Origin of the sequence: Streptomyces sp. NRRL S-31 (assembly GCF_000718775.1) — a bacterium.
Taxonomy (GTDB): Bacteria; Actinomycetota; Actinomycetes; order Streptomycetales; family Streptomycetaceae; genus Streptomyces.
Genome location: NZ_JOCB01000100.1, coordinates 1 through 48188, shown reverse-complemented (window position 1 = coordinate 48188; position 48188 = coordinate 1). Strand labels below are relative to the sequence as shown.

Below are 48188 nucleotides of genomic sequence, written 5' to 3'. Positions count from 1 at the left end.
CCCCGGCCCCGCCCGGACCGCCCGCGCGGGCCGGCGAAGCACCGCCGAAGGCCCCCGCGCCCGGCGACGGCGCGTCCTGCGCGCCCGGCGCGGCGCCGTCCCCGAGGGCGACCCGTACGCAGCCCTCGCCGTCGGGCACCGTCCGGACGCGTATCCCGGGCCCGCCGGACGGGGTGACCCGCAGGGCGGACTCGCCGATCCGCAGCAGCCCCCCGGCGGGGAACCGCACCGGACGGTCGGTGACCTGCCTGCCGTCCAGGGAGGTGCCGTTCGTGGAGCCGAGGTCGGCGACCGAGACACGGCCGTCCGCGCCGACGGTGACCGCGCAGTGCAGGCGGGAGACGTCGGGGTCGTCCAGCGGGACGTCGGCGTCGGCGGAGCGGCCGACGGTGATCCGGCCGCCGTGCAGCAGGTGGACCCCGCCCGCGTCCGGGCCCGCGACCACGTGCAGCCGGGTCGGGGCCTCGTCCAGCTCGGGGTGGGGCTCCGCGGCCGCCGGGGCGCCCAGGGACAGCACGGCGCCGTCGACCAGCGGCGGTTCGCCGAGCGTGCACCGGCGCGGGTCGAGCCGCTCGGCGTCCGCGTACAGCACCACGGAGGCACCGCCGGCCTCCCGTCCCGCGCCGCTCTCCCCGGTGACCGCCGCGGCCAGCGCCGACGCGACCGCGGCCAGCTCCGTGCCCGCGGGCGCCGTGACCAGCACGTCGCGGAACGCGGCGCGGTCCCGCTGCGCGGGCGGGCCGAGCGGGTCTACGACGGTCAGCCGGATCTGCATCGGCGTCAGCGGTCCCTTCTGCGCGGGTCTGCGCGGGCGCGGACTTCCCCCCACCCCGCACGAGCACGTCGGCCAGCGGCCACCGGAGCCGTGCCGGCGGGCTGCTGGAGGCATCCTCGCACCTGCCACTGACAACGCGCCCCGGACCCGGGCAGAAGTGATCTTGATTGGTCGGCTCTGCCCCCAAAAGTGCCTGACCGATACGCCACCGGCGATCAGTTGAGATCGGTCACGTCCGGTTCCGGCAACCACCGGCCCGCGACGCGCGTCTTTCCGTCGAACCCCCCGGAAAACGCCTCGAAGATGCCCGGGAACACGTACGTAGCGCCCGGAAACCCGGCACTACAGTGGGTCGGAACAAGACCGGAATGCAGCCGAGCGACCAACAGCAGGCAGCAATCGACAGCAAGCAGCAACAAGCAGCAGGGAGCGCGTGACGTGCGGCCAGTCGGCAGCAAGTACCTGCTTGAGGAGCCGCTCGGACGCGGCGCCACAGGCACCGTCTGGCGTGCCAGCCAGCGCGAGACCGCGGGCGCCGAGGCGGCCGTGCCCGGCCAGCCGGGGGAGACGGTCGCGATCAAGGTCCTCAAGGAGGAGCTGGCGAGCGACCCGGACATCGTGATGCGCTTCCTGCGCGAGCGCTCCGTCCTGCTCCGGCTCACCCACCCGAACATCGTCCGGGTCCGCGACCTGGTCGTCGAGGGCGACCTGCTGGCCCTGGTGATGGACCTGGTCGACGGCCCAGACCTGCACCGCTACCTGCGCGAGAACGGGCCCCTGACCCCGGTCGCCGCCGCACTCCTGACGGCGCAGATCGCCGACGCGCTCGCCGCGAGCCACGCCGACGGCGTCGTCCACCGCGACCTGAAGCCCGCCAACGTGCTGCTCATGCAGCGGGGCGGTGAGATGCACCCGATGCTGACCGACTTCGGCATCGCCCGCCTCGCCGACTCCCCGGGCCTGACCCGCACCCAGGAGTTCGTCGGCACGCCCGCGTACGTCGCCCCGGAGTCCGCCGAGGGCCGTCCGCAGACCTCCGCCGTCGACATCTACGGCGCCGGCATCCTGCTGTACGAGCTGGTCACCGGCCGTCCGCCGTTCTCCGGCGGCAGTGCCCTCGAGGTCCTGCACCAGCACCTGAGCGCCGAGCCGCGCCGCCCCTCCACCGTCCCGGAACCGCTGTGGACGGTCATAGAGCGCTGCCTGCGCAAGAACCCCGGGGAGCGGCCGAGCGCCGAGAACCTCGCGCGCGCCCTGCGGGTCGTCGCCGAGGGCGTCGGCGTGCACGCGAACGCCGCGCAGATCGCCGCGGCCGAGGGCGTCGGCGCCCTCCTCGCGCCCGACCCGGACCCGGCCGCCGTCCCGGACGTGCCCGGCGCGGCCGACCCGACCCAGGTGCTGCCGACGAACGCGCCGCAGGGCGCGTACGACCCGAACGGCGCCACCAGCGTGCTCCCGCACACCGGCGGACCGGCCGGCGCCGCCGACCCCACGGCCGTGCTGCCGCACACCGGGGCCGCGGACCCCACCGCCGTCCTGCCGCCCGTCCCGCCGGGCCGGTACGGGCAGCAGGACCAGGGCCAGGGCCGCGACGAGGGGCAGCAGCCCGAGCAGCCGCACCCCTGGCAGTCCCAGCTGCGGGCCGCCCGCGACCGCAACGAGCAGACGCAGGTCCAGTACCTGGACCCGGACGAGGACCCGCTGCGCCGCCGCCCCCAGCGGCAGGTCGCGCCCCGGCCCCAGCAGCAGCCCCGTCCGGCCCCTCAGCCCCGCCCGCAGCAGCCCCAGCCGCGCGGCCGGCAGGGCGCGCAGCAGGCTCCCGGCCACGGCTACCCGCAGCAGCAGCCCCAGCGGTACTCCACCCCGCAGCCGCAGCAGTACGCCCCGCCGGCCCCGCCCGAGCCGCGACGGCCCGCGCGCGAGCCCCGCGAGCCCCGCCGGCGCGGCGCCAACCCGATGAAGATCCCCGGGCTGGGCTGCCTCAAGGGCTGCCTGTTCACGATCGTCATACTGGTCGTGGCGAGCTGGCTGATCTGGGAGCTGACCCCGCTCCAGGACTGGATCGGCACCGGCAAGGGCTACTGGGACCAGCTGAGTGACTGGGCCGGCACGGTGGGCGGCTGGATCAAGGACCTGGGCGGCTCGTCCGGCAGCGGAAACTGATCGCCGGTTCAGGGATTTGTCGACATCTGCCGGGTGATTTCCGCCTCCCCGGTGAAGGCCGGCTCGTCGGACGCGTAGTTTTGGCGACAACACGCTTCTGTAGGAGCAGTCTTGGCACGGAAGATCGGCAGCCGGTACACCGCGCACCAGATCCTGGGGCGGGGCAGTGCCGGGACGGTGTGGCTGGGCGAGGGACCGGACGGCCCCGTCGCCATCAAGCTGCTGCGCGAGGACCTCGCCTCCGACCAGGAACTCGTCGGGCGCTTCGTGCAGGAGCGCACCGCGCTGCTCGGCCTGGAACACCCGCACATCGTCACCGTGCGGGACCTCGTGGTCGACGGCAACGACCTGGCCCTGGTCATGGACCTGGTGCGCGGCACCGACCTGCGCACCCGGCTGGAGCGGGAGCGGCGCCTCGCGCCCGAGGCGGCCGTGGCGATCGTCGCGGACGTCGCCGACGCGCTGGCGGCGGCGCACGCGGCCGGGGTCGTGCACCGCGACGTCAAGCCGGAGAACGTCCTCCTCGACATGCGGGGCCCGCTCGGCCCCGGTGGCGCCCACCCGGCGCTGCTCACCGACTTCGGCGTCGCCAAGCTGATCGACTCGCCGAAGCGGACCAGGGCCACCAAGATCATCGGCACGCCGGACTACCTGGCCCCGGAGATCGTGGAGGGGCTGCCGCCCCGGGCCGCCGTGGACATCTACGCGCTGGCGACGGTCCTGTACGAGCTGCTGGCCGGCTTCACGCCCTTCGGCGGCGGGCACCCCGGCGCGGTGCTGCGGCGGCACGTCACCGAGACGGTCGTACCGCTGCCCGGCATCCCCGAGGAGCTGTGGCAGCTGCTGGTGCAGTGCCTGGCCAAGGCGCCCGCCTCCCGGCTGCGCGCCTCGGAGCTGGCCGCGCGGCTGCGCGAGCAGCTGCCGATGCTGGCCGGGATGCCGCCGCTGGACGTGGACGAGCCGGGGCCCGCCGACGAGGAGGCTGCGGAGCCGGCACCGGTCGCTCCGTCCGGCGAGGAGCCGGTACGGCGGCGGGGCGCGGTCTCCCTGGTGCCCGGCGCCAAGCCGGACTCCAACCGGGACACGCACACCTCGATGCGGGTGCCGGGCCCGGACGAGCTGGCCGGCGGAGCCCACGGGACCGCCCGCGCCCCCCGGGCCGCCGGCGCCCCCCGGCCGGGCTCGGCCCGGCACCGGGCCACGGTGCGGCGGCGCCGGATCACCCTCGGCGTGGCCGGGGTGGCGGTGGCGGCCCTCGTGGGCGTCGGAGCGTGGTTCGCCTCGGCCGACGGTGACGACGACCGGCCGGCGCCGGCCGACCACAGCACGTCGGCCCCCTGATCCGACCGGGGGCCGCCGGGCGGGCCGCCGCGGTGCCGGGCACCGTCCGGCCCGGGTCGCTTGCCACAGCCGTTACGCTGGAAGGCGTGGCAGTCGTCGATGTATCCGAAGAGCTGAAGTCCCTCTCCTCGACCATGGAGTCGATCGAGGCCGTCCTGGACCTCGATGCGTTGAGGGCACAAATCGCCGTGCTTGAGGAGCAGGCGGCGGCCCCGTCCCTGTGGGACAACCCGGACGAGGCACAGAAGATCACCAGCAAGCTCTCCCACCTCCAGGCCGAGGTCAGGAAGGCGGAGGGGCTGCGCGGCCGCATCGACGACCTCGCGGTCCTCTTCGAGATGGCCGAGGAGGAGGACGACCCGGACACCCGCGCCGAGGCCGAGGCCGAGCTGGCGTCCGTGAAGAAGGCGCTGGACGAGATGGAGGTCCGCACCCTCCTGTCCGGCGAGTACGACGCCCGTGAGGCGCTCGTCAACATCCGCGCCGAGGCCGGTGGCGTCGACGCCGCCGACTTCGCCGAGAAGCTCCAGCGCATGTATCTGCGCTGGGCCGAGCAGCGCGGCTACAAGACCGAGCTGATCGAGACGTCGTACGCCGAAGAGGCCGGCATCAAGTCGACCACCTTCTCCGTCCAGGTGCCGTACGCCTACGGCACCCTCTCCGTCGAGCAGGGCACGCACCGGCTGGTGCGCATCTCGCCCTTCGACAACCAGGGCCGCCGCCAGACGTCCTTCGCCGGTGTCGAGGTGCTGCCCGTCGTCGAGAAGTCCGACCACGTCGAGATCGACGAGTCCGAGCTGCGGATCGACGTCTACCGGTCCTCCGGCCCGGGCGGCCAGGGCGTCAACACGACCGACTCCGCGGTCCGCATCACGCACCTGCCCACGGGCATCGTGGTCTCCTGCCAGAACGAGCGCTCGCAGATCCAGAACAAGGCCACGGCGATGAACGTGCTCCAGGCCAAGCTGCTGGAGCGCCGTCGCCACGAGGAGCAGGCCAAGATGGACGCCCTCAAGGGCGACGGCGGCAACTCCTGGGGCAACCAGATGCGTTCGTACGTGCTGCACCCGTACCAGATGGTCAAGGACCTGCGCACCGACTACGAGGTGGGCAACCCGGAGGCCGTGTTCAACGGCGAGATCGACGGGTTCCTGGAGGCCGGCATTCGCTGGCGCAAGCAGCAGGAGAAGTAACTTTGTCGACATGACAACTGCCGTCCGGTGGGCGGCAGTTGTCATTTGTCTGGGTTTTACATCACACTCACAGGCTTCCATTCCCCGCAAAAACCTCCCCGGCGGACATCGCACCCGCAATGCCCTTGACGTTGCTTTGAAAAATGGGAAGGGTGAGGCGCGGCATGCGTAATTGAGGGGCGCATGTGAACCGGGGGATCGAGTTGACGCCACTTCGTCACCAGCTGCCTCCGTCGATCACGGCACGCCCCACGCGACGCCCATTGACGAAACAGCTACTGGGGGTAGCAACCATATGACGAAGAAGACGCGGATCCGGGTCGCGCGGATAGCCGCCGGCGCCGTGATCGCGGCCGGTGCGTCGCTGACGGCTGCCGGCGCGGCTTCCGCCCTGGACCTCGACGTCCAGGCGGGGCCGATCAGCCTGGGCGTGAGCGGCGTCGGCGCCGACGGCGGCAACACCGACGGCGGCGAAGGCTGCCCGATCGCCGTCTGCACCGACGGCGGCACGGACGGCTCCGGCGGTGCCGCTGCCAGCGGCGGCGACGCCTCCACGGGTGGTGACGCCTCGACCGGTGGCGACGCCTCGACCGGTGGCGACGCTTCCACGGGTGGTGACGCCTCGACCGGCGGTGACGCCTCCATCGGCGGCGACGTCACCATCGGCGGTGTCATCGGTGGCGACAGCGGCACCGACGGCGGCAACGGCAACGGTGGCAACGGCACCGACGGCGGTAACGGCAACGGTAACGGTGGTAACGGCACCGACGGCGGTAACGGCAACGGTAACGGTGGTAACGGCAACGGTGGCAATGGCACCGACGGCGGTACCGGCACCGATGGCGGTAACGGCACCGACGGTGGCAATGGCAACTCCGGCGGCAACGGTAACGGTGGTACCGGCACCGACGGTGGTACCGGCACCGATGGCGGTAACGGCACCGACGGTGGCAACGGCAACTCCGGCGGCAACGGTAACGGTGGTACCGGCACCGATGGCGGTACCGGCACGGACGGCTCCACCGGCTCCGGCACCTCCGGCAGCACCGGTGACAGCGGTTCCACCGGGGGCAACCACTCCATCCCCGACGGCGGCAACAACACCGTTCCGCAGGCCGAGGGCTCGTCGGCGCTGACCGACACCGGCTCCGACACCACGGTCCAGGGCGGTGACAAGCAGCTCGCCGAGACCGGTGCCGGCCAGACCGCGTTCCTGCTCGTCGGTGCCGCGACGATGATCGCCGGCGGCATCGGCTTCCGCGTGCTGCCGCGTCTGGTCAACGGCCGGGGCGGCGCCACCGCCTGAGCGTGACCCCACGCTCACGCACCGCGCGCAGAGCACAGACGTGAGGGCCCGGAGCCTGGCGCTCCGGGCCCTCACGGCGCTTGTCAGGGGCTTCTCACACGGTCTGGTGCGCCAGCAGCGCCACCGCCGCGATCAGCACCGCCAGCAGCGCGATCAGCGCCATCGGGTTCAGCCCGTTCAGGCCGCCGAAGAAGCCCTGCTGCTGTAGACGCTCGCGGTTGGCACGGCACACCGGGCACCGGCCCTCGCTCACGGGCGCCGCGCAGTTCGCGCACACCAACCGGTCGTACGTCATGCGCTCGCCCTCCTCGCACCGGTCATCACTCGTACAACGCCGCCGGGACCGAGAACGTTCCCCGGCGTTCCCGTCGTCCTTCGTGTCCCTTCCACTGTGCCAGGTTCCCGCGGAGCGTGCGCGGGGCCCCCGGCGGGAGGGTGTGCGGACAAGGGCCGGTACAAAAACGTACAAGTCTTGCCAACCTCAACCTGCGACTGCACTTGCACACCCGGTTCGCGTATGGTCACGCTCATCTACCCCCGGCGACCCGTGGTGCATCCGTGATCCGATTCGACAACGTCTCCAAGGTCTACCCCAAGCAGACCCGCCCCGCACTCAGAGATGTCTCCCTGGAGGTGGAGAAGGGGGAGTTCGTCTTCCTCGTGGGGTCCTCCGGCTCCGGAAAGTCCACCTTCCTGCGGCTCCTGCTCCGCGAGGAGCGGTGCAGCCACGGCCAGGTGCACGTCCTGGGCAAGGACCTCGCGCGCCTGTCCAACTGGAAGGTGCCGCAGATGCGCCGCCAACTGGGCACGGTCTTCCAGGACTTCCGGCTGCTGCCGAACAAGACGGTCGCGGAGAACGTGGCCTTCGCGCAGGAGGTCATCGGCAAGTCCCGCGGCGAGATCCGCAAGTCCGTGCCGCAGGTGCTCGACCTCGTCGGGCTCGGCGGCAAGGAGGACCGGCGGCCCGGCGAGCTGTCCGGCGGTGAGCAGCAGCGCGTCGCCATCGCGCGCGCGTTCGTCAACCGCCCCAAGCTGCTGATCGCCGACGAGCCCACCGGCAACCTCGACCCGCAGACCTCCGTCGGCATCATGAAGCTGCTCGACCGCATCAACCGGACGGGCACCACCGTCATCATGGCGACGCACGACCAGAACATCGTGGACCAGATGCGCAAGCGCGTCATCGAGCTGGAGAAGGGCCGCCTCGTCCGCGACCAGGCCCGCGGCGTCTACGGCTACCAGCACTGACCGCCCCCAGTTCCCGAAAGGCCTGAAGAACCCGCCATGCGCGCCCAGTTCGTCCTGTCGGAGATCGGTGTCGGTCTCCGCCGCAACCTGACGATGACGTTCGCCGTCATCGTCTCCGTCGCCCTGTCCCTGGCCCTGTTCGGCGGTTCGCTGCTGATGAGCGACCAGGTGAGCACCATGAAGGGTTACTGGTACGACAAGGTCAACGTCTCGATCTTCCTGTGCAACAAGCACGACGCGGAGAACGACGTCCACTGCGCCAAGGGCGCGGTCACCGAGGACCAGAAGAAGCAGATCCTCGCGGACCTGAAGAAGATGCCGGTCGTCGAGAACGTGACCCAGGAGTCGCAGGACGAGGCGTACAAGCACTACAAGGAGCAGTTCGGCAACTCCCCGCTGGCCGGTTCGCTCACCCCGGACCAGATGCAGGAGTCGTACCGGATCAAGCTCAAGGACCCGCAGAAGTACCAGGTGATCGCGACCGCCTTCAACGGCCGCGACGGCGTGCAGTCGGTGCAGGACCAGAAGGGCATCCTGGACAACCTCTTCCAGCTGCTCAACCTGATGAACCGGGGCGCGCTCGGCGTGATGGCGATGATGCTGATCGTCGCACTGCTGCTGATCGTCAACACGGTGCGCGTCTCGGCGTTCAGCCGTCGGCGCGAGACCGGCATCATGCGCCTGGTCGGCGCCTCCGGCTTCTACATCCAGGCGCCGTTCATCGCCGAGGCCGCGGTCGCCGGACTCATCGGCGGCGGCCTGGCCTGTGTCGCCCTCGTGGTCGGCCGGTACTTCACCATCGACCACGGCATGGACCTCTCGCACAAGCTCACGCTCATCAACTTCGTCGGCTGGGACGCGGTGTTGACCAAGCTGCCGCTGATCCTCGCGACGAGCGTGCTGATGCCCTCGCTCGCGGCCTTCTTCGCGCTGCGCAAGTACTTGAAGGTGTGACGCACACCAAGAAGGGCCGTACGGGCATCAGCCCGTACGGCCCTTCGCGTTGTCCTAGACTCACGGCCATGTCAGGCAGTGATCCGTCCCGTCAGCCCCGCCGCGCCCGTCGCGGGGCCGCCCTGACATTGGTCTTCGCCGGCGTGCTGGTCGCCGGTGCCGCCACCGGCTCCTTCCCGGAGGCCGCCGCCCCCGCGCGGAAGGCCGCCGGGCAGACGGACCCCGCCGCCCGGCACGAGGCCGTCGAGAGGGCCGCCGCCGAGGCGATGGCCGCCGGCAAGTCCCCGATGGAGGCCGCCGAACGGGCCGTCAGCCGCAGCGGGGACCGCTGGGCCGCGGTCTACTCCGAGGACGAGTACGAGGAGTTCCAGGACGCGCTCGACGGCCGGTACACCGGTGTCGGCCTGTGGGCGCGACAGCGGCCGGACGGCCGGATCGAGGTCACCCGGGTGCAGCCGGGCTCGCCCGCCGACGACGCCGGCATCCGCACCGGCGACCGGCTGCGCAGCGTCGACGGCAGCGGGACCGACGGCCGGCCGGTGACCGAGGTGATCTCCCTGCTCCGCGGTGACGCGCTCCACGGCGGCTCCGCGGGCGCGGCGGCCGGTACGACGGTCACGCTCGGCCTCCAGCGCGGCGGGCGCGCGTGGACCGAGACCCTGCGCCGGGCCAGGCTGTCCACCGACTCCGTGACCGTGCGCCGGCTGCCCGACGGCGTGACCGTGCTGAAGGTCTCCGCGTTCACCAAGGGCACCGCCGGAGCGGTCCGCGCGGCCCTGCGCACCGCCCCGGCCGACGGCCGCACCGTCCTGGACCTGCGGGGCAACTCCGGCGGCCTGGTCGGCGAGGCGGTGGACACGGCCTCCGCCTTCCTGGACGGCGGCCTGGTCGCCACCTACGACGTCGACGGCGAGCAGCGCGCCCTGCACGCGGGCCCGGACGGCGACACCACCCGGCCCCTGGTCGTCCTCGTCGACGGCGGCACCATGAGCGCGGCCGAGCTGCTCACCGGCGCCCTCCAGGACCGGGGCCGCGCGGTGGTGATCGGCTCCCGCACCTTCGGCAAGGGCTCCGTCCAGATGCCGACGAAGCTGCCCGACGGCTCGGTGGCCGAGCTGACCGTCGGCCACTACCGCACTCCTTCCGGGCGCACGGTCGACGGCCGGGGCATCACTCCCGACCTGGAGGCGGGGGCCCGGGCGCTGGAGCGGGCCGAGACGGTCCTGGCCGGCCTCGGCGACCCGTCGTAGCCACCGGTAATCCGCTGTACTCGCACCCCCTGCCTGGTGCGAAAATGGTCGGCACTATGGCTAAGGAAAAAGGGCGCAAGCTGATCGCGCAGAACAAGAAGGCGCGGCACGACTACCACATCCTCGACACCTACGAGGCCGGTCTGGTCCTCACCGGCACCGAGGTGAAGTCGCTGCGCCAGGGTCGGGCCTCGCTGGTGGACGGCTTCGTGCAGCTGGACGGTCACGAGGCCTGGCTGCACAACGTGCACGTCCCCGAGTACAGCCAGGGCACGTGGACCAACCACAGCGCCCGCCGCAAGCGGAAGCTGCTGCTGCACCGCACGGAGATCGACAAGCTGGAGTCGAAGTCCCAGGAGACGGGTCACACGATCGTGCCCCTCGCCCTGTACTTCAAGGACGGCCGGGCGAAGATCGAGATCGCCCTCGCCCGGGGCAAGAAGGAGTACGACAAGCGCCAGACCCTGCGCGAGAAGCAGGACCGGCGGGAGACGGACCGGGCGATGGCGGCGGTGCGCCGGCGGCAGCGCGGCTGAGCCGGCAAGGCCGCGGCGCCGGACGCGCCACCACGGCCCGCACACCGGGAGGAATACGGTGGCACGGGCGGGCGTTGTTCACGTACGATGGCATCGCACCTCACAGTGGGTGCGCACCTTGAGAAATCAACATGGGGATGATCGGTTTCGACAGCGGCTGTCGAAGCAGGGGAAGCGTGTCGAGGAAGCGGCCATGATCTCGTAAACCACAGGCCGAAAACAATAATCGCCAACACCAAGCGCGATTCCTTCGCCCTCGCTGCCTAAGTAGCGACTCGCGAAGTGTCAGCCCGGGGCTGTTCCCGACCCGGATCCTGGCATCAGCTAGGGGACTAAACCTTGATCCCGGTCACGGGGTGAAGAGGGAAATCAAACAGTGACTGAGCCCGTCGGCGACTTGTTCGCGTGATCGCCGGGGCTGAGAAAAGCACAGCGGACTGCACACGGAGAAGCCCTGGTTCCGCACCGTTGGACGCGGGTTCGATTCCCGCCATCTCCACGATCGGGAGGCTCCCGAGCCTCCTTCACCCATGTGGGCGAAGGCCCCGCAGCGACCGAGCTGCGGGGCCTTCGTCATGCCCGGGCTTCCGTCAGGCCCGCCCGGCCCGGACCTCGGCGATGTCGGACGCGTCGCGGGTCACGCCTGCCGGTGGGCCGGCCTGCTCCGCCGCGCGCCGACGCGCCCCACGGCCTCCGACGCCAACCGGACCAGCAGCGCCGAGACGGCCGCCGCCACCGGCACGGCGAAGGCGGTGACGGGGGAGAGGTGCTCCGTCGCCCAGCCGCCCGCCGCCGAGCCGCACGCGATGCCGGCGAGCAGCCCGGTCACCATCAGGCTCATGCCCTCGTTCAGCCGGTCGGCCGGGGTGCGCCGCTGCACCAGGGACATCACCGTCACCATGGTGGGCGCGGTCGCCATGCCCGCGACCAGCAGCGCACCGGCCAGCACCAGGAGCGAGCCGGCGCGGGCCGCCGCCCACGGCAGCGCCATGAGGACGGCCATCGCGGCCAGGCAGCGGGTCAGCCGGGGACCGGCCGGCCGCAGCGCCCCGTACGCCAGCCCCGCCGCGCACGAGCCGGCCGCCTGGAGGGCGAGCACGGCGCCCGCCGCCGCGCGCCGCCCCCACGCGTCGGCGCAGGCGATCGTGACGACCTCCATCGAACCGAACACCGCGCCGGTCGCCACGCAGCAGGTCAGCAGCGCCGGGACGCCCCGGGCGCGCAACGGCGACGGCGCCTTCGAACGGGCCCGCGGCGGCGGCTCGGTCGCCCGCTGGGCGGTGAACAGCACCATCCCGGCCAGCAGCAGCACCGCCCCGGCGAGGGTGCCCGCCTCCGGGAAGAACGTCCCGGTGAGGAAGGAGGCGAGCACCGGCCCGAGCATGAAGCACAGCTCGTCCGCGGCCTGCTCGAACGCGTTCGCCGCGTGCAGCGCGCCGGGATCGTCCCGCAGCAGATGGGCCCAGCGGGCGCGGGACAGGCCGCCGATGTTGGGGGTGGCCGCGGTGCCGGCGTAACCGGCGAACAGGGTCCAGTCGGGGGCCTCCCAGCGGACGCACAGCAGCAGCGCGAGGCTGCCGAGCACGGAGACGACCGTGGCCGGCAGCGCGACCCGGGCCTGTCCGTGCCGGTCGACCAGCCGGGCCAGCCAGGGACCGGCCAGCGCGGTGGCCGCCAGCCCGGTCGCGGTGACGGCGCCGGCGAGGGCGTACGAGCCCCGGGAACCGGCGATCATCACGACCGCGCTCACGCTGAACATGCCGGTGGGCAGGCGGGCCAGCAGGTTGCCGGCGGTGAAGGCGCGGGCGCCGGGCAGGGCGAGGAGACGCCGGTAGCCACCGGTGCGCGGTCGTCCGGTCCGGGTCCGTCTCGGGCTCTCCCGTGTGGTCTGTCGTGGCACGGGTCAACGGTCACAGGAAGCGGATCACCCGGTCCAACACCTGCCGGACGCCGATTGACGCACTGGCGTTGTAAGTTCGCCGTCATGCCCGCCCCCGCCGTCCACCCGGACCCCCGCCTGCTGCGCGCCTTCGTCGCCGTCGCCGAGGAACTGCACTTCACCCGGGCCGCCGCCCGCCTGTACATCGCCCAGCAGGCACTCAGCCGGGACGTACGGCGGCTGGAGCGGGAGCTGGGCGCCGAACTGTTCCTGCGGACCACCCGGCAGGTCTCCCTGACCTCCGACGGCGAACGCCTGCTGCCGCTGGCACGCCGGGTCCTCGCCGCCCAGGACGACCTGCTCGCCGCGTTCGCCGCCGGCCAGGCCCGCCCGCTGCTGGTCGACGTCAACACGGCGGGCCTGGGCACCGGCGGGCGCGTGCTGCACCGGGCGCGGCGGCTCGCCCCCGACTGCGAACTGATGGCCCGCTACGAGAGCGGTCTCACCGGGGCCGCCGCCGAACTGCTGGCCGGTCGCCTGGACGCCTCCTTCGGCCGCTTCGCCGGTCTGGACCCGGCCCTCCGCGCCGGCCTGGAGCAGCAGCCGGTGCGGTACGAGCCGATGGCCGTGGTGCTGCCCGAGGACCACCCGCTGGCGGCCTCGGCCGAGGTGCCGGTGTCCGCGCTGGCGGGGGAGACGGTGTACGCCGGCGCCGGCAATCCGGGCACCCGGGAGTGGACCGACCTGGCCCGGCGCCTGTTCGAGCCCCGGGGCGTCCGGCCGGCCCCGCCCGCTCCGGTGGCCGTCGGGCGGGAGGAGTCCGGCCGCGTCCTGGCGAAGACCGGGAACCCGGTGCTGGCCGTCGTCGACTTCCCGGCCCTGCCCGGCACGGTACGGCGTCCCCTCGTCGACCCGGTCCCGCTGTCGCCCGTCTCCCTGGTGTGGCGCAAGGGCCTGACCCACCCCGGGCTGACCGCGCTGCGCCGGGCGGCGGCCGGGATCGCCCGGGCGGAGGGCTGGCTGCGGCGGCCGGCCGGCGGATGGCTGCCGGACGCGGACGAGGAGGTGATGAGCGCCCGCGCATGACGGCGACCCGCCGCCGCTACCGCTACCGGCCGGGCGGAACCGCGCGAACGCTCCCGGCCGGGCGGAACCGCGCGCCCGCTTCCGGCCGGGCGGAACCTAGCCCGGGTGGGCCACCGCCTCCTTCTGCAACTGGACCGCGGCGAGCAGGCTCAGACCCGGCTCGGCCTGGCGCAGTGCCTTGATGGCGGCGACGGAGGCGACGTCCCCGGTGAATCCGACGCCGGCCAGCCGGGCCCGGACCCAGTCGGCGCGCAGTCGTCCCTCGCCCGCACCGGCGGTGGCACCGGCGAGCGCGACGGCCCGCTCCAGCCCCGGCCTCTCCTCCTCCGAAGCCCCGGCCAACGCCTCGCGCAGTGCCGCCACGATGACGTCGGAGTCCCTGATGACCAGCACGCTGTCGTGCGTGCGTCCCGCGAATCCCCTCATACGGGTCATGGTGTCCGCAGGACGTCGCCGCCTTCACCCCACTTGAGGAGTTCCAGAGCTTTGTCCGCCGCGCGGGCCCCCCTCACCGGCCGCCTCACCGGCCCCCTCACCGGCCGCCCCGTGGCCGAGTGAGAGCAACGTTCCCTTCCGGTCACCCGCGGCCACAGGCAGGAAACGCGTCGTCCCTACCGTCGGGCTGAAGTCAGTGGTCGGCAGACCGAGCCGCCGGAGCACCGTGGAGGCGTGATGACAGCCCCAGCCCCAACCCGTCGCAGTGGCCGCTGGATCGAGCGCTGGGACCCGGAGGACGTGGCGTTCTGGAAGGCGACCGGGGAACGCACCGCCCGCCGCAACCTGTGGTTCTCCGTGCTCAGCGAGCACATCGGCTTCTCCGTCTGGACCCTGTGGTCCGTGCTGGTCCTGTTCATGGGCCCGGAGTACGGCCTCACCCCCGCCGACAAGTTCCTGCTGACCTCGGTGGTCACCCTGGTCGGCGCGGTGGTCCGGGTGCCGTACACCTTCGCCGTGGCGGTCTTCGGCGGCCGGAACTGGACGGTCCTCTCCGCCGGGCTGCTGCTCGTCCCGACCATCGCCGCGTTCCTCGTCATGGAGCCGGGGACGTCCTTCACCACCTTCCTGCTGGTGGGCCTGCTGGCCGGTATCGGAGGCGGCAACTTCGCCTCCTCCATGACCAACATCAACGCCTTCTTCCCGCTGCGCGAGAAGGGCTGGGCGCTCGGGCTCAACGCGGGCGGCGGCAACATAGGGGTGCCGGTGATCCAGCTCGTCGCGCTCTGGGTCATCGGCGCGGGCGGCGGCCCGCGCGTGCTGCTCGGCATCTACATCCCGCTGATCGTCGTGGCCGCCGTGTGCGCCGCGCTGTTCATGGACAACCTCGCCTCGGTGCGGACCGACACCGGCGCGGCCGTGGACGCCGCGAAGGACGCCCACACGTGGATCATGGCGCTCCTCTACGTCGGCACCTTCGGCTCGTTCATCGGCTACAGCTTCGCCTTCGGCCAGGTGCTGACGAACCAGTTCGGCCGGACCCCGCTCCAGGCGGCGTACCTCACCTTCATCGGCCCGCTGCTCGGCTCCCTCGTCCGGCCGGTCGGCGGCCGGCTCGCCGACCGCTTCGGCGGCGCCCGCATCACCCTGTGGAACTACGTGGGCATGGCCGTCGCCACCGCCGTGCTCATCGCGGCCGGCCTGCGCGGGTCGCTGCCGCCGTTCGTGGCCGTCTTCGTGGTCCTGTTCATGCTCAGCGGCCTCGGCAACGGGTCGACGTACAAGATGATCCCCGGCATCTTCCAGGCGAAGGCGCTGGCCAGGGGGCTGGAGGGGGAGGCGGCCGTCGCCCACGGCCGGCGGCTGTCCGGCGCCGCCATGGGGCTGATCGGCGCGGTCGGCGCGCTCGGCGGCGTCGGCATCAACCTCGCCTTCCGGCAGTCCTTCCTCGCCTACGGCTCCGGCACCGGCGCGTTCGTCGCCTTCCTCGCCTTCTACGGCGTCTGCTTCGCGGTCACCTGGGCCGTGTACGTCCGCCGTCCGGCCCGGCGGGTGACGGCCACTGCGGCCCCGGAGGGCAAGAAGCGGCTCAGCCATGCCGAGGTGTGAGGGAACACCGGTGACATAGGGTCTAACCGAGTCCGTCACGCGGTGTTGACAGGCTCGATCGGCGTGCCGGTCAGCGAGGAGAGCCTCATGTACGACGAAGAGCAGCAGCCCGAGCACGGTCCCCTCGCCGGATTCACGGTGGGGGTCACGGCCGCGCGCCGGGCCGACGAGCTGGGCGCCCTGCTCCAGCGGCGCGGCGCCACCGTCCTGCACGCGCCCGCCCTGCGGATCGTGCCGCTCGCCGACGACGGCGAACTGCTCGCCGCCACCAAGGAGATCATCGACCAGGTGCCGGACGTCGTGGTGGCCACCACCGCGATCGGCTTCCGGGGCTGGGTCGAGGCCGCCGACGGCTGGGGCCTCGGCGAGCTGCTGCTGGACCGGCTGCGCGGGGTACGGCTGCTGGCCCGCGGCCCGAAGGTCAAGGGCGCGATCCGCGCGGCGGGCCTGACCGAGGACTGGTCGCCCTCCTCGGAGTCCCTGGCCGAGGTGCTCGACCGCCTCCTGGAGGAGGGCGTCGACGGCGACCGCATAGCCGTCCAGCTGCACGGCGAGCCCCTGCCCGGTTTCATCGAGTCGCTGCGGGCCGCCGGGGCCCAGGTGCTGCCGGTGCCGGTGTACCGCTGGATGCCTCCCGAGGACCTCGGTCCCCTGGACCGGCTCCTCGACGCGGCCGTCGCCCACGGGGTGGACGCCCTGACCTTCACCAGCGCCCCCGCCGCGGCGTCCCTGCTCTCCCGCGCGGAGGACCGCGGCCTGCTGGCGGAGCTGCTCTCCGCCCTGTCGCACGATGTCCTGCCGGCCTGTGTGGGCCCGGTCACCGCGCTCCCGCTCCAGGCCCGCGGGGTGGACACGGTCCAGCCGGAACGCTTCCGCCTGGGCCCCCTGGTACAGCTGCTGTGCCAGGAACTCCCCACCCGGGCGCGGTCGTTGCCGGTCGCCGGTCACCGGATGGAGATCCGCGGCCATGCGGTCCTGGTCGACGGCGACCTGAGGCCGGTCCCCCCGGCCGGCATGGCCCTCCTGCGCGCGCTGTCCCGCCGCCCCGGCTGGGTGGTGCCCCGCGCCGACCTGCTCCGGGCGCTGCCCGGCGCGGGCCGCGACGAACACGCCGTCGAGACGGCGATGGCCCGCCTCCGCACGGCCCTCGGCACGCCGAAGCTGATCCAGACGGTGGTGAAGCGGGGCTACCGCCTCTCCCTCGACCCGGCGTCGGACGCCAAGTACGCGGACGCGTAGCCCTGCCGGGCCGGTCCGCCGACCCGTGGCTCCCTCGGGCGTACCCGGGCCGTGGTGCCGGCCGTCGTCCCGGTTCCGTGCGGGTACGCCGTTCGGGTCCGTGCCGGAGCGCCGTCCGTGCCGGAGCGCCGTCCGTTCCGGGCGGGAACGTCACCGGGCTTCGGACGAGGACGTCTCCGGGTTCCGGGCGGGCGTGCCGGGCGGTTCCGTCAACGGGGCCGGTAAGGGGGGTTCCGGCGCATCCTCCGGGCGGGCACTGTGGGAGGGGCGGGGCGCGGGGCGGGGTCCCCGTCCGCACGGCGGCCACACGATCCCGCACCGTTTCTGCCTAGGCGGTGACCGGCACATGGCACTCGTTGGCGCCACGCCCGCGTACGAGCCGCGGTTCGACGCGGGCCGGGTGTGTCTGGACCTGCTCGCCACCCGGCACCCACGCGAACGCCTGGACGGTGTGGGGGCGTTGTGCGCGTGGATCGGGGGGGCCGGGCTGGTGCCGGCCGGCACGCCGCTCGGGCACGCCGACGGGTCCTGGCCGGCCGCCTTCCGGGAACTGCGGTGCGGCATCGGGCTCCTGGTGCGGGGCGTGCTGGGCACCGAGACACCGGCGTGCGGGCCCGCGCTCGGGCGGGTCAACGAGGTCGCCCGGGCCGCGACCCCGGTCCCGCTCGCCGTACCGGGGCGGGACGGCACCCTGGTACGGGAACTGGCGGCACCGCCCGGCTGCGCCGCGCTGCTCGCCGTGATCGCGCGGGACGCCGTGGAACTGGTCACCGATCCCGTCGCGCGGACCGCCGTACGGGAGTGCGAGGGCGACAACTGCCCCCTGGTGTACCTGGACACCTCCCGCGGACGGCGCCGCCGCTGGTGCTCCAGCGAGGTGTGCGGCAACCGGGAGCGGGTCGCCCGGCACCGGCGGCGGGCCGCGCTCAGCCGGGCCTGAAGGACCGCGGCGGGAAGCCGCCCCGGGAAATGCGCCACTTGCGGTTTGAACACCCGGCGACCCCGGTCCGTACGGGTGGGCGAGCGACCGACTGGGGGAACCCCCGGACACCGGAGGTGGGCGTGCGCAAGGATGCGGCCGTGGCCAATGAACGCGGAGCGAAGGCCCGACATCGCATGTCCCCCCAGCCCTCGGAGCCGGACGAGGAGTTGATGCGCGCGCTGTACCGGGAACACGCCGGCCCCCTGCTCGCCTACGTTCTGCGGCTGGTCGCCGGTGACCGGCAGCGCGCCGAGGACGTCGTACAGGAAACGCTCATCCGTGCCTGGAAGAACGCCGGTCAGCTCAATCGGGCGACCGGTTCGGTACGCCCCTGGCTGGTGACGGTCGCACGCCGCATCGTCATCGACGGCCACCGCAGCCGGCAGGCCCGGCCGCAGGAGGTCGATCCGTCGCCGCTGGAGGTCATCCCCGCGGAGGACGAGATCGACAAGGCGCTGTGGCTGATGACGCTGTCGGACGCGCTCGACGACCTGACCCCGGCCCACCGGGAGGTGCTCGTCGAGACGTACTTCAAAGGGCGTACCGTCAACGAGGCGGCCGAGACACTGGGCATACCCAGCGGGACGGTGCGTTCCCGGGTGTTCTACGCCCTGCGGTCGATGAAGCTGGCACTGGAGGAGCGGGGGGTGACGGCGTGATGAGCAGCGGATACGGGGGAATGCAGGGATTCGGACCGGGAGGTCCGGGTATGTCTGGCCCCATGAGCCCCAGTCAGGGACCCCCGGTGCCGAGCGAGCACGAGACCGTCGGCGCCTACGCCCTCGGCATCCTCGACGACGCCGAGGCGACCGCCTTCGAGGCGCACCTGGCCGGCTGCGAGTGGTGCGCCCGGCAGCTGGACGAACTGGCCGGGATGGAGCCGATGCTCGCCGCGCTCGCGGACCTGCCGGGCTCCGGCGGCACCCCCGCGATCGGTGACTCGCTGTCCGCCCGGCCCGCTCCGCGACTGGTGGAGAAGCTGGTCGACGAGGTGGCCGAGAGCCGCGCCCGCAAGCGCCGGCGCGGCTTCTACCTGGTCGCGGCGGCGGCCGCGCTGATCATCGCCGGGCCGCTGGCCGCGGTCGCGGTGGACGGCGGCTCGGACGGGGACGGCCGGGTCACCGCGACGCCGGCCCAGGCGACGTTCCGGACGATGCCCGACAAGAAGTCCGCCACGGACGCGGCGACGCACGTCAGCGCGACCGTCGCGCTGGCCCCGAAGGACTGGGGCACCCAGGCGGTGCTGGAGCTGAAGAACGTCAAGGGCCCGCTGAAGTGCTCCCTGGTGCTCGTCGCCAAGAACGGGCAGCGCGTGACCATGTCGTCGTGGTCGGTGCCGGACTGGGGGTACGGCATGCCGGACGCCACGAGCGAGAACGCCAGGAAACCGCTGTACATCGGCGGAGCGGCGGCCTTCCAGCCGAACGAGATCGACCACTTCGAGGTGGTGACGTTCGAGGGGAGGAAGCTGGTGCAGGTGGACGCTTAGGCCCTGTCGTCAAACTCCCGCCTGCCTCGCGACGCCATGCACGCTCCCCCACTGCCTTAAGGGCGTGGGAGGTGCCCCCACTCGCCGCACCGGGTCCCGACCCAAGTACGTCCAGTACGAGGGACGGGGCCCGGCACTCCCCCAGCCTTCGGCCGGGGGGACCCCCAGAGCACGCACCTGACGCCGCGAGGCCCGCCCTCCGGGCGGACGGCGGGAGTTTGACGACAGGACCTAGGACACACGTACCCCGGAGCGGCGCTCCCGGGCGCCGCCAAGTCGCCGTCCCGTAGCTTTGACGGGTCCCCTTCGCGTACGGTTGACGGCTGCCCAGCACGTCAGAAGGGGGCCCGGTGGCCGCTCAGGTTCAGCAGTCCGCGGTCGGCTCGGTACACGACGCACCCGATTCCGTCCGTGACCGAGAGATCAGCGTCGAACAGGAACACCTGGACCGGGTGTACCGGCGGCTCGAGGAGAAGATCCACGAGGCCGAGTTCCTCATGCACGACGCGGCCCAGCGCGGCCAGGTCGGCACCCCGGGCGCGCTCGCCGAGCGGGACGCCCAGGTCTTCCGGGCCGGCGTCCACCTGAACCGGCTCAACAACGAGTTCGAGGACTTCCTCTTCGGCAGGATCGACCTGCTGCGCGGCAAGGACGGCAAGAAGGGGCCCGACGGCGCCTACACGGCGGTCGAGCCGGCCGAGGGGGCCGTGCGGTCCGACAACACCGCCGACATCGCCGAGACCCTGCACATCGGCCGCATCGGTGTCCTGGACCAGGACTACTCCCCGCTGGTCATCGACTGGCGGGCGCCCGCCGCCGCGCCCTTCTACCGGGCCACGCCCGTGGAGCCGGGACGGGTGGTGCGGCGCCGGGTGATCCGGTCCAAGGGGCGCCGCGTGCTCGGTGTCGAGGACGACCTGATGCGGCCGGAGCTGACGGCCTTCCTCGACGGCAGCGAGCTGCCCGTCATCGGCGACGGCGCCCTGATGGCCGCCCTCGGCCAGGCCCGCGGCCACACCATGCGGGACATCGTCTCGTCCATCCAGGCCGAGCAGGACCTGGTCATCCGGGCCCCCGCCGCCTCCGTCACCTACGTCGAGGGCGGCCCGGGCACCGGCAAGACGGCCGTCGCCCTGCACCGCGCCGCCTACCTGCTCTACCAGGACCGCAGACGCTACGCGGGCGGCATCCTGATCGTCTCGCCGACCCCGCTGCTCGTCGCCTACACCGAGGGCGTGCTGCCCTCGCTCGGCGAGGAGGGCCAGGTCGCGATCCGCGCGATCGGCTCCCTGGTCGACGGTGTGGAGGCGACCCTCTACGACTCTCCGGCCGTGGCCCGCGCCAAGGGCTCGTACCGGATGCTCAAGGTGCTGCGGAAGGCCGCCCGGGGCGCCCTGGAACTGGGACCGGCGCTCACCGGAGCGGCCGTCGCCGACGACGACGCCGACGACGACGGGCCGCGGACGCCCGACGGGCCGCCGTCCCGCCTGCGGGTCGTCGCCTTCGGACGCCGGCTCGAACTGGAGGCCGACGAGCTGGAGCACGTCCGCCGTACCGCCCTCGGCGGCACCGCGCCCGTCAACCTGCTCCGCCCGCGCGCCCGCAAGCTGCTGCTGGACGCCCTGTGGGCCAAGTCCGGCGGCGCCACCCGGCACAGCGACCCCGAACTGGCCGCCGAGCTGCGCTCGTCCTTCGACGAGGACGTCACCGGCGAGGACTCCTTCATCGGTTTCCTGAACGCCTGGTGGCCCGAGCTGACCCCGAAGGCCGTGCTCGCCGCCATGGCCGACGAGAAGCGGCTCGGCCGCTGGGCCCGGCGCGTCCTCAACCCCGGCGAGGTCCGCAAGGTCGCCCGCTCGCTGCGCCGGGACGGCTCCTCCGTGCACGACATCGCCCTGCTCGACGAGCTCCAGGCGATCCTCGGCGCGCCCGCCCGGCCCCGCCGGAAGCGTGAGCTGGACCCGCTGGACCAGCTCACCGGCCTGGAGGAGCTGATGCCGGTGCGCGAGGAGTCGCAGCGCGAGCGGGCCGAGCGGCTGGCGCAGGAGCGCACCGAGTACGCGCACGTCATCGTGGACGAGGCGCAGGACCTGACCCCGATGCAGTGGCGCATGGTCGGCCGGCGCGGCCGGCACGCCACCTGGACGGTGGTCGGCGACCCGGCGCAGTCCTCCTGGTCCGACCCGGACGAGGCGGCCGAGGCACGCGACGAGGCGCTCGGCACCCGGCCCCGGCGCCGCTTCCAGCTCACCGTGAACTACCGCAACCCGTCCGAGATCGCCGAGCTGGCCGCCCGGGTGCTGGCCCTCGCCATGCCCGGTTCCGAGGCGCCGCGCGCGGTCAGGTCCACGGGGGTCGAGCCGCGCTTCACGGTCGTACGGGACTCGCTGGAGGCGACCGTGCGGTACGAGGCCGAGCGGCTGCTCGCCCTGGTGGACGGCACGGTCGGCGTGGTCGTGGCGATGAACCGGCGCGAGGAGGCCCGGCGCTGGCTGGCCGGACTGGGCGACCGGGTGGTGGCGCTCGGCAGCCTGGAGGCGAAGGGCCTGGAGTACGACGCGACGGTCGTCGTCTCCCCGGCGGAGATCGCCGACGAGTCACCGGCCGGGCTGCGGGTGCTGTACGTGGCGCTGACCAGGGCCACCCAGCAGCTGACCGTGGTCTCGGGGGAGCGGGACGAGCCGGACACGGCGGGCGTTCCGGATCTGCTCAGGGACTGATCGCAGTGAACTCGGCGCAGGGGGAATGGCTTCCCGCAGACGTTTGTTAGCCTGGGTGTGGCACCGGCCCGATCCAAGCCCCCGGGCCCAACCTTCGTCGCTACGAGCGACCACTTGCCGCGAGGCGAGCATGGCGGGTCGGTGTCATGAACGTGGAGGCCCACGTCACGGATGTGACGTGGGCCTCCTTCTTTGTTCCGGAGGGCCCTTTCCACTCTCGACTGTTTCTCGTATGGTGGAAGTAGTTTTCCGAAAATGCGTATCCAGATGCGTATCAAGTGCAGACGCTCGCGTGAACAAAACGTCCGCAACCCAGGGCGGCTACCGCGTACTCGGCGGTAGGTGCGACGATCGGACGGCACAACTCGCGACACGGTGAAAGCAGAGGAAGTCGGCCATGGCAACGGCGCCCAGCGTCTCCTACTCGATGACGATCCGGCTGGAGGTGCCCGCGAGCGGAACGGCCGTCTCGCAGCTCACCACCGCCGTGGAGTCCTCCGGAGGCTCGGTCACCGGCCTCGACGTCACCGCGTCCGGCCACGAGAAGCTCCGTATCGACGTCACCATCGCGGCCTCCTCGACCGCGCACGCCGACGAGATCGTCGAGAAGCTGCGCGGCATCGAGGGCGTCACGCTGGGCAAGGTCTCCGACCGTACGTTCCTGATGCACCTCGGCGGCAAGATCGAGATGGCGTCGAAGCACCCCATCCGCAACCGTGACGACCTCTCCATGATCTACACGCCGGGTGTGGCCCGCGTCTGCATGGCGATCGCCCAGAACCCCGAGGACGCCCGCCGCCTCACCATCAAGCGCAACTCCGTTGCGGTCGTGACGGACGGTTCCGCCGTGCTCGGCCTCGGCAACATCGGCCCCAAGGCCGCGCTGCCCGTCATGGAGGGCAAGGCGGCCCTCTTCAAGCGGTTCGCCGGCATCGACGCCTGGCCGCTCTGCCTGGACACCCAGGACACCGACGCGATCGTGGAGATCGTCAAGGCGATCGCGCCCGGCTTCGCCGGCATCAACCTGGAGGACATCTCCGCGCCGCGCTGCTTCGAGATCGAGGCCCGGCTGCGCGAGGCCCTCGACATCCCCGTCTTCCACGACGACCAGCACGGCACCGCCATCGTGGTGCTCGCCGCCCTGACCAACGCGCTGCGCGTCACGGACAAGGCGATCGAGAACATCCGGGTCGTCATGTCCGGCGCCGGCGCCGCCGGTACGGCCATCCTGAAGCTGCTGATCGCCGCCGGCGTCAAGAACGCCGTGGTCGCCGACATCCACGGTGTCGTGCACGCGGGCCGCGAGGACCTGGTGGACGCCCAGGCCGACTCCCCGCTGCGCTGGATCGCCGACAACACCAACCCCGAGGGCCTGACGGGCACCCTGAAGGAGGCCGTCCGCGACGCCGACGTCTTCATCGGCGTCTCGGCCCCGAACGTCCTGGACGGCGACGACGTGGCGGCCATGGCCGACGACGCCATCGTGTTCGCGCTCGCGAACCCGGACCCCGAGGTCGACCCGGCGATCGCCCGGCAGACGGCGGCCGTCGTGGCCACCGGCCGCTCCGACTTCCCGAACCAGATCAACAACGTGCTGGTCTTCCCGGGCGTCTTCCGCGGTCTGCTGGACGCCCAGTCCCACACGGTGAACACCGAGATGATGCTCGCCGCCGCGCACGCCCTGGCCGACGTGGTGACCGAGGACGAGCTGAACCCGAACTACATCATCCCCAGCGTCTTCAACGACAAGGTCGCGGGCGCGGTCGCCGGGGCGGTCCGGGAGGCCGCCAAGGCGGCCGGCGTGACCGCCTGAGTCCGGCGTGACGCACGGTGCGGGGGGCTGTGAGGATCACCACGGCGGCCCCCCGCCCCGGCGCGTCGTGGAACCGGCGGATGCCGGGCGCGCTCTAGGGTGACGGCCGAGCGGGCGCTTTTCGTGTGACTCCCCAGGGTGTTCTCACGACTCCTACGGGTGCCGGATTGGCTTTCCCGCCGCAGGTAGGGGCAGGATGCTCCCTCAGGGACTCCGTCCCCCGGGGGCACCCGCAAGGGCGCGAGCGCATCGGCATCGCAGTGCCTCGGGCGGCTCCGCCGCCGTGGCACACCCCAACGGCAAGAAAGACACGGGAGTAACAACATGAACCGCAGTGAGCTGGTGGCCGCGCTGGCCGACCGTGCCGAGGTGACCCGCAAGGACGCCGACGCCGTGCTGGCCGCGTTCGCCGAGACCGTCGGCGAGATCGTCGCCAAGGGCGACGAGAAGGTCACCATCCCTGGCTTCCTGACCTTCGAGCGCACCCACCGTGCCGCTCGCACCGCGCGCAACCCGCAGACCGGCGAGCCCATCAACATCCCGGCCGGCTACAGCGTGAAGGTCACCGCGGGCAGCAAGCTCAAGGAAGCCGCCAAGGGCAAGTAAGCGCTCCGCTTCGAGCGCCGGCCCACCTGAGCGTCGTGGGCGACTGCGGGTCCGATGTGGCCGGTCACGCAGTTCCCGCGCCTCCTGGGGGCGTGCCTCAGCCGAAGACGCCGAAAAGGGCGGCCCCCTTCCGAGGGGGGCCGCCCTTTTCGGCGTGCGCGGGAGCGCGCGGAGGCTAGCCGAGGGCCTTGCCCGGCAGCTCGACCTTCGCGCCCAGTTCCACGAGCTTCTCCATGAAGTTCTCGTAGCCGCGGTTGATCAGCTCGATGCCGTGCACCCGGGACGTGCCCTCGGCGGCCAGGGCCGCGATGAGGTACGAGAAGCCGCCGCGCAGGTCGGGGATGACCAGGTCGGCGCCCTGGAGCTTGGTGGGTCCGGAGACGACCGCGGAGTGCAGGAAGTTGCGCTGGCCGAAACGGCAGTCCGAGCCGCCCAGGCACTCGCGGTAGAGCTGGATGTGCGCGCCCATCTGGTTCAGCGCGGAGGTGAAGCCGAGCCGGGACTCGTACACCGTCTCGTGGATGATGGACAGGCCCGTGGCCTGGGTCAGGGCCACCACCAGCGGCTGCTGCCAGTCCGTCTGGAAGCCGGGGTGCACGTCCGTCTCCAGGGCGATGGACTTCAGCTGCCCGCCGGGGTGCCAGAAGCGGATGCCCTCGTCGTCGATCTCGAAGGCGCCGCCCACCTTGCGGTAGGTGTTCAGGAAGGTCATCATCGACCGCTGCTGGGCGCCGCGGACGTAGATGTTGCCGTTGGTCGCCAGCGCGGCGGACGCCCAGGAGGCGGCCTCCAGGCGGTCCGACAGGGCGCGGTGGGTGTAGCCGCCGAGCTTGTCCACACCGGTGATGCGGATCGTGCGGTCGGTGTCCATCGCGATGATCGCGCCCATCTTCTGCAACACGCAGATGAGGTCCTCGATCTCCGGCTCGACGGCCGCGTTGGACAGCTCGGTCACGCCCTCGGCCAGCACGGCCGTCAGCAGCACCTGCTCGGTGGCGCCGACGGACGGGTACGGCAGCCGGATCTTCGTGCCGCGCAGGCCCTTGGGCGCCTCCAGGTACTGCCCGTCCGCCCGCTTCTCGATGGACGCGCCGAACTGCCGCAGCACGTCGAAGTGGAAGTCGATGGGCCGGCCGCCGATGTCGCAGCCGCCCAGGCCGGGGATGAACGCGTGGCCGAGACGGTGCAGCAGCGGTCCGCAGAAGAGGATCGGGATACGGCTGGAACCCGCGTGGGCATCGATGTCGGCCACGTTGGCGCTCTCGACGTGCGTCGGGTCCAGCACCAGTTCGCCGGGCTCCTCGCCCGGACGGACCGTCACCCCGTGCAGCTGGAGCAGGCCGCGGACGACCCGCACGTCACGGATGTCCGGAACATTGCGCAGTCGGCTCGGCGCGCTGCCCAGCAGGGCGGCGACCATGGCCTTCGGTACGAGGTTCTTCGCACCGCGGACACGGATCTCGCCCTCCAGCGGGGTTCCGCCGTGGACAAGCAGGACATCGTCGTTGACGGTCATGAATCTCGCGTTCCGATGAGTTGGTCAGGGACGGCCGATCATTGTGCGCAGGGGCCGGGAAGACAGGGTAATCGCCTCTTACCCCCCACCCGTAAGCCCACGGCCCGGCCAGCCACGTCATGGGTGTGTCACAACACGAACCGTTCCCTGTCCGGCACATGGGGTCACCGGCGTCCCGGGCGTGCGCCGGGGGCGTGTCCGCGCCCGGGCGGGCTTCACCCCCGTGCCCCCGATTGGGTCCCCACTCCGGGGGAAGATGCGGGATCATGTCTGGCATGACCGAGGTGTCCTCGCTCACAGGGCGGCTGCTCGTGGCCACTCCCGCCCTGGCGGACCCGAACTTCGACCGCGCGGTGGTGCTCCTCCTCGACCACGACGAGGAGGGATCCCTCGGTGTCGTCCTGAACCGTCCCACCCCGGTGGTCGTCGGGGACATCCTGGAGGGGTGGGCCGACCTCGCCGGCGAGCCCGGTGTGGTCTTCCAGGGCGGTCCGGTGTCGCTGGACTCGGCGCTGGGCGTGGCGGTCATCCCGGGCGGCGCCGACGGCGACCGCACCCCGCTCGGCTGGCGGCGGGTGTACGGCGCGATCGGCCTGGTCGACCTGGAGGCGCCGCCGGAGCTGCTGGCGGCGGCCGTGGGCAGCCTGCGGATCTTCGCCGGTTACGCCGGCTGGGGCCCCGGCCAACTGGAGGACGAGCTGGTCGAAGGCGCCTGGTACGTGGTCGAGTCCGAGCCGGGTGACGTGTCCTCGCCGGCCCCGGAGAGACTCTGGCGCGAGGTGCTGCGCCGTCAGCGCGGGGAGCTGGCGATGGTGGCCACGTATCCGGACGACCCTTCGCTCAACTGATGCCTGTGCGCTTCAGTACCCTGGCTGTTATGAGCACTCTTGAGCCCGAGCGCGGGACTGGTACGGGGACCCTCGTAGAGCCGACGCCACAGGTGTCCCACGGCGACGGTGACCACGAGCGCTTCGCCCATTACGTCCAGAAGGACAAGATCATGGCGAGCGCCCTCGACGGCACCCCCGTCGTGGCGCTGTGCGGCAAGGTCTGGGTGCCCGGCCGCGACCCGAAGAAGTACCCGGTGTGCCCCATGTGCAAGGAGATCTACGAGTCCATGGCCGGCGGCGGCGAGGACAAGGGCGGCGACAAGAAGTAGGTCCCCGGCTCGGCCGGTGCTGTCTCCGAGGTCCCCGGGGCGCGTGTCGTACGCGTCCCGGGGACCTTCGTGTTCTCCGGCCGCCGACTGGTCCAGACCTCTTGTGGGGGTCCGGCGCAGTACCTAGCCTTCGAGGTGCTGTGCACGCGTTGTGCACAGGGCAATGCGTGTTGCACAGGACGCAATGCGCCATGGGTGAGGGGCTGATGACGTGGAACTGATTCCGGCGCCGTGTGCCGTCGAGGAGCCGACCGGACCGGGCGTACCGCTCGGCCGGGACGCCACGCTGTGGGCCGGCCCGGGCACCGACCGCGCCGAACGCTGGCTGCGCGGCACGCTCGGCGCGGCCCTGGGCCTGTCGCTGCGCCCCGGGCCGCGGGACGCCCCCGACGGCGTGCGGCTGCTCCTGGACGACTCCCTGGCGCCGGAGGCGTACCGGCTGCGGGCCGCCGCCGGGGCGGGCGTGGAGATCCGCGGCGGCGGGCCCGCGGGGGTCTTCTGGGGGGCGCAGACCCTGCGCCAGCTGCTCGGCCCCGACGCCTTCCGGCGGGCTCCCGTACGGCCCGGCACCGCCCTCGCCGTGCCCGGCGGGGTCGTCGAGGACGCCCCGCGGTTCCGCTGGCGCGGCCTCCTCCTGGACGTCGCACGGCACTTCATGCCCAAGGAGGGCGTGCTGCGCTACCTGGACCTGATGGCCGCGCACAAACTCAACGTGCTGCACCTGCACCTGACGGACGACCAGGGCTGGCGGATCGAGATCAAACGCTTCCCGAAGTTGACCGAAATCGCATCCTGGCGCCCGCGCACGAAATTCGGCTACCGCGCCTCGCCGCTGTGGGACGAGAAACCGCACGGCGGTTACTACACCCAGGACGACATCCGGGAGATCGTCGCCTACGCCGCCGAGCGGCACATCGCCGTCGTCCCCGAGATCGACGTACCCGGTCACTCGCAGGCCGCCATCGCCGCGTACCCGGAACTCGGCAACACCGACGTCGTGGACACCACCGCCCTCTCCGTCTGGGACACCTGGGGCATCTCCGCCAACGTACTGGCCCCGACCGACACCACGCTGCGCTTCTACGAAGGAGTGTTCGAGGAGATTCTGGAGATGTTCCCGGCGGACGCCGCCGGCTTCTCGGAGTTCGTCCACATCGGCGGCGACGAGTGCCGCAAGGAGCAGTGGACCGAGTCCGTCACCGCCAAGACCCGTATCGCGGACCTCGGCCTCACCGACGAGAACGCGCTCCAGTCCTGGTTCATCGGCCACTTCGACGCCTGGCTCGCCGCGCGCGGGCGCCGCCTCATCGGCTGGGACGAGATCCTGGAGGGCGGGCTCGCGCCGGGCGCGGCCGTCTCCTCCTGGCGCGGTTACGCGGGCGGGGTCGCCGCCGCGCGGGCCGGCCACGACGTGGTCATGTGCCCCGAGCAGTACGTGTACCTGGACCACCGGCAGGCCCCGGGCGAGGACGAGCCCGTACCGATCGGCTTCGTGCGCACCCTGGAGGACGTCTACCGGTTCGAGCCGGTGCCGGCCGGGCTCACCGGCGAGGAGGCCCGGCGGGTGCTGGGCACCCAGGCCAACGTGTGGACCGAGGTGATGGAGGACTCCGCGCGCGTCGACTACCAGGCGTTCCCCCGCCTCGCCGCCTTCGCCGAGGTCGCCTGGAGCGCGCTGCCCGCCCCCGCCGACCGGGACTACGCGGACTTCGAACGCCGGATGACGGCCCACTACCGGCGACTTGACGCCCTCGGCGTCGCCTACCGGCCACCCACCGGACCCCGCCCCTGGCAGCGCCGCCCCGGTGTGCTCGGCCGCCCGATCGAGGGACCGCCGCCGAACCGGTGACGGCGCGGGCGGCGGTGCCCCGGCGTGCTCGGCCGCTGACGGACAGGCAACGGAGAAACCCCTTCAGGATCACCGAAGAGTGGCAATCCGCCTGCACCGGTGATGCCGTGTCAAACCAGACCATCTCCCTGGTGAAGTGGGCGAAAGCCTCCTAGCGGACCCCCGCGTTCGGCCGTTGCGAAGATGTGCCAGAGTTGCGTCGTCCGCCCTGTCAGCACGTACCGTACGGCAACACAGGCGGGACCAGGTGGGGCAGCGGGAAGGGGCAGCCGGTTTGACCACGCACGCACCGCGGACGGCGCAGGCCGTCACGTTGCCCACGACGCTGGACGAGGCCGTGGCGGCCCTCGCCGCCACGCCGACCGCCGTCCCCGTCGCGGGCGGCACCGACCTCATGGCCGCCGTCAACTCCGGTCAGCTCAGGCCCGCCGCGCTGGTGGGCCTCGGCCGGATCAGCGAGATCCGCGGCTGGCAGTACCAGGACGGCCACGCGCTGCTCGGCGCGGGCCTCACGCACGCACGCATGGGCCGCCCCGACTTCGCGGCCCTGATCCCGGCGCTGGCCGCCGCCGCGCGCGCCGCGGGCCCGCCGCACATCCGCAACGCGGGCACCCTGGGCGGCAACATCGCCTCGGCCGCCCCCACCGGGGACGCGCTGCCGGTGCTGGCCGCCCTGGAGGCGACCCTGATCATCGCGGGCCGGGACGGAGCCCGCCGGGAGATCCCGGTGTCGCACCTGCTGGCCGGCGTGGACATGCTGCGCGGCGGCGAACTCATCGGCTACGTGCGCGTACCGCTGCTGCACGCCCCGCAGGTCTTCCTGAAGGCCACCGGCCGCACCGGCCCGGGACGCGCGCTGGCCTCCGTGGCCCTCGTCCTCGACCCCGCCCGGCGCGGCGTGCGCTGCGCCGTCGGGGCCATAGCGCCGATGCCGCTGCGGCCCCTGGAGGCGGAGCAGTGGATCGCCGGACTCATCGACTGGGACAACGACCGCGCCCTCGTCCCGGAGGCGCTGCACGCCTTCGGCGAGTACGTCGCAGCGGCCTGCATCCCCGATCCGGGGCCCGAACCCGACGGTTCGGTCCCCACGCTTCCACCCGCCGTACTGCACCTGCGGCGCACCGTCGCCGCGCTGGCCCGACGAGCACTGGGGAGGGCGCTGTCGTGACCGACGACCAGCACGGAGAGGGCACGCCCCAGGGCGGCGGACGCTGGAATCCGCTGCCCCAGGGCGACTACGACGACGGCGCCACCGCCTTCGTCGAGCTCCCCGAGGGCGGCATCGACGCCCTGCTGTCCGGTGACAGCCCGCTGGCCGCGCCCGGACACGGCTACGTGCCGCCGCCGATCACGGCCACGCACCCCGACGGCGCCCAGGGCGGCTGGCCCGCGCCCGAGGGCGGCGCCCAGTGGCCCGACCCGAACGCCGCGCAGGGCGTGCCGCAGGCCGCGGACGACCGGTTCACGTACCAGCCGGCCGCCACCCAGCAGTGGACCTACGACGAGCCCCCGGCCCCGGCCGCCCCGGGACACGACGTCACCGGGCAGTGGTCCATCCCCGTCGCCGGCGGCGACCTCCCGGACGAGTCGGGCGAGTACACCACGTCCTCGCTGGTCGAGCAGTGGGGCGGCACACCGCCGGCCACGCTGCCCGGCGGCGCCCCGGCCCCCTGGGCGACGGACGGCGCGGGCCATGTGTGGGACCGGCCGGCCGCGCCCGACCACACCGGCGCGCACCCGGCGGGCGGCGCCCCGGAGAACGGCTACGGCACCGGATACGCCGGGGACGTCCGGACGGAGACCGGCTACCCGGGCGACGGACACGCCGAGGGCGGTCACCAGGGGGCCGGGTACGACGGTGGTCACGAGGGTGCCGGGTACGGCGACGGTGGTCGTGAGGGCGCCGGGTACGCGGAGCACGGGTACGCCGACGCCGGTCACGTCGAGGCGGGTCACGCGGACGCCGGGGGTGCCGAGGACGGTTACGCGGACGCCGGGCACGCCGAGAACGCTCACGCCGACGCCGGGCACGTGGACGCCGGTCCCGCGGACGGGAGTTACCCGGCCGCGGGGCACGCCGAGGCCGAGGAGGCGGAGGCCGAGCACGCCGAGGCCGGACACCCGGAGGCCGGGCCCGCGGACGTCGCGCACGCGGATGTCGCGCACGCTGCGGCGGGGCTCGCTCACGCCGATGACGGCGACGGTCACGGTGACCGTGACGGTGACGGTGACACGTCCGCCGAACCGGTCGGTCCGGCGCAGGAGGCCGAAGCCGGTGCCGCCGCACCGCGCCGTAGCCGGAGCTGACACGCAGAACTCTGCCGTGACCGGCGTCGACGCGCGCGACCCCGCCGTGGCCGGTGCCGACGCGCACGACCCCGCCGAAGCCGCCGCGCACGACCTCGCCGAAGCCCCCGAGCGGCCCGCTGACGTCCCCGCGGACCACGAGTGGCCCACCGACCCGGAGACCGCGTCCGAGCCCGTCACAGCGGCGGCCACGGCCGGTCCGGTCACCATCGAGGACCCCGGCGCCCCCGGCGCACCCGACACTCCGGCCGCCCCGACCGCTCCGGAGGACGCGACCGCCCCGGCCACCCCGGGCGACCCGGCGTCCGCCGACGCGCCCGGACACCCGGAGCCCGCCGACGCGCAGCCGCAGCCCGCCGCCGGCGCCGTCGTGGCGGAGGCCGCGCCCGAGGAAGGCGCGGACCCGGCCGCCGTGGTCCCGCCGCCGCACGACGACCACCCCCTCGCCTCCTACGTCCTGCGCGTCAACGGCGCCGACCGGCCGGTCACCGACGCCTGGATCGGTGAATCGCTGCTGTACGTGCTGCGCGAGCGGCTCGGCCTCGCCGGTGCCAAGGACGGCTGCTCGCAGGGCGAGTGCGGCGCCTGCAACGTGCAGGTCGACGGCCGCCTGGTGGCCTCCTGCCTGGTCCCGGCGGTCACCGCGGCCGGCAGCGAGGTGCGCACCGTCGAGGGGCTCGCCGTGGACGGACAGCCCTCCGACGTGCAGCGCGCGCTCGCCCGGTGCGGCGCCGTGCAGTGCGGCTTCTGCGTGCCCGGCATGGCGATGACCGTGCACGACCTGCTGGAGGGCAACCCGGCGCCGACCGAGCTGGAGGCCCGGCAGGCCCTGTGCGGCAACCTGTGCCGCTGCTCGGGCTACCGGGGCGTCCTGGAGGCCGTACAGGAGGTCGTCGCCGAGCGCGAGGCGTCCCACGCGGGTCCCGGGACGGACGCCGACGAGGCGCGCATCCCGCACCAGGCGGGCCCCGGCTCCGGCGGCGTCCACCCGTCGGCGTTCGAGGCGCCGGGCGCCTTCGCCGCCCCGCGAACCGCCCCCGACGGCTACGCGGACCCCCAGGGCGACGGCGGCTACGGCGCCACGCCGGACGCGTACGGCACGCCTCCGGGACCGCAGGACCAGCACTACGGCCAGGACGGAGGCCAGGCGTGAGCAACGAAGCCGGCATCGCGATCACCGCCGCGGAGCCCGCCCCCCCGGCCGAGGCGCCGCCGCACGGCCTCGGTGTCTCCCTGTCGCCCGCCGACGCCCGCGCCAAGACCGAGGGCACCTTCCCGTACGCCGCCGATCTGTGGGCCGAGGGCCTGCTGTGGGCGGCCGTACTGCGCTCCCCGCACGCGCACGCGCGCATCGTCTCCATCGACACCACCCACGCGCGCGAGATGCCCGGCGTCCGCGCCGTCATCACCCACGCGGACGTGCCCGGCACGCCCCGCCACGGCCGGGGCGTCCCCGACCGGCCGGTGTTCGCCTCCGACGTCGTACGCCACCACGGCGAGCCCATCGCCGCGGTCGCCGCCGACCACCCGGACACCGCGCGGATGGCCGCCGCCGCCGTCATCGTCGAGTACGAGGTCCTCGACCCCGTCACCGACCCGGAACACGCCTTCGAGGCGGAGCCGTTGCACCCCGACGGCAACCTGATCCGGCACATCCCGCTGCACCACGGCGACCCGGAGGCGGCCGGCGAGGTCGTCGTCGAGGGCCTGTACCGCATCGGCCGCCAGGACCCCGCCCCGATCGGCGCCGAGGCCGGGCTCGCCGTACCCCGGCCCGACGGCGGGGTGGAGCTGTACCTGGCCTCCACCGACCCGCACACCGACCGCAACACCGCCGCCGCCTGCTACGGCCTGTCACCCGACCGGGTGAAGATCGTCGTCACCGGGGTGCCCGGCGCCACCGCCGACCGCGAGGACCAGGGCTTCCAGCTCCCGCTCGGCCTGCTCGCGCTCAGGACCGGCTGCCCGGTGAAACTCACCGCCACGCGCGAGGAGTCCTTCCTCGGCCACGTCCACCGGCACCCCACCCTGCTGCGCTACCGCCACCACGCCGACGCCGAGGGCAGGCTGGTCAAGGTGGAGGCGCAGATCCTGCTGGACGCGGGCGCGTACGCCGACACCTCCGCCGAGGCGCTGGCCGCCGCCGTCTCCTTCGCCTGCGGCCCCTACGTCGTCCCGAACGCCTTCATCGAGGGCTGGGCCGTCCGCACCAACAACCCGCCCTCCGGCCATGTGCGCGGTGAGGGCGCGATGCAGGTGTGCGCCGCCTACGAGGCGCAGATGGACAAGCTGGCGAGGAAACTGGGCGTGGACCCGGCCGAGCTGCGCCTGCGCAACGTCCTGGCGACCGGTGATGTCCTGCCGATCGGCCAGACGGTGACCTGCCCCGCCCCGGTCGCCGAACTCCTCCAGGCGGTCCGGGACTTCCCGCTGCCCACCCTGCCCAAGGACGCCCCCGAGGACGAGTGGCTGCTGCCCGGCGGCCCCGAGGGAGCGGGCGAACCGGGCGCGGTGCGCCGGGGCGTCGGCTACGGCCTGGGCATGGTGCACATGCTGGGGGCCGAGGGCACCGACGAGGTGTCCACGGCCACGGTCAAGGTCCACGACGGCGTGGCCACCGTGCTGTGCGCGGCGGTGGAGACCGGACAGGGCTTCACCACGCTGGCCCGGCAGATCGTCCAGGAGACCCTCGGCATCGAAGAGGTCCACGTCGCGCCCGTCGACACCGACCAGCCCCCGGCCGGCGCCGGCTGCCGGGGCCGGCACACCTGGGTGTCGGGCGGTGCGGTGGAGCGCGCGGCGAAGATGGTCCGCGCGCAGCTGTTGCAGCCCCTGGCACACAAGTTCGGCATGTCGACCGAGCTGCTCCAGATCACGGACGGCAAGATCACGTCCTACGACGGCGTGCTCTCCACCACCGTCACCGAGGCGTTGGAGGGCAAGGAGCTGTGGGCCACGGCCCAGTGCCGCCCGCACCCCACCGAGCCGCTGAACGCCGCCGGCCAGGGCGACGCCTTCGTGAGCCTCGCGTTCTGCGCCATCCGCGCGGTGGTGGACGTCGACGTGGAGCTGGGCTCGGTCCGGGTGGTGGAGCTGGCGGTCGCCCAGGACGTCGGCCGCGTCCTCAACCCCGCCCAGCTGGCCGCCCGGATCGAGGCGGGCGTCACCCAGGGCGTGGGCATCGCCCTCACCGAGAACCTCCGCGCGCCCCGCGGCCTGGTCCGCCACCCGGACCTGACCGGCTACGCCCTGCCGACCGCACTGGACGCGCCGGACATCCGGATCGTGAAACTGGTCGAGGAGCGGGACGTGGTGGCGCCCTTCGGCGCCAAGTCGGTCAGCGCGGTCCCGGTGGTGACGGCCCCGGCGGCGGTCGCCTCCGCGGTCCGCGCCGCCACCGGCCGCCCGGTCAACCGCCTCCCGATCCGCCCGCAGGCGGCGGTGGTCACGGACCGCTGACCCCCGCCCGCCCCGGGCGTCCCCTAGGCCGGGCAACGCCACCGGCCCGTCCGGCGTCTCCCTGACCGAGGGCCGTTGTCAGTGGGGCGGCGTAGTGTGCTGAGCGGTGGGGCACCTGCCCGGGGGCCGCGTACGAGGGTGTGCGCACGCCCGCCACACACGGGGAAGACCGCGGGGGAGCGATGAGCACGACCGACGCCGAAGTTCCGGCGATCACGCTGACCGAGGCGGAGCTGGACCGCTTCGTCACGCACGCGCCGACGCGCGGCCTGCTCACGGGCGCCGGTCTGCCCGCCGAGACCGACCTGCTCACCTTCTCCCCGCTGCGCACCCACGGGCTGCGCACGCTCGCCGACGCCGCCGACGGCCCCTTCCGCCTGGCGGAGGAGCTGCGCGGTCGCCTGGTGATCGGCGAACTCCTCACCCCGGCCGGCCTGCACCGCGAGTCGATCCTGCTCGACGGCGCGACGGGCGAGATCACCACGGCCTCGCTCCTCGACCCGTCCGACCCGCGCCCCTTCGCGCCCTCGCTGACCACGCTGCTGCGCTTCGCCGCGGTCACCGAGGAACTGGCCGGCCTGCGCGGCCGGTTCGCCTCCCTGGCCGGCCGCTACGGCCCCGAGACGGTCGCCGAGGCGTCCCGCCGCCTCCTCACCCTCTTCGAGGAGGACACGAACGGCGCGGTCCCGCCGTACTGGAAGGCGGCGGCCCTGATCCGTCCCCTCGCCCTGGTCGCCGGCCCCGGTACGGCGTCGGGGCTCACCCTGGACCTGCCCGCGCGCGTCCTGGACCAGGAGTTCGGGCACGGCAGGGTGGTCCGCTTCGAGGAGGTCGACTTCCCGGCGACGCTCACCCACGAGCCCACCCGCCGCTTCCTGCGCGAGACGGGGCTGCCGGAGGAGGCGGTCCTCTTCCGCGCGGACACGGACGTCCCCCTGCCGACGCTGCGCGAGTACTTCACCGAGGAGCGCCCCGACTACCCCCTGGGGGAACTCCCGGCCCACTGCGACCACTTGATCCGCCTCGGCCGGCTGCCGGCGGACACCAGCCTGGTGGTCGACGGCAGGACGGGCGCGGTCCTGACGTTCAGCGAACCGGACGCGACCCTGCATCCCCTCAACACCGACGTCTCCACCCTGGCCGTCACGCTCTGGCTCATCCACCACGAGCGCGCGATCGACGCCCACCTGGGCCACGAGCTGGCGACCCACACCTACGACCACCTGGTCACGGCCCTGATCCACACCCTGACCACCCTGGACCCCACCGCCACCCTGCCCACCACGACCTGGCACTACTGGACGGAACACCTCCAGACACGGTGAATGTCCCGAGTGCGGTCAGCTCAAAGGCCAGGGGCGGCACCCGAGAAGGTGCCGCCCCTGGCCTGCGTGGAGGCCGTGGCGGGAATCGAACCCGCGTAACTCGCTTTGCAGGCGAGTCCCTCAACCACTCGGGCACACGGCCGTGTGCGTGAGACGAACGTACGGGGCCGCTGCGCGGGGGCTCAAGAGGGGCGGCGGGGCCGCAACGTGACTGCCATACGCCGTTCATGATGCGCCGCCGGGCGTACGACCAACGGCGGAGGAGGAGCGGGACTCCTGACAGGGGCAGGACTCGGTTGCGGGCCTTACTCTGACGGGATGAGTGCCCTCGAATCCCACGACCCCGCCGTCCTGCGTCCAGCCGCCGACCAGGAGGACGGCGTACTCGGCCGGGCGTACCGGGCGCTCAGTGTGGGGATCGTGTCCGTCGTGGTGCTGATCGCCTTCGAGGCGACCGCCGTCGGGACGGCGATGCCGGTGGCCGCGCGGGAGCTGGACGGCTTGGCGCTGTACGCGTTCGCCTTCTCCGGGTACTTCACGACCAGCCTGTTCGGCATGGTCCTCGCGGGCCAGTGGTCCGACCGCCGGGGGCCCCTGGGCGCGCTCACCGGAGGCATCGCCGCCTTCGCCGCGGGCCTGCTGGTGGCCGGCACGGCGCAGGTCATGTGGGTGTTCATCCTCGGCCGGGCGGTGCAGGGGCTCGGCGGCGGGCTGGTCATCGTGGCGCTGTACGTCGTCGTCGGGCGCGCCTACCCGGAGCGGCTGCGGCCCGCGATCATGGCGGCCTTCGCGGCGGGCTGGGTGGTGCCGTCCATCGTCGGCCCCCTCGCCTCCGGTGCCGTGACCGAGCACCTCGGCTGGCGCTGGGTGTTCCTCGGCATCCCCGTCCTCGTGGTGTTCCCGCTCGCCCTCGCCCTGCCCCGGATACGCCGGCGGGCGTCGGGCCCGGTGGACGAGGAGGCCACGGCCGGTGCCTTCGACCGGCGGCGGATCCGGCTGGCGCTCGGGATCTCCCTCGGCGCCGGACTGCTCCAGTACGCCGCCCAGGACCTGCGGCCGCTCTCCGTGCTGCCCGGGCTCGCCGGTGCCGTGCTGCTCGTGCCCGCCGTCTGCGGGCTGCTGCCCCGCGGAACCTACCGGGCCGCCCGCGGTCTGCCCTCCGTCGTGCTGCTGCGCGGACTGGCAGCGGGGTCCTTCATCGTCGCCGAGTCCTTCGTACCGCTGATGCTGGTCACCCAGCGCGGGCTGTCGCCGACCCTCGCCGGGTTCTCCCTGGCGGCCGGCGGGGTGACCTGGGCGCTGGGCTCGTTCGTGCAGTCCCGGCCGGGCGTGGCACGCCACCGGGAGCGGCTGATGACCGTCGGGATGGTGCTCGCCGCCGCCGCGATCGTGACCGCGCCGAGCGTGCTGGTGCACTCCGTGCCCGTCTGGACCGTCGCCGTGGCCTGGGGCGTCGGCTGCTTCGGGATGGGGCTGGTGATCTCCTCCACCAGCGTGCTGCTGCTGAAGCTGTCCGCCCCGGAGGAGGCCGGTGCCAACTCCGCCGCCCTCCAGATCTCCGACGCCCTCGCCAACGTCGTCCTGCTGGCGGTGACCGGCGCGGCCTTCGCGGCGCTGGGCGGCGGCAGCACCGCGACCACCACCGGCACGACCGCCGGCCACCCCGCCGCCTTCGCCGCCGTCTTCCTGCCGATGGCGGTGGTGGCCCTGGCCGGAGCCTGGGTGACCCGCCGCCTGCACGGACGGTGAGCACGGACGGTGAGCACGGACGGTGAGCACGGACGGTGAGCGGCGAGGTCCCGCCCGGCCGGACGGGACGCCGGACGGGACGCCGACAGGGACATGGCACGGCATGCACGGCGCGGCGTACGGCCTGGTCAGCGACGGGGCGTCCGGGGAGGGGGGCGAGGCGGCGGTGATCCCGGGGCGGTCGGGGCCGCTGTGACGTGGCTCCCAACCGCGGGCGTCCCGGGCTCGTTCGCGCGTCGGCCGGAGGACGGCGCCGGTAGGGTGGCCCGGTTGTCATACGTAGCCGCCCGACCCTGATCCACGGAGACCGTGACTACCACCGCCCCCTCCTCCGCGCACTCCCACCACCTCTCGCCCGCCTTCCCCGGCCGGGCCCCCTGGGGTACCGCCAGCAAGCTGCGTGCCTGGCAGCAGGGGGCGATGGAGAAGTACATCCAGGAGCAGCCGCGCGACTTCCTCGCCGTCGCCACGCCCGGCGCCGGCAAGACCACCTTCGCGCTGACGCTGGCGTCATGGCTGCTGCACCACCACGTCGTGCAGCAGGTGACCGTGGTCGCGCCCACCGAGCACCTGAAGAAGCAGTGGGCCGAGGCCGCGGGCCGGATCGGGATCAGACTCGACCCCGAGTACAGCGCGGGCCCGCTCGGCCGGGAGTACGACGGCGTCGCCGTGACGTACGCCGGTGTCGGCGTCCGGCCCATGCTGCACCGCAACCGGGTGGAGCAGCGCAAGACCCTGGTGATCCTGGACGAGATCCACCACGCCGGCGACTCCAAGTCCTGGGGCGAGGCGTGTCTGGAGGCGTTCGAGCCCGCCACCCGGCGGCTCGCGCTGACCGGCACGCCGTTCCGCTCCGACACCAACCCCATCCCCTTCGTGACGTACGAGGAGGACAACGCCGGCATCCGGCGGTCCGCCGCCGACTACACCTACGGCTACGGCTCCGCCCTCTCCGACGGCGTCGTCCGGCCGGTGATCTTCCTGTCCTACAGCGGCAACATGCGCTGGCGCACGAAGGCCGGTGACGAGGTCGCCGCCCGGCTCGGCGAGCCGATGACCAAGGACGCGGTCAGCCAGGCCTGGCGCACCGCCCTCGATCCGCGCGGCGAGTGGATGCCGAGCGTGCTGCGCGCCGCCGACCGGCGGCTCACCGAGGTCCGCAAGGCCATCCCGGACGCGGGCGCCCTCGTCATCGCCTCCGACCAGGACTCCGCACGCGCCTACGCCAAGCTCATCCGGGAGATCACGGGGACCAAGGCGACGCTGGTGCTGTCGGACGACACCGGCGCCTCGAACCGGATCGACGAGTTCAGCGCGAGCGACGACCGCTGGATGGTCGCCGTGCGGATGGTGTCCGAGGGCGTCGACGTGCCGCGGCTCGCGGTGGGCGTGTACGCCACCACCATCTCGACCCCGCTGTTCTTCGCGCAGGCCGTCGGACGCTTCGTGCGGTCCCGGCGGCGCGGCGAGACCGCGTCCGTGTTCCTGCCGACCGTGCCCGACCTGCTGACCTTCGCCAACGAGATGGAGAAGGAGCGGGACCACGCCCTGGACAAGCCGAAGAAGGAGGGCGAGGAGGACCCGTACGCCGAATCCGAGAAGGAGATGGAGGAGGCGAACAAGGAGCAGGACGAGGACACCGGCGAGCAGGACATGCTGCCCTTCGAGGCGCTGGAGTCCGACGCCGTCTTCGACCGGGTGCTCTACGACGGCGCCGAGTTCGGCATGCAGGCCCACCCCGGGAGCGAGGAGGAGCAGGACTACCTGGGGATTCCGGGGCTGCTGGAGCCCGAGCAGGTGCAGATGCTGCTCCAGAAGCGGCAGGCCCGGCAGATCGCGCACAGCAGGAAGAAGCCGGACACCGACGCCGATCTGCTGGAACTGCCGGCCGAGCGGCGGCCGGTGGTCACGCACAAGGAGCTGATGGAGCTGCGCAAGCGGCTCAACACGATGGTCGGCGCGTACGTGCACCAGAGCGGCAAGCCGCACGGTGTGATCCACACCGAGCTGCGGCGGGTGTGCGGCGGTCCGCCGAGCGCGGAGGCGACGGCGGGCCAGCTCCGGCAGCGGATCGCGAAGGTCCAGGAGTGGGCCACGCGCATGAAATGAGCGGCCGTCCCGGCACGGTGGCCGTGTGCGTATCCGGACGAATGCAGGCAGGCCGGAACGGGTCTTGCCCGGATTCTGGACGGAGACTTCCGCTCAGCGAACCCGCTTCGCTACTGTCCCGCTACGCACACGCCCCGTGGCAGCGCCGCCGCGGAGCGCAGCCGTGAAGCGACCCGGCCCGCGAGCCGCGGGGCCGTCCTGCCGATCGGCGGCCTCTGAAGCGCGTCTCCGACGGGACTCGGTGACGCATCCGCCGCTCGGGGGTCGCCCACCTCACCGCCGAAGGGGCGTCGTGACCGCGGAGACCTCTCAGACGCTCGACCGGGGACTGCGCGTCCTCAAGCTGCTCGCCGACACGGACCACGGGCTGACCGTCACCGAGTTGTCCACCAAGCTGGGCGTGAACCGGACCGTGGTGTACCGGTTGCTCGCCACGCTCGAACAGCACGCCCTGATACGCCGCGACCTGGGCGGCCGGGCCCGGGTGGGACTCGGCGTGCTGCGCCTCGGCCGGCAGGTGCACCCACTGGTACGCGAGGCCGCGCTGCCCGCGCTGCGGTCGCTGGCCGAGGACATCGGGGCGACGGCGCACCTGACGCTGGTGGACGGCGCGGAGGCGCTGGCCGTCGCCGTGGTCGAACCGACGTGGACCGACTACCACGTGGCGTACCGGCCGGGTTTCCGGCACCCCCTGGACCGGGGGGCCGCGGGCCGGGCGATCCTGGCCGCGCGGCGGACGCCGTCCGCGGACCCCGGCTACACCCTCACCCACGGGGAACTGGAGGCCGGGGCGAGCGGTGCCGCGGCACCGCTGGTCGGGGTCACGGGCATCGAGGGCAGCGTGGGCGTGGTGATGCTGGTGGACGCCGTGCCGGAGCGGGTGGGACACCGGGTGGTCGAGGCGGCCCGCGAGGTCGCGGAGGCGCTGCGCTGAACCCGTCCGGCCCGGGCGACGACCTCCCGGCGCGTGCCCGCCCGCGCCTGGACCTCCTACGCGGCCCGGGGCGCCGGCCGGCGCTCGCGTTAGATTGACCTCGTGCTCTCTCGTCTCTCACGCCCCAAGGCCCTCGCCGTCTGCGCGCTGCCCGTCGTGGCCCTGCTCGCCACGGCGGCGTTCGCGCCGCTGCCGTTCTCCCTGGCACAGCCCGGCCCGACGGCGAACGTGCTCGGCGAGAACAAGGGCACCCCGGTGATCACCGTCTCCGGCGCGGCCACCCGGAGGACGAGCGGCCAGCTGCGCATGGTCACGATCGTGGCGACCGGACCGGACGCCCGGGTCTCCGTGGGCGACGTGATCGGCGACTGGTTCCGCACCGACCGGGCGGTCATGCCGCGCGACTCGGTCTACCCCAGCGGGGGCAGCGTCAAGGAGGCCGAGGAGCACAACAGGGCGCAGATGCGGCAGTCCCAGGACGCGGCGACCCAGGCGGCGCTGAAGTACCTCGGACTCAGCGCCGACCAGGTCCGGGTCAAGCTGAAGCTGGCCGACGTCGGCGGGCCCAGCGCCGGGCTGCTGTTCACCCTGGGGATCATCGACAAGCTGGACGGCGACGGGGGCGGGGGCGACCTCACGGGGGGCCGCACCATCGCCGGCACGGGCACGATCGACGCCGACGGGAAGGTCGGCGCGGTCGGCGGGGTCGCCCTGAAGACCCAGGCCGCGCACCGGGACGGCGCCACCGTCTTCCTGGTCCCGAAGGCGGAGTGCGCCGACGCCAAGGCCGAACTGCCCAAGGGGCTGCGGCTGGTCCCGGTGACCACGCTCAAGGGCGCGGTCGACTCCCTGGTCGCCCTGGAGAAGGGCAAGGGCACGGTCCCCGCCTGCTGAGGGCCTCAGGCGTCCCGGGCCGCCTGCTCCACCAGCGGGATGACCCGCAGCGGGACGGCGTCCTCCATGACGATCGCCGTGGAGGCCCGGACGATGCCGTCGAAACCGACCACCCGGTCGATCACCCGCTGGAGATCGGCGTTCGAGCGGGCCACCAGCCGGCACAGCATGTCCCCGCTGCCGGTCGTGGTCAGCAGCTCCAGCACCTCCGGCACGGTCGCCAGGTACGCCCGCACGTCCGGACCCTGGCCCTGCCGGATCTGGAGCGTGGCGAACGCGGTGACCGGATAGCCCAGGGCCGCCGGGTCCACCTGCGGGCCGAACCCCCGGATGACCCCGTTCGACTGGAGCCGGTCCAGGCGTGCCTGCACCGTGCCCCGCGCCACCCCCAGCCGGCGGGACATCTCCAGCACACCGATGCGCGGCTCCTCGGCCAGCAGCACGATGATCCGCCCGTCCAGATGATCGATCGCCACGGGTCCCCCAGTGATGGTCATCCTGTACAGAAAGACCGCCGAAGCGGTCGCTCCGCTAAGCAGACTGCCCAGCAGATTCGCGAACTATTGCGCACCTTGCAGGGCGGGGCCACCCTTCCGCTATGACGCAGACCACACAGCACGCTCCCGACACGACCGCCCGGCAGGACGACCCCTTCCCGGTCAAGGGAATGGACGCGGTCGTGTTCGCCGTGGGCAACGCCAAGCAGGCCGCGCACTACTACTCCACCGCCTTCGGCATGCGACTGGTCGCCTACTCCGGCCCCGAGAACGGCAGCCGCGAGACCGCCAGTTACGTACTGGAGAACGGCTCCGCCCGCTTCGTCCTCACCTCGGTGATCAAGCCGAGCAGCTCCTGGGGCCACTTCCTCGCCGAGCACGTGGCCGAGCACGGCGACGGCGTCATCGACCTGGCCATCGAGGTGCCGGACGCGCGCGCCGCGTACGCCTACGCCATCGCGCAGGGCGCGCGCAGCGTCGCCGAGCCGTACGAGCTGAAGGACGAGCACGGCACGGTCGTCCTCGCCGCGATCGCCACCTACGGCCAGACCCGCCACACCCTGGTCGACCGCTCCGGCTACGACGGCCCCTACCTGCCCGGCTACACCGCCGCCGCGCCCATCGTCGAGCCGCCCGCCCAGCGCACCTTCCAGGCCATCGACCACTGCGTCGGCAACGTCGAACTCGGCCGGATGAACGAGTGGGTCGGGTTCTACAACAAGGTCATGGGCTTCACGAACATGAAGGAGTTCGTGGGCGACGACATCGCCACCGAGTACTCGGCGCTGATGTCCAAGGTGGTGGCCGACGGCACCCTGAAGGTGAAGTTCCCGCTCAACGAGCCCGCCATCGCCAAGAAGAAGTCCCAGATCGACGAGTACCTGGAGTTCTACGGCGGCCCCGGCTGCCAGCACATCGCGCTGAACACCAACGACATCGTGCAGACCGTGCGCACCATGCGCGCGGCCGGCGTGGAGTTCCTCGACACCCCCGACTCCTACTACGACACGCTGGGGGAGTGGGTCGGCGAGACCCGCGTGCCCGTCGACACCCTGCGCGAGCTGAAGATCCTCGCCGACCGCGACGAGGACGGCTACCTGCTCCAGATATTCACCAAGCCGGTCCAGGACAAGCCGACCGTCTTCTTCGAGATCATCGAGCGGCACGGTTCCATGGGCTTCGGCAAGGGCAACTTCAAGGCCCTGTTCGAGGCGATCGAGCGCGAGCAGGAGAAGCGGGGCAACCTGTAACGGCGGGCCTCACTCGCTGGGCGGCGGCTCGTCGGGGACGTCGCCCAGCTCCCGCAGCGCCTCCCGGGCCGCCGGCACCCGCAGCGGCGAGAAGTACGGGTTGATCCGCAGCGCCTCCTCCAGATGCCGGCGCGCCGGGCCGTACCGCTCCAGCTCCGCCTCGATCACCCCCACGTGGAACGCGTACAGCGCGCTGCGCACCCCGCCGCCCTTCGCCTTGTCCGTCGCCACGGCCGCGTAGGTCAGCGCCTCCTGGTCCTCACCCGTGCGGTGCAGCGCCCAGCCCAGCGCGTCCGCCACCTCGATCCCCGGCTGCCGCCGCCACTCCTCCCGCAGCCGGTCCACGGCCTCCCACGGGTCCCCGTGGTCCGCCTCGTACCGCCCGATCAGCAGCTCCTCGTCGACCCCGCCCGCCACCGACTCCCGCACCGCCGCCCGCATCCGCGCGTAACCGTCCTCGGCGAGCTGCGACCGCCCCAGCGCCTCGTACAGCTCGCCCAGCTCCAGCAGGTCCGCAGGGTCCGGCCGCTGCGCGACCACTGCCCGGTACGCGGCCAGCGCCTCCTCGGTGCGCCCCAGCGCGGCCAGCGTCCGCGCCCGCCCGGCCGCCGCCGCCCGCTGGTCGGGATCGATCCGCAGCGCCGCCTCGCAGTGCCGCAGCGCGTCCGGCAGGTCCCCGCGCTCCCAGGCCAACTGGCCGACCCCGGCCAGCCAGGCGGCCCGCTCCGCCGGGGTGCGCGCGGCGGCCGCCGCGTCGGTCAGCTGAGCCACCGCGTCCTCGCGCCAGCCCCGGTCCCGGTACACCGCGGCGGCCCGCGCCCGCACGGCCGGCCGCGCCGCCGCGTCGGTGCGCAGCCCCAGCAGCTTGTCCAGCGTCGAGCGGGCCTTCGTGTAGTCGCCGAGCCCGGTGTAGGCGTCGATCAGCGCCGGATACGCCGACCACCGCTTCGGCGCCGCCTTCAGCGCCTGCTCGCCGTACTCCTTCGCCGCCGGGAAGTCCCGGCGCGCCAGCGCCAGCGCGGTCAGCCCGTCCAGCGCCTCCGTGTTCCGCGTGCCGCGCAGCTCCAGCGAGGTCCCGAGCGCCCGCTCGGCCCGCGGATAGTCCGCCGCGTCGCCCGTCCTGCGCCCCCGCTCCGTGTACGCCGACCCGAGCACCGCCCAGGCCCGGGCGTCCCCCGGCCGCGTCCGCACCCGCTGCTCCTGCCGCCCGATCAGCGCCGTCAGCCCGGGCAGGGCCGCCGGCACCCCGTAGGTCACCGATGTCAGGGCCTGACTCCGGTTCTGGGCCCGCGGACCCGCGGCCGGCGGCGCGGCCGCCCGCTGCGGCCGTTCCCCCGGCAGCAGCGTCAGCGCCGCGCCCACGGCGACCCCGCCCGCCAGGGCGGCGACCAGCATCCGCCGCAGCACCCGCCGGGACCGGCGCGGCGCCGGCGGCTCGGGGACCGGGGACGTACCCACGCACTGTCGGTTGTCCATGGCGCTCACTGTGCGTCAATATGACGAGCACATCCGGGTGGCCCAAGGGCGGCGCGGGCGGGGTTCACACCGATGGCCGCGAGTGACACGCTGTGATCATGAGCCGCATCGAAGCACCGCGCGACACCCACACGGGCGACCTCACCGACCGGCTCCTGGCCGGCCTGCCGCCCGAGGCCGTGCTGACCGACCCCGACGTCACGGTCTCCTACGGCCGCGACATGGCGAGCTTCTGCCCGGCCGGCAGCCCCGCCGTCGTCGTCCTGCCCCGCACCGTCGAGCAGGTCCAGCACGTCATGCGCACCGCCACCGAGCTGCGCGTCCCCGTCGTCCCGCAGGGCGCCCGCACCGGTCTGTCCGGCGGCGCCAACGCCACCGACGGCTGCATCGTGCTGTCCCTCACCAAGATGGACCGCATCCTGGAGATCAGCCCGGTCGACCGGATCGCCGTGGTCGAACCCGGCGTCGTCAACGCGGTCCTGTCCCGCGCGGTCGAGGAACACGGCCTGCACTACCCGCCGGACCCCTCCAGCTGGGAGACCTGCACCATCGGCGGCAACATCGGCACCGCCTCCGGCGGCCTGTGCTGCGTCAAGTACGGCGTGACCGCCGAGTACGTCCTCGGCCTGGACGTCGTCCTCGCCGACGGCCGGCTGATGTCCACCGGCCGCCGCACCGCCAAGGGCGTCGCCGGGTACGACCTGACCCGGCTCTTCGTCGGCTCCGAGGGCTCGCTCGGCATCGTCGTCCGGGCGGTGCTGGCGCTGAAGCCCAAGCCGCCCCGGCAGCTCGTGCTGGCCGCCGAGTTCGGCTCGGCCACCGCCGCCTGCGACGCCGTCTGCCGGATCATGGCGGGCGGTCACGTGCCGTCCCTCCTCGAACTGATGGACCGTACGACCGTCAAGGCGGTCAACGACCTCGCCCACATGGGGCTGCCCGAGACCACCGAGGCGCTGTTGCTGGCGGCCTTCGACACCCCGGAGCCGGCCGCCGACCTCGCCGCCGTCGCCGCCCTGTGCGAGGCGGCCGGCGCCACCCAGGTGGTCCCCGCCGAGGACGCGGCCGAGTCCGAACTCCTGCTCCAGGCCCGGCGGCTCTCGCTGACCGCGCTGGAGGCGGTGAAGGGCACGACGATGATCGACGACGTGTGCGTGCCCCGCTCGAAGCTCGGCGCCATGCTCGACGGGGTCGAGCGGATCGCCGCGGAGCACGGCCTGACGATCGGGGTGTGCGCGCACGCCGGCGACGGCAACACCCACCCCACCGTCTGCTTCGACGCCCGCGACCCCGACGAGTCCCGCCGGGCCCGCGAGTCCTTCGACGAGATCATGGCCCTCGGTCTGGAGCTGGGCGGCACCATCACCGGGGAGCACGGGGTCGGCGTGCTGAAGAAGGAGTGGCTGGCCCGGGAGATCGGACCGGTCGGCGTGGAGATGCAGCGGGCGGTGAAGCGGGCCTTCGACCCACTGGACCTCCTCAACCCGGGCAAGCTGTTCTGAACCCGGACCCGCCGGACCGCCGCCGGACCGCCGCCGGACCCGCCCGACGCCCGGGGCCTCCGGGGCTCACGGGACTCGGGGGAGTCGAAGGGGTCTCGAAGGAGACTGCTGGGGCTCACCGGGCCAGCAGCTGGTCGAGCGCCTCGTCCAGGCCCAGCCGCCCGCCCTCCGCCCCCGGCGGCACCGTCCGCAGCGTCCGCTCCAGCCACGCCGACACCTGCGGGACCGGCGCCTGGAGCAGCGCGTCGCCGTCCGGCGAGCTGAGCGCCATCAGGACGACTGCGCGCCCGCCTGCCTTCGTCGGCCACACCCGTACGTCGCCGCCCCCGCACGGCCGGAACACCCCCTCCACCAGCAGGTCGCGGGCGAACGTCCAGGTGACGGGGTGCTCGGAGTCGATGTGGAAGGCGATGTGGACCGCGTAGGGGTCGTCGGAGCGGTAGCTGAGCCGGGCCGGCACCGGGACGCTGTGCTCCGGCGAGAGGATCAGCTCCAGCTCCAGTTCCCGCTCCACCTCGGTGTGCCGCATGACCTGTGTCTCCTCTCCGCCGGGGGCCGTCCGGACCGGCCCCGCACCAGGGAGAGGGGGCGGCGGCCGGGCCATTACGCGGGTCCCTCGGCAATTCTTCGCACCGGTCCGGGGAGCCGGTGCGGCATTGCCCGGAAAGGGGTGGGTCCGGCGGGACTGGCGGTGGGGGACCGCCGGGTCTGATAGATGTGGAGCCCCCCATACCACCCCCGAGCAGATACGGGACGACGGACATGAGCGCCCCAACCCCGGCACCCGGAGACGACAGGCCCCGTGAGGGCTACTACCCGGACCCGTCCATCCCCGGCTACGTCCGGTACTGGAACGGCGCCTCCTGGGTGCCCGGCACCAGCCGTCCGGCGCCGCGGGACGGCGAGTCGCTCAGCCCGCCGCCCGGCGCGCGGCCGGACGTCCCGTCCGTGGAGGAGACGGGCCCCCACTTCTTCGACGAGGACCCGCCGCAGCCGGACCGACCGGGCGACGCGGGCCCGATCGGGCAGGGCGGGCAGGGCGGGTCCTGGCCCGAGGCGGCCCAGGGCGGGCAGGCGGCCCAGGGGGCGCAGTGGAGCCAGCCGGTCCAGCCGGGCCAGCCGCTTCAGCCGGGCCACTCCGACCGGCCGGGGCTGCCCGGGCAGCCCGGACCGGGTGCCCGGGCAGTCGATCCGCGCGTGCCGGCGCAGGCGCCGGGTGGGTCCGACGGGCATGCCGCCGCCCGTGCCGACGGCCCCGCGACCGTCCCCCAGGCCGGGGACGGCGCCCCGGACCCCGGCACGTTCGTCTTCCGGCGCCCGATCCCCGGCCCGGCGGCGCCCCCCGCCGACGACGGCACGATGACCTTCCGCCCCGTACCGTCCGGCCCCGGCGGCCCCTCCGGCGGCGAGAGCGGTCCGGCCGGCTTCGGCGCCCAGGGACCGGCCGGCGCGCCCGCGGACTCCGGCTTCGGAGCCGGGAAGCCCGCCGCCGCCCGCGCCGCCGTCCCGCAGACCCCGCCCGCGGCCCAGGGACCCCAGTCG

Annotated in this window: 38 protein-coding genes, 1 tRNA gene, 1 other RNA gene and 1 pseudogene; 32 read left to right on the top strand and 9 right to left on the bottom strand. The window is 73.4% G+C overall.

The features are described 5' to 3' along the window. The coding region (locus tag IF37_RS0131250; RefSeq protein ID WP_030750205.1) for an FHA domain-containing protein at window positions 1–775 on the bottom strand (775 nt) is incomplete at its 3' end. A 438-nt stretch (window positions 776–1213) separates the two neighbouring features. On the opposite strand from IF37_RS0131250, the gene IF37_RS0131245 reads away from it, so the two are divergent. The 4 genes from IF37_RS0131245 to IF37_RS0131230 all read left to right on the top strand — a co-directional run bounded on the left by IF37_RS0131245 (window position 1214) and on the right by IF37_RS0131230 (window position 6778). Then, entirely contained in the window at window positions 1214–2938 is a 1725-nt protein-coding gene (locus tag IF37_RS0131245) for a serine/threonine-protein kinase (protein ID WP_030750202.1), read from the top strand. Window positions 2939–3049: 111 nt separating this feature from the next. Further along, on the top strand, window positions 3050–4279 hold the full coding sequence (locus IF37_RS0131240; RefSeq protein WP_030750199.1) for a serine/threonine-protein kinase: 1230 nt from the start codon (window positions 3050–3052) through the stop codon (window positions 4277–4279). 86 nt (window positions 4280–4365) lie between these two features. Continuing rightward, on the top strand, window positions 4366–5472 hold the full coding sequence (gene prfB / locus IF37_RS0131235) for a peptide chain release factor 2 (protein WP_030750196.1): 1107 nt from the start codon (window positions 4366–4368) through the stop codon (window positions 5470–5472). Window positions 5473–5767: 295 nt separating this feature from the next. After that, window positions 5768–6778, top strand: a complete 1011-nt coding sequence (locus tag IF37_RS0131230; protein ID WP_030750193.1) for a hypothetical protein — start codon at window positions 5768–5770, stop codon at window positions 6776–6778. 94 nt (window positions 6779–6872) lie between these two features. Here IF37_RS0131230 and IF37_RS0131225 read toward each other — a convergent pair whose 3' ends face one another. Continuing rightward, window positions 6873–7073 (bottom strand): hypothetical protein, encoded by a 201-nt coding sequence (locus IF37_RS0131225; RefSeq protein ID WP_030750190.1) that lies wholly within the window; start codon window positions 7071–7073, stop codon window positions 6873–6875. Between the two features lie 263 nt (window positions 7074–7336). Here IF37_RS0131225 and ftsE point away from each other — a divergent pair, with 263 nt between their 5' ends. The 5 genes from ftsE to ssrA all read left to right on the top strand — a co-directional run bounded on the left by ftsE (window position 7337) and on the right by ssrA (window position 11268). Then, window positions 7337–8026 (top strand): cell division ATP-binding protein FtsE, encoded by a 690-nt coding sequence (ftsE, locus tag IF37_RS0131220; protein WP_030348507.1) that lies wholly within the window; start codon window positions 7337–7339, stop codon window positions 8024–8026. A gap of 36 nt (window positions 8027–8062) precedes the next feature. Beyond that, window positions 8063–8980 carry a permease-like cell division protein FtsX gene (ftsX, locus tag IF37_RS0131215; RefSeq protein WP_030750187.1) on the top strand — a complete coding sequence of 306 codons (918 nt, stop codon included), beginning with the start codon at window positions 8063–8065 and terminating at the stop codon, window positions 8978–8980. A gap of 68 nt (window positions 8981–9048) precedes the next feature. Further along, a complete protein-coding gene (locus IF37_RS0131210) occupies window positions 9049–10230 on the top strand; it encodes a S41 family peptidase (protein WP_173457044.1) in 1182 nt (393 codons plus the stop codon). A 56-nt stretch (window positions 10231–10286) separates the two neighbouring features. Further along, window positions 10287–10766 carry an SsrA-binding protein SmpB gene (gene smpB / locus IF37_RS0131205; RefSeq protein ID WP_030750182.1) on the top strand — a complete coding sequence of 160 codons (480 nt, stop codon included), beginning with the start codon at window positions 10287–10289 and terminating at the stop codon, window positions 10764–10766. 133 nt (window positions 10767–10899) lie between these two features. Further along, window positions 10900–11268: a transfer-messenger RNA gene (ssrA, locus tag IF37_RS41275) on the top strand. Window positions 11269–11403: 135 nt separating this feature from the next. On the opposite strand, the gene IF37_RS0131200 is transcribed toward ssrA, so the two are convergent. Next, window positions 11404–12582, bottom strand: a complete 1179-nt coding sequence (locus IF37_RS0131200; protein WP_052845472.1) for an MFS transporter — start codon at window positions 12580–12582, stop codon at window positions 11404–11406. 168 nt (window positions 12583–12750) lie between these two features. Between IF37_RS0131200 and IF37_RS0131195 the strand changes: the two genes are divergently transcribed. Beyond that, the gene (locus tag IF37_RS0131195; protein WP_030750176.1) at window positions 12751–13731 is read left to right on the top strand and encodes a LysR family transcriptional regulator; all 981 of its coding nucleotides are present in this window, start codon (window positions 12751–12753) and stop codon (window positions 13729–13731) included. A gap of 96 nt (window positions 13732–13827) precedes the next feature. Here IF37_RS0131195 and IF37_RS0131190 read toward each other — a convergent pair whose 3' ends face one another. Continuing rightward, a complete protein-coding gene (locus IF37_RS0131190) occupies window positions 13828–14157 on the bottom strand; it encodes a hypothetical protein (RefSeq protein ID WP_030750174.1) in 330 nt (109 codons plus the stop codon). Window positions 14158–14403: 246 nt separating this feature from the next. On the opposite strand from IF37_RS0131190, the gene IF37_RS0131185 reads away from it, so the two are divergent. The 8 genes from IF37_RS0131185 to IF37_RS0131150 all read left to right on the top strand — a co-directional run bounded on the left by IF37_RS0131185 (window position 14404) and on the right by IF37_RS0131150 (window position 24623). Then, the gene (locus tag IF37_RS0131185) at window positions 14404–15774 is read left to right on the top strand and encodes a NarK/NasA family nitrate transporter (protein WP_030750171.1); all 1371 of its coding nucleotides are present in this window, start codon (window positions 14404–14406) and stop codon (window positions 15772–15774) included. An 87-nt stretch (window positions 15775–15861) separates the two neighbouring features. Beyond that, window positions 15862–17013, top strand: coding sequence for a uroporphyrinogen-III synthase (locus IF37_RS0131180; RefSeq protein ID WP_030750166.1), 1152 nt, complete (start codon window positions 15862–15864; stop codon window positions 17011–17013). Window positions 17014–17359: 346 nt separating this feature from the next. Continuing rightward, window positions 17360–17953, top strand: a complete 594-nt coding sequence (locus IF37_RS0131175; RefSeq protein WP_030750162.1) for an ABATE domain-containing protein — start codon at window positions 17360–17362, stop codon at window positions 17951–17953. Between the two features lie 116 nt (window positions 17954–18069). Further along, entirely contained in the window at window positions 18070–18654 is a 585-nt protein-coding gene (locus IF37_RS0131170; protein ID WP_030750159.1) for a sigma-70 family RNA polymerase sigma factor, read from the top strand. Between the two features lie 62 nt (window positions 18655–18716). Further along, entirely contained in the window at window positions 18717–19484 is a 768-nt protein-coding gene (locus IF37_RS0131165) for an anti-sigma factor (RefSeq protein ID WP_030750156.1), read from the top strand. A gap of 350 nt (window positions 19485–19834) precedes the next feature. Then, window positions 19835–22204, top strand: coding sequence for a UvrD-helicase domain-containing protein (locus tag IF37_RS0131160; RefSeq protein WP_030750153.1), 2370 nt, complete (start codon window positions 19835–19837; stop codon window positions 22202–22204). A gap of 397 nt (window positions 22205–22601) precedes the next feature. After that, window positions 22602–24017, top strand: a complete 1416-nt coding sequence (locus tag IF37_RS0131155; protein ID WP_030750150.1) for an NAD-dependent malic enzyme — start codon at window positions 22602–22604, stop codon at window positions 24015–24017. Between the two features lie 324 nt (window positions 24018–24341). Continuing rightward, window positions 24342–24623: an HU family DNA-binding protein gene (locus tag IF37_RS0131150; RefSeq protein WP_023550134.1), complete on the top strand. Its 282-nt coding sequence runs from the start codon at window positions 24342–24344 to the stop codon at window positions 24621–24623. Window positions 24624–24798: 175 nt separating this feature from the next. On the opposite strand, the gene murA is transcribed toward IF37_RS0131150, so the two are convergent. Beyond that, window positions 24799–26139: a UDP-N-acetylglucosamine 1-carboxyvinyltransferase gene (gene murA / locus IF37_RS0131145; RefSeq protein ID WP_030750147.1), complete on the bottom strand. Its 1341-nt coding sequence runs from the start codon at window positions 26137–26139 to the stop codon at window positions 24799–24801. Between the two features lie 275 nt (window positions 26140–26414). On the opposite strand from murA, the gene IF37_RS0131140 reads away from it, so the two are divergent. The 7 genes and pseudogenes from IF37_RS0131140 (at window position 26415) to IF37_RS0131105 (ending at window position 36238) form a co-directional block, all read left to right on the top strand. Beyond that, window positions 26415–26987, top strand: coding sequence for a YqgE/AlgH family protein (locus IF37_RS0131140; RefSeq protein WP_030750144.1), 573 nt, complete (start codon window positions 26415–26417; stop codon window positions 26985–26987). Between the two features lie 29 nt (window positions 26988–27016). Then, on the top strand, window positions 27017–27298 hold the full coding sequence (locus tag IF37_RS0131135) for a DUF3039 domain-containing protein (protein WP_030750141.1): 282 nt from the start codon (window positions 27017–27019) through the stop codon (window positions 27296–27298). A 211-nt stretch (window positions 27299–27509) separates the two neighbouring features. Beyond that, window positions 27510–29147, top strand: a complete 1638-nt coding sequence (locus IF37_RS0131130; RefSeq protein WP_030750139.1) for a beta-N-acetylhexosaminidase — start codon at window positions 27510–27512, stop codon at window positions 29145–29147. 274 nt (window positions 29148–29421) lie between these two features. Continuing rightward, window positions 29422–30315 carry a xanthine dehydrogenase family protein subunit M gene (locus IF37_RS0131125; RefSeq protein ID WP_030750131.1) on the top strand — a complete coding sequence of 298 codons (894 nt, stop codon included), beginning with the start codon at window positions 29422–29424 and terminating at the stop codon, window positions 30313–30315. A gap of 48 nt (window positions 30316–30363) precedes the next feature. Continuing rightward, a pseudogene (locus IF37_RS43915) lies at window positions 30364–32607 on the top strand (2Fe-2S iron-sulfur cluster-binding protein); the annotation flags it as partial. After that, complete coding sequence (locus IF37_RS0131110) at window positions 32604–34913, top strand: xanthine dehydrogenase family protein molybdopterin-binding subunit (RefSeq protein WP_030750110.1); 2310 nt, start codon at window positions 32604–32606, stop codon at window positions 34911–34913. The pseudogene IF37_RS43915 and the gene IF37_RS0131110, both read left to right, overlap by 4 nt. A gap of 182 nt (window positions 34914–35095) precedes the next feature. Next, complete coding sequence (locus tag IF37_RS0131105) at window positions 35096–36238, top strand: SUKH-4 family immunity protein (protein WP_030750106.1); 1143 nt, start codon at window positions 35096–35098, stop codon at window positions 36236–36238. 67 nt (window positions 36239–36305) lie between these two features. Here IF37_RS0131105 and IF37_RS0131100 read toward each other — a convergent pair. Then, window positions 36306–36380 (bottom strand) — tRNA-Cys (locus IF37_RS0131100). A 176-nt stretch (window positions 36381–36556) separates the two neighbouring features. On the opposite strand from IF37_RS0131100, the gene IF37_RS0131095 reads away from it, so the two are divergent. The 4 genes from IF37_RS0131095 to IF37_RS0131075 all read left to right on the top strand — a co-directional run bounded on the left by IF37_RS0131095 (window position 36557) and on the right by IF37_RS0131075 (window position 41924). Continuing rightward, entirely contained in the window at window positions 36557–37987 is a 1431-nt protein-coding gene (locus IF37_RS0131095; protein ID WP_030750103.1) for an MFS transporter, read from the top strand. Window positions 37988–38296: 309 nt separating this feature from the next. Then, window positions 38297–40096 carry a DEAD/DEAH box helicase gene (locus IF37_RS0131085; protein ID WP_030750101.1) on the top strand — a complete coding sequence of 600 codons (1800 nt, stop codon included), beginning with the start codon at window positions 38297–38299 and terminating at the stop codon, window positions 40094–40096. A 292-nt stretch (window positions 40097–40388) separates the two neighbouring features. Continuing rightward, on the top strand, window positions 40389–41030 hold the full coding sequence (locus tag IF37_RS0131080; RefSeq protein ID WP_030750099.1) for an IclR family transcriptional regulator: 642 nt from the start codon (window positions 40389–40391) through the stop codon (window positions 41028–41030). Window positions 41031–41132: 102 nt separating this feature from the next. Then, window positions 41133–41924, top strand: a complete 792-nt coding sequence (locus tag IF37_RS0131075; RefSeq protein ID WP_030750096.1) for a S16 family serine protease — start codon at window positions 41133–41135, stop codon at window positions 41922–41924. A gap of 5 nt (window positions 41925–41929) precedes the next feature. On the opposite strand, the gene IF37_RS0131070 is transcribed toward IF37_RS0131075, so the two are convergent. Continuing rightward, a complete protein-coding gene (locus IF37_RS0131070; RefSeq protein WP_030750093.1) occupies window positions 41930–42400 on the bottom strand; it encodes an Lrp/AsnC family transcriptional regulator in 471 nt (156 codons plus the stop codon). A 122-nt stretch (window positions 42401–42522) separates the two neighbouring features. Between IF37_RS0131070 and hppD the strand changes: the two genes are divergently transcribed. Beyond that, window positions 42523–43671 carry a 4-hydroxyphenylpyruvate dioxygenase gene (hppD, locus tag IF37_RS0131065; protein WP_030750091.1) on the top strand — a complete coding sequence of 383 codons (1149 nt, stop codon included), beginning with the start codon at window positions 42523–42525 and terminating at the stop codon, window positions 43669–43671. 9 nt (window positions 43672–43680) lie between these two features. Here hppD and IF37_RS0131060 read toward each other — a convergent pair whose 3' ends face one another. Beyond that, entirely contained in the window at window positions 43681–45147 is a 1467-nt protein-coding gene (locus IF37_RS0131060) for a tetratricopeptide repeat protein (protein WP_030750088.1), read from the bottom strand. Window positions 45148–45239: 92 nt separating this feature from the next. Here IF37_RS0131060 and IF37_RS0131055 point away from each other — a divergent pair, with 92 nt between their 5' ends. Beyond that, window positions 45240–46646: an FAD-binding oxidoreductase gene (locus IF37_RS0131055; RefSeq protein WP_030750085.1), complete on the top strand. Its 1407-nt coding sequence runs from the start codon at window positions 45240–45242 to the stop codon at window positions 46644–46646. Window positions 46647–46761: 115 nt separating this feature from the next. On the opposite strand, the gene IF37_RS0131050 is transcribed toward IF37_RS0131055, so the two are convergent. Further along, window positions 46762–47175, bottom strand: a complete 414-nt coding sequence (locus tag IF37_RS0131050) for an SsgA family sporulation/cell division regulator (RefSeq protein WP_030750082.1) — start codon at window positions 47173–47175, stop codon at window positions 46762–46764. A gap of 233 nt (window positions 47176–47408) precedes the next feature. Here IF37_RS0131050 and IF37_RS46085 point away from each other — a divergent pair. After that, window positions 47409–48188, top strand: a 780-nt coding sequence (locus IF37_RS46085) for a DUF2510 domain-containing protein (RefSeq protein WP_030750079.1), incomplete at its 3' end; no start/stop codon positions are given.

Coding starts and splice junctions, on each gene's coding strand:
- IF37_RS0131150 (WP_023550134.1), top strand. CDS start 24,342: ATGAACCGCAGTGAGCTGGTGGCCGCGCTGGCCGACCGTGCCGAGGTG.
- hppD (WP_030750091.1), top strand. CDS start 42,523: ATGACGCAGACCACACAGCACGCTCCCGACACGACCGCCCGGCAGGAC.
- ftsX (WP_030750187.1), top strand. CDS start 8,063: ATGCGCGCCCAGTTCGTCCTGTCGGAGATCGGTGTCGGTCTCCGCCGC.
- IF37_RS0131185 (WP_030750171.1), top strand. CDS start 14,404: ATGACAGCCCCAGCCCCAACCCGTCGCAGTGGCCGCTGGATCGAGCGC.
- IF37_RS0131230 (WP_030750193.1), top strand. CDS start 5,768: ATGACGAAGAAGACGCGGATCCGGGTCGCGCGGATAGCCGCCGGCGCC.
- IF37_RS0131195 (WP_030750176.1), top strand. CDS start 12,751: ATGCCCGCCCCCGCCGTCCACCCGGACCCCCGCCTGCTGCGCGCCTTC.
- IF37_RS0131060 (WP_030750088.1), bottom strand. CDS start 45,147: ATGGACAACCGACAGTGCGTGGGTACGTCCCCGGTCCCCGAGCCGCCG.
- IF37_RS0131175 (WP_030750162.1), top strand. CDS start 17,360: ATGGCACTCGTTGGCGCCACGCCCGCGTACGAGCCGCGGTTCGACGCG.
- IF37_RS0131165 (WP_030750156.1), top strand. CDS start 18,717: ATGAGCCCCAGTCAGGGACCCCCGGTGCCGAGCGAGCACGAGACCGTC.
- IF37_RS0131105 (WP_030750106.1), top strand. CDS start 35,096: ATGAGCACGACCGACGCCGAAGTTCCGGCGATCACGCTGACCGAGGCG.
- IF37_RS0131155 (WP_030750150.1), top strand. CDS start 22,602: ATGGCAACGGCGCCCAGCGTCTCCTACTCGATGACGATCCGGCTGGAG.
- IF37_RS0131180 (WP_030750166.1), top strand. CDS start 15,862: ATGTACGACGAAGAGCAGCAGCCCGAGCACGGTCCCCTCGCCGGATTC.
- IF37_RS0131095 (WP_030750103.1), top strand. CDS start 36,557: ATGAGTGCCCTCGAATCCCACGACCCCGCCGTCCTGCGTCCAGCCGCC.
- IF37_RS0131050 (WP_030750082.1), bottom strand. CDS start 47,175: ATGCGGCACACCGAGGTGGAGCGGGAACTGGAGCTGGAGCTGATCCTC.
- IF37_RS0131210 (WP_173457044.1), top strand. CDS start 9,049: ATGTCAGGCAGTGATCCGTCCCGTCAGCCCCGCCGCGCCCGTCGCGGG.
- IF37_RS0131135 (WP_030750141.1), top strand. CDS start 27,017: ATGAGCACTCTTGAGCCCGAGCGCGGGACTGGTACGGGGACCCTCGTA.
- IF37_RS0131225 (WP_030750190.1), bottom strand. CDS start 7,073: ATGACGTACGACCGGTTGGTGTGCGCGAACTGCGCGGCGCCCGTGAGC.
- murA (WP_030750147.1), bottom strand. CDS start 26,139: ATGACCGTCAACGACGATGTCCTGCTTGTCCACGGCGGAACCCCGCTG.
- smpB (WP_030750182.1), top strand. CDS start 10,287: ATGGCTAAGGAAAAAGGGCGCAAGCTGATCGCGCAGAACAAGAAGGCG.
- IF37_RS0131190 (WP_030750174.1), bottom strand. CDS start 14,157: ATGAGGGGATTCGCGGGACGCACGCACGACAGCGTGCTGGTCATCAGG.
- IF37_RS0131140 (WP_030750144.1), top strand. CDS start 26,415: ATGACCGAGGTGTCCTCGCTCACAGGGCGGCTGCTCGTGGCCACTCCC.